The organism is Bradyrhizobium sp. CCH5-F6, from assembly GCF_001556045.1.
GTDB lineage: Bacteria > Pseudomonadota > Alphaproteobacteria > Rhizobiales > Xanthobacteraceae > Bradyrhizobium.
This window is the reverse complement of the sequence record NZ_LSIC01000153.1, coordinates 1-57,025: the sequence shown is the minus strand read 5'-3', so window position 1 is coordinate 57,025 and position 57,025 is coordinate 1. Positions and strand designations below refer to the sequence as shown.

39 protein-coding genes and 2 tRNA genes are annotated in these 57,025 nt (G+C 64.8%); 8 read left to right on the top strand and 33 right to left on the bottom strand.

The genetic code is table 11. The features are described from left to right. The 9 genes from AX729_RS27175 to AX729_RS27135 all read right to left on the bottom strand — a co-directional run. On the bottom strand, window positions 1-1,081 hold a 1,081-nt coding region (locus AX729_RS27175; RefSeq protein WP_245325401.1), incomplete at its 3' end, for a flotillin family protein. A gap of 22 nt (window positions 1,082-1,103) precedes the next feature. Continuing rightward, on the bottom strand, window positions 1,104-1,763 hold the full coding sequence (locus AX729_RS27170) for an OB-fold-containig protein (protein WP_061027303.1): 660 nt from the start codon (window positions 1,761-1,763) through the stop codon (window positions 1,104-1,106). Window positions 1,764-1,773: 10 nt separating this feature from the next. After that, the gene (locus tag AX729_RS27165; RefSeq protein WP_061027302.1) at window positions 1,774-2,937 is read right to left on the bottom strand and encodes a PspA/IM30 family protein; all 1,164 of its coding nucleotides are present in this window, start codon (window positions 2,935-2,937) and stop codon (window positions 1,774-1,776) included. A gap of 375 nt (window positions 2,938-3,312) precedes the next feature. Next, window positions 3,313-3,696 carry a RidA family protein gene (locus tag AX729_RS27160; RefSeq protein ID WP_061027301.1) on the bottom strand — a complete coding sequence of 128 codons (384 nt, stop codon included), beginning with the start codon at window positions 3,694-3,696 and terminating at the stop codon, window positions 3,313-3,315. Window positions 3,697-3,709: 13 nt separating this feature from the next. Beyond that, the gene (locus tag AX729_RS27155; protein WP_061027300.1) at window positions 3,710-6,040 is read right to left on the bottom strand and encodes an acetamidase/formamidase family protein; all 2,331 of its coding nucleotides are present in this window, start codon (window positions 6,038-6,040) and stop codon (window positions 3,710-3,712) included. Between the two features lie 133 nt (window positions 6,041-6,173). Then, window positions 6,174-7,415 carry an acetamidase/formamidase family protein gene (locus AX729_RS27150; RefSeq protein WP_061027299.1) on the bottom strand — a complete coding sequence of 414 codons (1,242 nt, stop codon included), beginning with the start codon at window positions 7,413-7,415 and terminating at the stop codon, window positions 6,174-6,176. A 43-nt stretch (window positions 7,416-7,458) separates the two neighbouring features. Beyond that, window positions 7,459-9,081, bottom strand: coding sequence for an amino acid ABC transporter permease/ATP-binding protein (locus AX729_RS27145; protein WP_061027298.1), 1,623 nt, complete (start codon window positions 9,079-9,081; stop codon window positions 7,459-7,461). Between the two features lie 197 nt (window positions 9,082-9,278). Next, window positions 9,279-10,199, bottom strand: coding sequence for an ABC transporter substrate-binding protein (locus AX729_RS27140; RefSeq protein ID WP_082770547.1), 921 nt, complete (start codon window positions 10,197-10,199; stop codon window positions 9,279-9,281). 438 nt (window positions 10,200-10,637) lie between these two features. Continuing rightward, entirely contained in the window at window positions 10,638-10,898 is a 261-nt protein-coding gene (locus tag AX729_RS27135; RefSeq protein ID WP_061027296.1) for a hypothetical protein, read from the bottom strand. Window positions 10,899-11,151: 253 nt separating this feature from the next. Between AX729_RS27135 and AX729_RS27130 the strand changes: the two genes are divergently transcribed. Beyond that, window positions 11,152-11,358 carry a hypothetical protein gene (locus tag AX729_RS27130; RefSeq protein ID WP_061027295.1) on the top strand — a complete coding sequence of 69 codons (207 nt, stop codon included), beginning with the start codon at window positions 11,152-11,154 and terminating at the stop codon, window positions 11,356-11,358. Between the two features lie 78 nt (window positions 11,359-11,436). On the opposite strand, the gene AX729_RS40695 is transcribed toward AX729_RS27130, so the two are convergent. The 9 genes from AX729_RS40695 to AX729_RS27090 form a co-directional block, all read right to left on the bottom strand. Continuing rightward, complete coding sequence (locus AX729_RS40695) at window positions 11,437-11,583, bottom strand: hypothetical protein (protein WP_197433679.1); 147 nt, start codon at window positions 11,581-11,583, stop codon at window positions 11,437-11,439. 244 nt (window positions 11,584-11,827) lie between these two features. Next, window positions 11,828-12,250: a hypothetical protein gene (locus AX729_RS27125; RefSeq protein WP_061027294.1), complete on the bottom strand. Its 423-nt coding sequence runs from the start codon at window positions 12,248-12,250 to the stop codon at window positions 11,828-11,830. Window positions 12,251-12,669: 419 nt separating this feature from the next. Then, window positions 12,670-12,743: transfer RNA gene (locus AX729_RS27120), tRNA-Cys, on the bottom strand. A 230-nt stretch (window positions 12,744-12,973) separates the two neighbouring features. Beyond that, entirely contained in the window at window positions 12,974-13,708 is a 735-nt protein-coding gene (locus AX729_RS27115) for a tRNA-uridine aminocarboxypropyltransferase (protein WP_061027293.1), read from the bottom strand. Window positions 13,709-13,800: 92 nt separating this feature from the next. Beyond that, entirely contained in the window at window positions 13,801-15,255 is a 1,455-nt protein-coding gene (locus tag AX729_RS27110) for a hypothetical protein (protein ID WP_156457230.1), read from the bottom strand. Window positions 15,256-15,451: 196 nt separating this feature from the next. Beyond that, a complete protein-coding gene (locus tag AX729_RS27105) occupies window positions 15,452-18,556 on the bottom strand; it encodes an efflux RND transporter permease subunit (protein ID WP_061027291.1) in 3,105 nt (1,034 codons plus the stop codon). Further along, window positions 18,556-21,705 carry an efflux RND transporter permease subunit gene (locus AX729_RS27100; protein ID WP_061027290.1) on the bottom strand — a complete coding sequence of 1,050 codons (3,150 nt, stop codon included), beginning with the start codon at window positions 21,703-21,705 and terminating at the stop codon, window positions 18,556-18,558. The genes AX729_RS27105 and AX729_RS27100 overlap by 1 nt, the downstream gene beginning before the upstream one ends. Window positions 21,706-21,740: 35 nt before the next feature. Next, window positions 21,741-23,126, bottom strand: a complete 1,386-nt coding sequence (locus AX729_RS27095; RefSeq protein WP_061027289.1) for an efflux RND transporter periplasmic adaptor subunit — start codon at window positions 23,124-23,126, stop codon at window positions 21,741-21,743. After that, window positions 23,116-24,600 (bottom strand): efflux transporter outer membrane subunit, encoded by a 1,485-nt coding sequence (locus tag AX729_RS27090; RefSeq protein WP_156457229.1) that lies wholly within the window; start codon window positions 24,598-24,600, stop codon window positions 23,116-23,118. The genes AX729_RS27095 and AX729_RS27090 overlap by 11 nt, the downstream gene beginning before the upstream one ends. Before the next feature lie 725 nt (window positions 24,601-25,325). Between AX729_RS27090 and AX729_RS27085 the strand changes: the two genes are divergently transcribed. After that, window positions 25,326-26,360 (top strand): cysteine synthase A, encoded by a 1,035-nt coding sequence (locus AX729_RS27085; RefSeq protein WP_061027288.1) that lies wholly within the window; start codon window positions 25,326-25,328, stop codon window positions 26,358-26,360. A gap of 58 nt (window positions 26,361-26,418) precedes the next feature. On the opposite strand, the gene AX729_RS27080 is transcribed toward AX729_RS27085, so the two are convergent. The 7 genes from AX729_RS27080 to AX729_RS27050 all read right to left on the bottom strand — a co-directional run bounded on the left by AX729_RS27080 (window position 26,419) and on the right by AX729_RS27050 (window position 37,970). Beyond that, window positions 26,419-28,659 carry an O-linked N-acetylglucosamine transferase, SPINDLY family protein gene (locus tag AX729_RS27080; protein ID WP_061027287.1) on the bottom strand — a complete coding sequence of 747 codons (2,241 nt, stop codon included), beginning with the start codon at window positions 28,657-28,659 and terminating at the stop codon, window positions 26,419-26,421. 106 nt (window positions 28,660-28,765) lie between these two features. After that, window positions 28,766-31,003 (bottom strand): O-linked N-acetylglucosamine transferase, SPINDLY family protein, encoded by a 2,238-nt coding sequence (locus AX729_RS27075; protein ID WP_061027286.1) that lies wholly within the window; start codon window positions 31,001-31,003, stop codon window positions 28,766-28,768. Window positions 31,004-31,121: 118 nt separating this feature from the next. After that, window positions 31,122-33,356 (bottom strand): tetratricopeptide repeat protein, encoded by a 2,235-nt coding sequence (locus AX729_RS27070; protein ID WP_061027285.1) that lies wholly within the window; start codon window positions 33,354-33,356, stop codon window positions 31,122-31,124. Window positions 33,357-33,456: 100 nt separating this feature from the next. After that, a complete protein-coding gene (locus tag AX729_RS27065) occupies window positions 33,457-34,194 on the bottom strand; it encodes an amino acid ABC transporter ATP-binding protein (protein WP_061027284.1) in 738 nt (245 codons plus the stop codon). Between the two features lie 11 nt (window positions 34,195-34,205). Continuing rightward, window positions 34,206-35,726, bottom strand: coding sequence for an amino acid ABC transporter permease (locus AX729_RS27060; protein WP_061027283.1), 1,521 nt, complete (start codon window positions 35,724-35,726; stop codon window positions 34,206-34,208). Further along, entirely contained in the window at window positions 35,723-36,928 is a 1,206-nt protein-coding gene (locus tag AX729_RS27055) for an amino acid ABC transporter permease (RefSeq protein WP_061027282.1), read from the bottom strand. Before AX729_RS27055 ends, AX729_RS27060 begins: the two co-directional genes overlap by 4 nt. A 25-nt stretch (window positions 36,929-36,953) precedes the next feature. Further along, window positions 36,954-37,970, bottom strand: coding sequence for an amino acid ABC transporter substrate-binding protein (locus AX729_RS27050; protein ID WP_061027306.1), 1,017 nt, complete (start codon window positions 37,968-37,970; stop codon window positions 36,954-36,956). Between the two features lie 374 nt (window positions 37,971-38,344). Between AX729_RS27050 and metC the strand changes: the two genes are divergently transcribed. Next, on the top strand, window positions 38,345-39,529 hold the full coding sequence (gene metC, locus AX729_RS27045) for a cystathionine beta-lyase (protein WP_061027281.1): 1,185 nt from the start codon (window positions 38,345-38,347) through the stop codon (window positions 39,527-39,529). A 43-nt stretch (window positions 39,530-39,572) separates the two neighbouring features. Here the strand turns inward: metC and AX729_RS27040 are convergent, their stop codons facing one another. The 6 genes from AX729_RS27040 to AX729_RS27015 all read right to left on the bottom strand — a co-directional run bounded on the left by AX729_RS27040 (window position 39,573) and on the right by AX729_RS27015 (window position 50,776). Then, a complete protein-coding gene (locus tag AX729_RS27040) occupies window positions 39,573-39,911 on the bottom strand; it encodes a lipid-A-disaccharide synthase N-terminal domain-containing protein (protein WP_028176420.1) in 339 nt (112 codons plus the stop codon). After that, window positions 39,908-40,645: a glycosyltransferase family 2 protein gene (locus tag AX729_RS27035; RefSeq protein ID WP_061027280.1), complete on the bottom strand. Its 738-nt coding sequence runs from the start codon at window positions 40,643-40,645 to the stop codon at window positions 39,908-39,910. Before AX729_RS27035 ends, AX729_RS27040 begins: the two co-directional genes overlap by 4 nt. A gap of 63 nt (window positions 40,646-40,708) precedes the next feature. After that, window positions 40,709-41,554, bottom strand: a complete 846-nt coding sequence (locus tag AX729_RS27030; protein WP_061027279.1) for a phosphatase PAP2 family protein — start codon at window positions 41,552-41,554, stop codon at window positions 40,709-40,711. 1 nt (window position 41,555) lies between these two features. Further along, on the bottom strand, window positions 41,556-43,298 hold the full coding sequence (locus AX729_RS27025; RefSeq protein ID WP_061027278.1) for an ArnT family glycosyltransferase: 1,743 nt from the start codon (window positions 43,296-43,298) through the stop codon (window positions 41,556-41,558). Between the two features lie 50 nt (window positions 43,299-43,348). After that, the gene (gene pbpC / locus AX729_RS27020; RefSeq protein ID WP_061027305.1) at window positions 43,349-45,460 is read right to left on the bottom strand and encodes a penicillin-binding protein 1C; all 2,112 of its coding nucleotides are present in this window, start codon (window positions 45,458-45,460) and stop codon (window positions 43,349-43,351) included. A 111-nt stretch (window positions 45,461-45,571) separates the two neighbouring features. Continuing rightward, window positions 45,572-50,776 (bottom strand): alpha-2-macroglobulin family protein, encoded by a 5,205-nt coding sequence (locus AX729_RS27015; protein WP_061027277.1) that lies wholly within the window; start codon window positions 50,774-50,776, stop codon window positions 45,572-45,574. A gap of 649 nt (window positions 50,777-51,425) precedes the next feature. Here AX729_RS27015 and AX729_RS27010 point away from each other — a divergent pair. From AX729_RS27010 to AX729_RS26995, 4 genes are all read left to right on the top strand, one after another. Continuing rightward, complete coding sequence (locus tag AX729_RS27010) at window positions 51,426-52,346, top strand: helix-turn-helix transcriptional regulator (RefSeq protein ID WP_061027276.1); 921 nt, start codon at window positions 51,426-51,428, stop codon at window positions 52,344-52,346. 125 nt (window positions 52,347-52,471) lie between these two features. Further along, window positions 52,472-53,905, top strand: a complete 1,434-nt coding sequence (locus AX729_RS27005) for an amidase (RefSeq protein WP_061027304.1) — start codon at window positions 52,472-52,474, stop codon at window positions 53,903-53,905. A 249-nt stretch (window positions 53,906-54,154) separates the two neighbouring features. Then, window positions 54,155-54,231 (top strand) — tRNA-Arg (locus AX729_RS27000). Window positions 54,232-54,963: 732 nt separating this feature from the next. Beyond that, entirely contained in the window at window positions 54,964-55,182 is a 219-nt protein-coding gene (locus tag AX729_RS26995; protein ID WP_245325399.1) for a hypothetical protein, read from the top strand. Window positions 55,183-55,219: 37 nt separating this feature from the next. Here AX729_RS26995 and AX729_RS39985 read toward each other — a convergent pair whose 3' ends face one another. After that, entirely contained in the window at window positions 55,220-55,537 is a 318-nt protein-coding gene (locus tag AX729_RS39985) for a hypothetical protein (RefSeq protein ID WP_156457228.1), read from the bottom strand. After that, window positions 55,534-55,746, bottom strand: a complete 213-nt coding sequence (locus tag AX729_RS26990) for a hypothetical protein (protein ID WP_061027274.1) — start codon at window positions 55,744-55,746, stop codon at window positions 55,534-55,536. The genes AX729_RS39985 and AX729_RS26990 overlap by 4 nt, the downstream gene beginning before the upstream one ends. A 588-nt stretch (window positions 55,747-56,334) precedes the next feature. Between AX729_RS26990 and AX729_RS40690 the strand changes: the two genes are divergently transcribed. After that, complete coding sequence (locus AX729_RS40690) at window positions 56,335-56,496, top strand: hypothetical protein (RefSeq protein ID WP_061027272.1); 162 nt, start codon at window positions 56,335-56,337, stop codon at window positions 56,494-56,496. The last annotated feature ends 529 nt before the right edge of the window (window positions 56,497-57,025 follow it).

The following is a 57,025-nucleotide window of genomic DNA, read 5'->3' as shown; positions in this document are numbered from 1 at the left end:
CGGTGACCACCTTTTCCTCAGCCGAGACGGCGAGCGCTTCGGCGGTCTTGGCTTCGGCGACGGCTTCCGAGGTTTCCTTGCTCTTGGCAGCGATCTGGATCTCGTTCTCCTGAGTCGCGATCTGGATCTCGCGCTGAGCGTCGGTTCTGCGTTTGTTGATTGCGAGATCCGATTCGATGACAGCGGTCTCCTTGACCTGCTTGGCACCCGCCTCCTTCTCGGCAACCGCACGGTCGGTGTCGATGCGCGCGTTCTCCTCGGTCAGGCGCGCGGTTTGCGTCGCTGTTGCGACCTCGGCGCGGGTGCTCGCGGTCTTGTTGGCGATGTCGCGCTCCTGCGAGAGTTCGGCCTCTTTTTTGGTGCGTTCGATGGTCAGGGTCTGCTGGCGCGCCTCAAGGTCCTTTTGCGCGATTGCCACCTCGTTGTCGCGCACGATGGCGTTGCGGTCGCGGCGGCGGGTCTCCGTGACGGTCTTGAGCTGGGTGAGGCCTTCGGCGTCGAAGAAGTTTTCCGGGTTGAAGAACTTGACGTCGGTCTGGTCGAGTTTCGTCAGGGACACAGATTCCAGTTCGAGGCCGTTCGACTTGACGTCGGACTCGACAGTGGACTGCACGTGCTTGACGAAGTCCGAGCGCTTCTCCTGGAGCTCCAGGATGGTCATGGTCGCGGCCACCGATCGCAGGCCGTCGACGAATTTCGCCTCGACCTGGTTGCGCAGTGCCTCGGCATCGTTGGTCAGCGCGCCCAGCGTCTGGCTTGCGAGTGCGATGCTCTCCTCGTCGGGGCGGACGCGCACATAGAACTCGGCGACGATGTCGACGCGCAAACGGTCCTTGGTAATGAGGGATTCCCGCTCCTTGCGTTCGACGGTGAGCCGTAGCGTCTTCAGATTCACGCTGGCGTAGGAGTGGAAGATCGGCAGGATCATGGCGCCGCCGTCGAGCACGACCTTTTTGCCCCCGAGCCCGGTGCGTACGAACGCCTCGTCGCGGGTAGCGCGCTTGTAGAGAATGGTGAAGACGATCCCCAGAACGACGATCAGCGCGACGCCGATCATGGCCGGGATTGCGATGTCGAACATGACTTTCTCCGATGATGACGTGCTAGCTGCTTAGACTGGGCTTGGAAGGTTTGAGTTCATCGTCGGCCTTCACCGCCACGAAGCGGGTGCCGTCGCGATCGACCAGGAGAACCATGGTTCCCTGCGGCAGCGGCGATGATGAAGGTGCCGCGACCGCCGACACGAAGTGACGATTGCCGTGGACGTCGGCAACGCTGACGCGGCCGGGCGGACCCTGGTCGAGCGGACCGACGACGACCTCACCGACCCGCCCGACGAGATCACCTAGGCCGACGGCGTAGCTCTCGTCCTTGGGAATGACCCGCGCGATGGTACGGCTGGCAGCGCGGACGAGCGGAACCGATGCGGCGACCGCCCCGATCGAGGCGACCGTCGCCGGCAGGGGACCGGCCACCATCCGCGCGATGTCCTGTATCAGGAAGCCCGTGATGGAGAACGCGCCCAACAGCAGCAGCAGGAAGATAAGCAGCGGAACGCCGCCGACATTGATCCACGAGATCGCGTTGATCACGCCGTTGTCGCTGGGGTGACCGAAGTCGATGTTGGTGCCGAGCATTTCGCTGAGCGAAGCCCCCACCAGCATCGAGACCACCTCGATCGAGCCGACGATGACGATCATGGCCGCCGCGATCGCAAACGGCCTGACCTCCGGCGACATGACGTGTTCGAGCAGCGCGCTCATGACACGGCACTCAGGAGCCCGACTTCAACCGGGCCAGCCTCGCTGCAATTTCCCTGTCGCGATGCAACGTGCTGAGCTCGTCGATGTCGCTCGAATAAGGGATGCCCGGCGGCACGCCGGTGGCCCGTGCCACCGCCTTGCCCGCGCGCAGCGCCTTGGCGGCCGCAGAAGCGCCGCCTTGTTTCCGGGGCGATGTCGAGGCCTGTTGGCTGGCGATGGCCTCGCTCTTTTCGAGATCGGCGCGGCGCTGCTCGGCATCCTGGAGGGCCGACAGCACGGCGCGCAGCGACGTCACGGATTGATCGATCTTCTCGTTGTTCTCGTCGATTGCGCGCGAGAGGACCTCGAATTGCGCCTCCAGATCCATCTGCCGCGCGATACCGGCACGGGCGAGATCGTCGCGCCCGTCCGCAATCGCGCCCTCGATCTTGGCGGCAAGATCGGTCATCGCGCGCTCGATCTCGTTGCGGCGGGCGTTGAGGCGGTATTCCTCGGCCCGCGCGGCCGCGAGCGCATCGCGTGCCTCGCTCTCGGCGCGTTCGATCTCGCGGATGGCCTGTCCGACCACCTTGAGCTTGTTCTTGCCTTCCGCCTGCTCGATCGCGTCATAGGCGATCCCGGCGATCAGGCGTCCGACCCGGGACAGGAAATTGTCGGGGGCGGCAGCGATGCTATCCATGGCATTCTCCTCCTCTGGCAGAGTGTTTGGCGTGACGCCGTAGTGAACTTCGAAACCGTCATCGGTACGGATGAGGTGCGCGGGCGCGCTCTGCCCCCAGCCCTCGGCGTAGCCCGCATAGTCGAACGGGACGCTGAAACGGCCCTGCACCGTCGCGATCGAGATCGTGGCAGGCCCCTTGATCTTGGCCAGCTTGTCGTCGAGCGGCAGGCGGCGACCCTGCGCTGCGCGATAGTCGGCACGGTCGCGCAGACCCAGCGTCACCAGACGCGAGGGCAGCGCGGTCTGCTTGCGGATCGGGTCGTAGGCATGAGCGTGGAGCAGGACCACGTTGGAACCCACATTGTGGCTCCGCGCGACCTCGTCGAGAATCTCCATCATGCGGTCATAGGCCTCGAACGTCGCCTCCAGCGCAGCCCTGGCGGCCGGGTCAGGGGCGAGGCGGTAACGGAGCGCGGACGGAGCGTTTCGGGGCGACTGGCTCATGGAAAGCACTAAAGCACCATTTTGGTGCTTTCGGAAGCGAAGGGTTGATCACGTTCCACTGATCCTGCTGCACTCTGCTGGTTGGTCGCCGTGAACCTGGTCCGCGTTCAAGCTGGGTGATCACCTCTAGATCACAACCGATCAAGACTTCATGCACGCACCGATTGCAATTTTACGGAAGGGAGATCGGGCTGTCGTGATGATGCAATCCAAGCCTCTCGGCGGAGACATTCTGAATGACTGCGCCGCTCGCAACGTCGGGCAAACTGCCCTCGCAACTCTTTCTCGCTCACGCTTGGCCGCGGGGAATTCTTCGCCGAGCTTTGCATCATCACGGCCCCCTCGTTGTCAGAGGCGCGGGAAAAGCTTGTAGCCCTGGATCTCTTACGGCCGCCGGCACACCAGATCGATCTCGATCAGCGCGTCGTAGGCAAGCCCGGTGACGCCGACGCAGGTGCGAGCCGGCAACCGATCCGGCGCGAAGAACGCGCGGTAAGTCTCGTTCATCGCGGCATAGTCGTCCTTGAATCGGGTCAGATACACGCGCGTCATCACGACATGCTCGAGGCCGAGATCGAGGCCGGCGAGCACCACTTTCAAATTCTCCATCACCGCGCGGGTCTGCGCGACGATGCCCTCGGGCAGCACACCCGGCGCCTGCGGCGTGTCCGGCATCTGGCCGGTGACGAAGACGAAGCCGTCGGATTCGACCGCGTGGCTGAAGGGCGCGACCGGCTTCGGTCCGCCGCTGATCATGTGGAATTTCACTTGGGTGTCCTTGTTAAGAAGCGTCCTGGAACAGGCGCTTGCTGAGGATGGCGTGCACGCCCCAATTGCCGTCGACCACCTGCGTCACGCCGAAATCGACGGCGGCCGACATCAGCGCGATCGCCTCGTCCTCGCTGAGGCCTTTGACGTTCATCAGGAAGCGCCGCATCTTGCGGAACGCGTCCTTCATGGCGAGGTCGAGCGAGGATTTCGCGTAGACTTCGCTCTGGCCCTGCGCGCCGAATTCGGCGAGGTAGTTCGGGTGGCTGAAGCCGGTCAGCACCCAGTCGGTCTCGGTCTCGATCAGGGGATAGGAGAGATCGGCGAAGGGCTGGCCGGCAAGATCGGCCTTCTTGTGCAGGATCACCTCGAAGGTGCCGGTCATCGAGCATTCGATTGCGGTGCCGCTCAGCTCGCCGTCGCCCTGCGTGGCATGGGGATCGCCGACCGACAGAAGCGCGCCGGGCACGGAAACCGGGAGATAGACGGCCGCCCCCTTCCCCAGCCGCCAATTGTCGAGATTGCCGCCGAAATAGGATGGCGGCACGGAATCGACGAAATCGACCTCGCGCGGCGCCACCGCGATCACGCCGAAATGCGGACGCAGGGGGATCCTGATGCCGTCGAGCACGGCATGGCGGCGCTTGATCGTGTCGGGTGCGACGGGAACGCCGGGGTAGTCGTAGGTGGCGTGCACGACGCCGAACGGATCGGTCTGCGGCTCCCAGCGGTAGGAATAGAGCGCGCGGGCGTGCGGCACCTCGGCGTCGTCGAAGATCTCATAGATGGTGACGGCTTCGCGCGGCTTGGGACCGCCGAGAAACTCGTTGTAGTGATAGCCCCACCACGCTGCGACCGAGGAGCCGAACACACGGCCCGCGTGGTTCGGATTGCGGCTCGCGCGCGGCACGATGTCGAGGATGCGCACCTCCAGCACATCACCTGGCTGGGCGTCCTTTACGGCGACCGGTCCGGTGCAGATGTGCACGCCAAACCCCTCGCCGGCACCGCGGCCGAACACGCTCGCATCCATGGGTCCCGCGCCGCGGCGGTCGACGTTCTTCTTGTCCCGCGTCCAGCCGAACACGCTTTCGGCGGCGGCATCGCCGGCGATCATCAACTCGGGATCGTCGGAGGCGTGCTGAGTCAGCGTCTCGATGGTGATGGTGTCGCCCGAGGCGATCTCGATCTGTGGCGGCAGCGAGCGGCTGAAATATCCCCAATGAACGCGGCTGGCCTCGACCGGGAGATGATGATGACGGCGTTCGGCGCTCGTCCGCTCCTCGGCGTCGGCACAGGCGACACTGCTGCGCGTCTCCACGCTCTGATGGACGCGAAGCAGCGCCAGCGCCTCCTGCGGCCAGCCGCGCTGGCCGGCGACGCCGTGCTGTGCAGTCGCGCGCTCCGCCTCCTGCTGGCGAAACTCGCGCGGCGGCAGGCCGAAGCGGTGGCGGAAGGCGCGGCTGAAATGCGCGGAATCGCCAAAGCCGTAGGCGTAGGCGATCTCCGAGATCGAGCGATGTGCCTCGGTTGGGTTCGATAGGTCGGCCCAGGCGCGCTGGAGCCGGCGCTCGCGAACGTAGTGGGTGAAATTGTCCCCGACCGTCTCGAACAGCTTTTGCAGGTAGCGTTCGGAAATTCCCTCCGCCTGCGCGACGCGCGCCGGCACCAGATCGGGATCGTCGAGGCGACGCTCGATGGTCTGGCAGATCCGGTGCAGCAGCGCGGCCTGCGTCGCGCTCGATCCGGCATCGGAGGCCGAGGACGCCAGCTGATGCACGAGCGTCAGCAGCAGATCGACGAAGGATTGCGCAATCGAATTCCATTCGGGATCGCTCAATGTGTCGAGAGTGCGTGCGGTGGCATCGAGCAGACGGGAGAAGACGTCGGCAAAGCCGCTGGGCGGAACGACGCGGGGCTCGCCAAGCCGCGGCTTGCCCGAGAGGCGCCCGTGCAGCGCCTCCGACGTCACCGACAGCACGACGGCGCGCATGTCGCGCTGGAATACGATGCTCCAATCGCCGCTGCGCGGCAGCAGCACGAGATGACCGACGGGAACGATACGGTGACCGCCGGCGCTCTTCAGCACCATGCCGTCCTCGACCGGCATCAGCGCGATGGGAAGGTCTTCGCTTGCTCGTGAGAGCGGACCGACGCTCTGCGCGCCCGCAGCCATGCGTGTCAGCGCAACGCCCGCGGCGTGCCGGTGCGATGCGGTCGCGTGTCCGTCGAAGATGCTGTGACCGCCCGCCGGTTGCAGGCCGACCGCAGCCAGCACGTCCCGCCATGCTTCGGGACGGTCGTCTTGCGCGTAGGACTCGCTCGTGAACGGGCGGAAGCTCATCGGATCGACCCAGATTGCAGTCGATCGAAGCAACCTCCGTGCCAGACGAAGGCTATCGTCCGTCGCTGCGACGGGCCGCAAACGGTCTCCGCTCGTCACGTGCTCATCCCAAAACAGACCGCGTCTCAATGCATTAGTCGCACCGGAAGATGTTCTTGCGGATCGTGCCGTGGACGCCCCAATTGGCGTCGACGACCTGGGTGACGCCGAAATCGGCCCCGACCGACATCAGCGAGATCGCCTCGTCCTCGCTGAGGCCGTGCACGGTCATCAGGAAGCGACGCAGCTTTCTGAACGCATCGCGCATCGCACGGTCGAGACTGGAGTGGTTGGCAATCTCGGTTTGCGCGTCGGCGCCGAGCGCGGCGAGATAGTTCGGATAGGTGAAGCCGTAGAACGACCAGGCGTGGTCGGTCTCCAGCATCGGGTGGTCGAGGCCTTCCAGATTGGTGCCGGCGAGGTCGGCCTTCTTGTGCAGGATGAACTCGAAATCGCCGGTCAGCGAGGTCTCGATCGCGGTACCGCCGAGTTCGCTGTCGCCCTGCGCGGCGTGGGGATCGCCGACCGAGAAATAGGCGCCGGGGACCGCGACCGGGTAGAACATCCGCGCGCCCTTGCCGATGCGCCAGTCGTCGATGTTGCCGCCGGTGTAGCTCGGCGGGATCGAGCTGACGAAATCGGCCTCCGACGGCGCGAGGCCCATCGTGCCGAAATGCAGCCGCGCCGGCACCTTCACGCTGGAAAGAATGTTCTCGCGCTTCCTGATGGTGGCGTGATCCACGCGCACGCCGGGATAGTCGATGGTCGGATGCACGATGCCGTCAGGGTCGGTCTGCGGCGTCCAGACGTAATTGTAGACGGCCTTCGCATAGGGCTCGCCGGAGGTGTCCAGCTCGAAGATGGTGACGACCTCGCGCGGCTTCGGCTCCTCGATCAGGTCGTGATAGTGAAAGCCCCAGTTGGCCGCGACGTTGGAGCCGAAGCAGCGCCCGGCATGGCAGGCGCTGCAGCTCGGCCGTGGCCGGACGTCGAGGATGCGCACTTCGAGAATGTCGCCGGGCTCGGCGCCTTCGATCGCGACCGGTCCGGTGAGCAAATGCACGCCGATCCCCTCGCCTGCGCCGCGGATGAACGGGCCTTCCGTCGGGCCGGAGCCGCGGCGCGCGACGGCCTTGTGCTCGCGAGTCCACTGGAACACGCTCTCGGCGCCGGGGTCGCCCTGGATCATGCGCTCGTAATCGTCATTGGCGTGATGGGTCAGCGTCTCGATGGTGGCGCGATCCCCGGAGCGGAGCGTCAGGGCGGGCGCGACTGTCTTGGAGAAATAGCCCCAGTGGACGGTTTTCGGCGAAACCGGCAGCGTGACATGCTTCATGAGGTGGCCTCTTCGGGAGTCTTGAACCTTGCGGATGCGCCGCTCATCGCACCGCCTCCGGAGTCTTGTCGGCTTCCATCACGCTGAGGAATCGCGCCGTCAGCGGATTGCGGGGATTGGAGAGCACCTCGTGCGCCGGCCCCTCCTCGATGATCGCGCCGCCGCTCAGGAAGGCGACGCGGTCGGCGACCTCGTCAGCGAAACGGATCTGGTGCGTCGAGATGATCATGGTGAGGCCGTCGTCGATGGCGAGGCGGCGGATCACCTCCAGCACCTCGTTGACCAGCTCCGGATCGAGCGCGGAGGTCGGCTCGTCCAGCAGCAGCACGCTTGGATTGGGCGCCAGAGCGCGAGCGATGGCGACGCGCTGCTGCTGGCCACCTGAGAGATGCCGCGGCAGCGCATCGGCACGATGGGAGAGCCCGACGCGGTCGAGCAGCTCGGCAGCGCGGCGGTCGGCGTCGATGCGGGTCATGCCGTGAACCCAGCGCAAGGGGCCGGCGATGTTCTCCTTGGCCGAGAGATGCGCGAACAGATTGAATTGCTGGAACACCATGCCGACGCCGACGCTGGCGCGCTCATTGGCGATCGCCCGCGGTGACAACAGCTTGCCATTCTCGCCAAAGCCGAGGCGCCGGCCGCCGACGCGCACGGTGCCGGAGTCCCAGCTTTCGAGGTGGTTGATGCAGCGAAGCAGTGTGCTCTTGCCGGAGCCGCTGGGTCCGAGCAACGCGACCACTTCGCCGACGCGCACCGTGAGGTCGAGGCCGCCGATCACTTTTTGCGGGCCGTAGCTTTTGGTCAGGTCCTTGACTTCGACCGCGATATTGTTGCGCGCGATCGTCGCGGCGCGGCGGGCGCGCGCCTCGCGGGACAGGACCAGCGGCGGGGTGGCCGCGAGCTCTGCTGGTGCGGGCTCGGGATCGGCGACGGTCGCATCGGCGAGCTCGAGCTTGGTGACGAGATCGACGCGGCGCCAGGGCAGATAGTCGGCGAGCTTGCGCTCGCGGCGCGTCGTGCGGTCGAGATCGAGCAGCCATTCGGCGAACAGCTGGATGGCGCTGATGGTGGCGGTCAGCACGAGATAGAGCAGACCCGAGGCGAAGAATATCGAGAAGAAGTCGAAGGTCGAGGACGCCAGCTGCGTCGAGCGCAGAGTCAACTCCTGTACCGCGACCACCGAGGCGAGCGAGGAATTCTTCAGCGCGCTCACCGCCTCGTTGCCGAAGGCCGGGATCATGGTGCGGATGGCCTGCGGCGCGATGATCCTGCGCATCAGCACTGACGGCGTCATGCCGAGCGCCTGCCCCGCCGTCAGTTGCCCGCGGTCGACGCCGAGCACGCCGGCGCGCAGCATCTCGGCGATGAACGGCGCCTCATTGCAGGCGAGCGCGAGGCCGGCGGCCAGCACCGCCGGCAGCTTGATGCCGATATGCGGCAGCGCGTCGTAGGCGAACACCATCTGCAGGATCAGCGGGGTGCCGCGGAAGATCACGGTATAGGCCCTGGCGATCGCCGAGAGTAGCCAGAAGCGGGAGAGCTGCATGCCGGCGAGGATCAACCCGAGGATCAATCCGCCGCCGAGCCCGAGGGCCGTCACCTCGAGGGTGAGCTCAATGCCCGCGAGCAGGTACGGCATGCTCAGATAGTGGAGGAACAGCGACATCAGTCGGCAGTCATCAGCGGAATGAGGTTGGCAGAAAGCGAGTGAGGCTGGCTCGGTTCACCTCTCCCTTAGAGAGAGGTCGGATCGCATCGTCAGATGCGAGCCGGGTGAGGGTTACGCTGCACCGCATTTGCCGCGCCGCCCCCTCACCTGGCGCTTCGCGCCGACCTCTCCCCGTCGGGAGAGGTAAACCGCGCTTAGTCGGCCGTGAGGATTTCCGGCTCCATGAAATTGTTCACATCGAGCCCATGCTTCTTCAGAAGCTCCATGTGCGTGCCGGCCTTCTGCACCTCGATCAATGCGGCGAGCACGGCGTCGCGGAATTTCGGCTTGTTCTTGGGCACGGCGATGCCGACGGAATACGGGATCGTCACCGCAACCGCCTTCTCCAGCTTGTCCGGATAGGCCTTTACGGCGCTGTCGACGGTATTGACGTCGTTGATGTAGGTGTCAGCGCGGCCGGCGAGGATCGCCTGAATGCAGTTGGCGTTGTTGTCGTAGAGCTGGATGGTCGGTTCGGGCTTGCCGGCTTTCTTGCATTCCGGGATCAACGCCTGGATCAGGGGCACCTCGACATAGCCGGTGTTTTCGGCGGCAGCGGCGCCGCACAGCGACAAGTTGATGCCGTTGATGCCCTTCGGATTGCCCTTGGCGACCAGCACGCCGTCGAACACCTTCGAGTAGGTGATGAAGTCGGCGGCCTTGGCGCGCTCCTTGGTGGCGTAGATGTCGGAGATCACGATGTCGGCTTGTCCCGCGGCGAGCGTGGTCAGGAGCGCCGCGAACGTCACCGCCTTGTAGGTCAGCTTGAAGCCGAGACATTCGCCGATGGCTTCGCCGAGATCGATATCGAAGCCGATGTACTTGCTGGGATCCTTGGGATCGATGGTCTCATAGCCCGGCGTGTGCGGGTTGATGGCGTTGACGAGCGTCTTGCCCTTCCAGTCCGGGTATTTCTCCTGGAGCGCGGCGCAGGCGGCGGGCGCTGCGGCCTGCGCGCTCAGCGGTGCGGCGACGACGAGTCCGAAAGCGATGGCGGCGCCGAGCATGAGCTTGCGCCGTGGCAATGATGCGCGCGCCAATCCCCGCCGCGCCTGGGGCCCAACCGATTTCTCCATCTCGCCAGTTCCTCCGAAATGTCATGGCGCCTGCCATGGTCCAATGTCGGGAGGAAGCGTGCGGGAGTGCGCCGCGAAAAGCTTGTCCGCGGGCGTACAAAAAATTGGATGGAGTGCGCCCGGCATTTGGGCAAGCCGCTGCACAAAAACTGTTCGCAGACCGCGGGACCGGCGCAGCAGGGTCCCGAATTCGGGACAACCAAATGATATTGGTCGAAGCAGAGATCCGTCGGATCGGAAATCATCCGGTGAACCCATTTGACAGAGATATGACGTTTTCCGATCGAGATGTGGCGCCGGACAGAAGCATCTGCGGCCGGCATCCGCGGATCAACCGGCCTTCCACAGCCTGTCCGCAGCATATCCACAGGCCGAGTATGGCGGATTCGCGAGCCCGTGCGAGGTACTTGCTGCGCACAAACCCACAGGGCGGGCAATTCAGCCGCCGGCCTGATCGAACACGGAACGGCACGCCTCGCTGAGGCTCGACCGGTTGCGCCGCAGGCACGCGGTGATGGCGCGAACGTTGGGAATTTCGCCGGCGCAGAGCCGGTAGCCGTCGGGGGTGCACGCACGCCGCTGTTCGGCTGTGCCCTGCGCCTGGGCGACGGAGGTGAACAGCGTCAGGAACAGTCCGACCGTCGAGGCGCCGCGCGCCCGGCTCTTCACGCCCGCAAACCGCAGAAACCTCGCCTTCATGACCAAGTCTCCCGTCCTGCCGTGCCCCGGCCTGCATTGGCCGTTGCGCGCAGGGGTAGGAGAAATAGACCGCTGGCACCGTGATCTCTTTCACGCCTGCCACGCCGTGGAGGCCCGTAGGACTCGCCCGATCTTCAGAAATTGTTAATCAACCGGATCCCAATCGCCGGATCGCTAAAATGCGACCGATCGGGTCAATCCGGAAACAAGCCGGGTTTGCGAGATTGCGCCATCCGCGTTCTGCGAGGGTGTGATGAGCGAAGCCGAGTTCAACTTGCTGCTGGATACGGTCCGGAACGCCATGATCGTCGAAGATTTCGCGACGGCGGCGGAGGAGGAATTCGTACTCCGCTCGTGGACGTTCGAGGCAACGGGCAAGGCAATTCCGACGGCTGCGAACGACAACGAGGGCGCCTGGCCCCTCCTGCCCTTTCCCGACGGCTGGTACGCGGCCTGCTGAGGCTGGCTCCACCGTGAACGGACGCGCCCGCCTCGCGGGCCGTTCGGCATAGCCGGGCCCCGCGGCCGGGCGCAACGATCAATCCTTGAAGCTTTCCTCGCCATCCTGCGGCGCCCGCTCGGGCGCAGCCGGCGGAAAGATGCTGTCATAGATCGCGCGCGCCTCACGTATGAGACGAGCCCGCTCCAGCTCGGATTTCGGGACAAATCGGACGATTTCGCCCACGTCTGCTCCAGCGCTCGGTTGACGGGAATGCACCGCTTCGCAGATGCGAAGACTATGCCATCGAGCCTGAATCGCTGGTTTCCGCCAAGCCCCGGGTGAACACGGTGGGCGCGACCCGACAAGTCGCCGCCACGCGTTCCCCTGGAACGGCGGCGAACCTACATTTTGATGAATAATCAGAGACTTGGAATGGAGGCCACGACCAGAATTTAACTGGTGTCCACGGTCTTGCAGACCGTTGACGTCAAACGGACTGTGGTGAGACTTCGATATAGGGAATGCAGGCCACGACGGCGGCAAGCTGGACCGCGTTGCTCAGCATGCCGCCCCAGTGCAGCCGTCGCAGCCGGCGCGCAGCGCCAGCATCGCTGTCACCGAGCCGGGCATCCATCTGCCGCAAGAACCAGCGGCGAGACAAGGCCGCGAACGCCGCGATCAAGCCTATGCCAACGGGTAGAAGGAGATGGCCAGTCACTGCGAGGGCCATCGTTCCAACGACGCCGGCGCCCGCCACAGTCAGGAAATAACCACTGAACATGGTGCGCAACAGCAAGGCAACGGGTGGGATGTCCAGTTTCACCAGCAGAAAGGCCGGTGCGGCCAGCAAGAAATAGAACATCGGGAGCAACAGGATGATGATGGCGAACAGGGCGACGTTGTCTGGCATCCTACCGACCTTCTCGAGTACCGGCTTTTGGGCAGCAGTCGCGAAAAAAATCGCGTCGGCCCATCAGGTTTGGCCGCATCCAGACTTAAATGTACCATGAAGGTTGTTCAGGACAAGATGTCGCTGCCGATCCAATGGCGGGCCAATCGTCCACTTCCTTTGAAGGGCTCGCCGCTCGAGGTCTTCCGGAGGCAGCACGTTCCTGAATTCACTCGTCTCCGTCGATTTCGATCTCGGCGACAAGCTCGGCGCGGGAATGGCTGGAGGAGGACCGGGAGATTTTCTGACCCGACGCGCATAAGGGCTTTGCGCGCATTGTTGACTATTGGGTCGAATTGCGTCCATCGGTTCACGATGCGCTCAAAACCCAGCGCGGGGTCGCAGCGCCGACGGCTCCCGACTAAGTCATTGATTTGAAATGGAGGCCACGACCAGAATTGAACTGGTGTACACGGTTTTGCAGACCGTTGCGTAACCACTCCGCCACGTGGCCCCGTAAGGGCGGAGCAATATAGGGGATGAACGGTTTAGGCAACCCCGGCGGCCAGCTATCCCTTTGCGCCGCCAAGGTAACGGGCCAGAACCTCCTCTGCCGTTCTCGCCGCGGCGATCCTGGTTGAACAGTTGCCCTACAGACTGGGCCGACGCTTGCGATCGTCGCCAATGTGATCCAGAGCGGGCCGATCCATGGCGGATGAACCGGACGGATGAAATCGGCCGGTGTCAGGCGCGCTTACGACGCCGGAAGTCGCGCCGACGGCCCTTCGGCGCAGGTTTGGGCGCCAAATCCGGCATCTCGGCCTGGACCTCGCGGTAGCGCGCCAACAGCCGCTCAAAACTCGCATGCAGCGTGTCGGCGATGTCAGGACGCCGCTCGAGCCCCGCGAGGATCGTAGCCGCGGCCTCGATGGTCGAGAGCCCGTCGCTGCGCGGTTCGCGGCGCAGACGTCCGTAACGCGAGGGATGCGCTGGATTGAGGATCACGCGCTGGCACTTGAGCATCCACGGATTGCGCCACCACAGCGCCTTGGCCTGGCTCCAGGTGCCGTCGAGCAGCACCACGCCTTCGAGCTTGCCGAGCCGCGCACGCTGGTTGTCCGCGATGGCGCCCTTGCGGTCGAGCGCTACGATCTCGCCTTCGGCCTCGAGATCGGCCGCGCGCGCCGAGCCGAGGTAGAGCACGGCCCAATGCGAGGCGTTCTCGACCGGCCGCCCCAGCGCCTTGGACAGGCTCGGCCAGGACAGGCCGACCCGCACCGTGGCGTCGGCGAAATGCCTCGCAAGCAGCCGCGCGGTGCCGAGCGCCCTGTCCTGCTCCTGCGGGTGCTGGAGGATCAGCAGCGACAGGCGGTTCTCAATCGGCGTGACGCTGTCGCAGATGCACAGCGGCATCGGCTTCTGGCAGTGCGGGCATTCCGGGATGGGTTCGGCCGGCGCGGAGGCGATGGGGGTCGACATGGCCGCCGCTATACGCTTCGGACGGCGGTTCAACAACCCGCTATTGGGCCGGTGCGGTGTACGCACCGGCCCGTGGACCTTGGTCCAGAGTTTTATACGCCGTTGCCGGCAGCATCTTTCCACAGCGCCGTGCCATTTGGCGCTACGCTGGCAACCCAGATCGGTTTTCCGAGGTTGGTGTCGTAGAACTGATCGCCGACTCTTAGCGCGTCGGTCGGACGAGCATTGCCCACACCAGTCGCGAACGTATTGCCTTGATCCAAACGAACGCGTCCATTGTACGACGTGATCGCCCCGGGGCTCGTGCTGTTGTCCAGAACGAGTTGCAGCATAGGCTGGCCGTCTGGTCCGACCCGAGTCGTAATATAGAAGTGGCCCCCAAAGGACACGATTTTCCCACCGTCGAGCGGAAACTGGAAGATCCGGTTAAACTGATCATAAATCACGGTGTATCGCATCGATTCAGCGGCGGCACATTGCACGATAGCCCCATCGGCATGCGCCCGCGCCAGACCTGGCGCAGGAATTGTGAGGCTATAGGGAGGGAATGAGCTACTCACCGAAATGATCTCGACGACTTCCTGGTTTGGGCCAGGGTCGATTGTGACCGAGGTGCCAGCCGGAATGTAGTCAACGGTGGGAATCGTCGTGGCGCCGCCAATTGCTTCACCTGCGAGCGAAGTGATGATGTTGGTCGGACCGAACTGAACTTGCGGGAATGAAGTGCCGGGACTTTCACGAATGATTCCGACATCGACCTCGCCCATCGTGTTCAAGGCGCCGACAACCCGTCCATAGTAGAAATAGTTTCCAAGTGCTGCAAAATCGTTGTTGGCAGCAAACGGGGCCGTCGGGAGGTTCGCGAGTTCACTTTTCGTATCGGTGCTGCCGTCGCTCACGGCCCAGGCCCGCTTGACCTTGGCAGTCAGGCCTTGCTGACCACCTTCGAAATAGATCGCGGGTTCGAGAAAGCAAAGACCACCGGCGAACTGGGACACTCGTGCGTCGCTCCATCCAAACACCTCGCCGTTGGGGCCGAAGATGGCAAGACTGTTGCCACGAACCGCCATCTTCACGCGGTAGACGGTGGCATCGTCGTTCTTCATGGGCACTGTCCAGTTGCCCGCGGTGACCGGCTGGAGCGGTGCGCCCGGCCCCACCGCATCCCCGAAGCTGACATAGAATCCGATTGGCCCAAAATTGAAATGCAGCATCTTGGTGAGCGTAAGCCCGGTTGCATTCGTATCCGGTGATATCGTCAGCGTCATGGCTGGCACCATCTGAGTGCCGCCGGACCACACAATGTCGCATCCAAGCTCGTTAACTGGATTTGGTTGGATTGAATAAAGATAGCCAACTTGTTGAGCTGGATCGATCGTTCCGCTGACGAGATAGCCGCCAGAAATCTTGGGAGCGGTTGCTCCGGTCGTTTTCCAGGTGGCACCCGCGATCGGCAGCTGTTCATCCATAACAACATTGTTTGGAAAGCGCGTGAAGTCATCGTACAGAGCGAGATACGTGTCGAAGCTGGTCGCAAGCAAAGTCATGGTTGTTGGCTCCTTTTTGCCCCGTTGTGCTTGCTCAGCCGCAATCGGCCCCGCCTGCGAGCGGAAGTCGGCACAACGGGGATCGATGGTGGAATGGTCTTATGGGTTAACGAGGCCAACATACGCGGTCAGGTTGACGGGCGCATGAAGATGCCTGTGAAAGCTTGCGGCGCAGCACGCGCGGCGCTTCAACAACCTATTCCGCCGGTGCCGCCAGCGGACGCGGCTCGGACCGTCGCCGCAGGCGGTCGATCAGGAGGTAGATCACCGGCGTCGTGTACAGCGTCAGGATCTGCGAGACGAACAGGCCGCCGATGATGGTGATGCCGAGCGGGCGGCGCAGCTCCGTGCCGGGGCCGGTCGCGATCACGAGCGGAATGCCGGCGAACAGCGCCGCCATGGTCGTCATCAGGATCGGACGGAAGCGCGCCTGGCACGCCTCGAAGATCGCTTCCGCCGAGGACAGGCCGCGCTGGCGTTCGGCGTCGAGCGCGAAATCGACCATCATGATGCCGTTCTTCTTGACGATGCCGATCAACAGGATGATTCCGACGAAGGCGATCACCGTCAGCGGCGTGTTGGTGAGCTGCAAGGCGAGCAGCGCGCCGAGCCCGGCCGAGGGCAGCGTCGAGATGATCGTGAGTGGATGGGCAAGGCTCTCGTAGAGCACCCCCAGCACGATATACATCGCGACCAGCGCGCCGAGAATGAGAAGCGGCTGGCGGCCGCTGGTCCTGGCGAAGTCGCCGGCGTTGCCATCGAAGCTGCCGCGGATGCCCTCAGGCATGTGCAGCTCCTCGACCGCGCGCTGGATGTTCTGCGTCGCGGCCTGCAGCGCCACGTCCGGCAACAGGTTGAACGACACGGTGGTCGAGGGGAACGACTGGGAGTGATAGACCGCCAGCGCTGCGAGCCCGCGCGTCGCGTGCACCACTGCCGACAGCGGCACCTGGGCGTCGCCCGCGCCGGCGACAAAGATGCGGTCAAGGTTGGAGGGATCGACCTGGAATTTCGGGTCGATCTGCAGAATTACCATGTACTGGTTGCGCTGGGTATAGATGATCGAGATCTGCCGCTGCGCGAATGCATTGTTGAGCGCGTTGTCGATGTCTTGAACCCTGACGCCGAGCGCGGAAGCTTTCTGGCGGTCAATGGAAAGCGTGAGCTGAAGCCCGCCGGGATCACGATCGCTGGAGATGTCGGTAATGCCCTCCACGCTCTCCATGCGCTTGGCCACGATCGGAGCCCACTTCTGCAACAGGCCGAGATCGGTGCTGGTCAGCGTGTACTGGTAGTCGGAATCGCTCTGCCGTCCCCCGGCTCGCACGTCCTGTGCGGCGAACATGAACAGGCGGATGCCGGGGACGGGATACAACGCGCGCCGGAGGCGGTCGATGACGACCTGCGTCGAGACGTGGTCGCGCTCCTCCGGCGGCTTCAGGCTGATGAACATGGTGCCGCGATTCGATGTCGCCGCCCCCGGCCCGCCTCCGCCGCCGACGGTCGATCCGATACCGGCAACGGCGGGATCCTGCATCACGATGTCCGCGAGCCGCTGCTGGAGGCTGAGCATCGACTGGAACGAGATGTCGGCCGAGGCGCGCGTCGCACCGATGACGAAGCCGGAATCGTCGGTCGGGAAATAGCCTTTGGGAACCTTGATGTAGAGCGTCACCGTGAGCGCGATGGTGGCGAAGAACACCAGCAGCGTCAGTAGCGGGAATTCCAGCACGGTACGCAAAGTACGGGCGTAGAAGGCGACGAGGCGCGTCAACGAGCCTTCGATGATGCGGTCGAACAGGGTCGCGGTGCCCGACGTGGTCTGCCGGATGTAGTGAGCGCAGATCATCGGCGTCACCGTCAGCGACACCAACGTCGAGACCAAAATGGCGAAGGTCAGCGTCAGCGAGAATTCGCGCAGCAGACGACCGACGATGCCGTCCATGAAGATCAGCGGCGTGAAGGCGGCGATCAGCGACAGGCTGATCGAGACCACCGTGAAGCCGATCTGCTTCGCGCCTTCCTGCGCCGCCCGGAACGGCCGCATCCCATGCTCGAGATTGCGATACATGTTCTCGATCATGACGATGGCATCGTCGACAACGAAGCCGACGGAGATCGCCAGCGCCATCAGCGACAGATTGTCGATCGAGAAGCCCGCGACCCACATGCCGGCGCAGGTGCCGGCCAGCGCCAGCGGCACCGAGATGCCCGCCGCGATGGTCGGCGTCAGGCGCCGCAGGAACACGAACACCACGGCCATCACCAGGAACGCGGTCGCCAGCAGCGTCCATTGCATGTCCAGCACGCTGGCGCGGATCGTGCCGGTGCGGTCGACCAAAGTGGAGATCTCGACGCCGGCCGGGATCCACTGCTTCAGCGCGGGGATCAGCGCCTTGACCCTGTCGACGGTGTCGATGACGTTGGCATCACCCTGCTTGGTGATCTGGATCAGCACCGCTGGCTGCTTGTTGAACCAGGCGATCGAGCGCGTGTTGCGGACGGAATCCTCGATGTCGGCGACGTCGGAGAGCCGCAGGAAATTCCCGTTGGAGCTCTTGATGACGATGTCGCGAAACTCTTTCGCGGTGCGCATCTGCCGGTTGAGCGCCAGCGTCTCGCTCTGACGCTCGCCTTCGAAAATGCCGACGGGACCGAGCGGGTTGGCGTTGATGATGGCGGTCCGAACGTCGTCGGTGGCGATACCGGCATTCGACAGCGCGACGGGGTTGAGCTGCACCCGCACGGCCGGCTGGTCGGCGCCGGACACGGTGACGTCACCAACGCCCGGCACCTGCGAGATGCGCTGCGCCAGCACGGTATCGGCGACGTCGTAGATCGCGCTTGCCGACAGCGTCTTCGAGGTCAGCGCCAGCACGAAAATCGGCGCGCCGGCCGTATTGGCTTTGCGGAAGCGCGGCAGCGTCGGCAGGTCGCTCGGCAGGTCGACCATCGCGGCGTTGATCGCCGCCTGCACGTCGCGCGCGGCCTTGTCGATGTTGCGTCCGATGTCGAACTGGAGCTGGATGTTGGTCGTGCCGAGGGTCGAGGTCGAGGTGATCTGGTTGATGCCGGCGATCTCACCCAACCGCCGCTCCAGTGGCGAGGCCACCGTGGCCGCCATCACGGACGGATCGGCGCCGGGCCGGCTGGCCGAGACGAAGATGGCGGGGAAATCGACGTTCGGGACCGAGGCGACGGGAAGGAAATGGTAGGCGACGACACCCAGCAGGAACAACCCGATCGACAGCAGCGTGGTCGCGACCGGCCGGCGGATGAAGGGCTCCGAGATCGATGGCATCACTGCATGCCCTCGGTCGCCCCGGCGACCGGCGGCCCGCCGGATTCGGCCGGCGGCAGCGCCTGCTCGAAGCGGCGGTTGATGCGGTCGAGCGCGAGATAGATCACGGGCGTGGTGTAGAGCGTCAAGAGCTGGCTCAGCAGCAGGCCGCCGATGATGGAGATGCCGAGCGGAAAACGCAGCTCGGCGCCGGTGCCGCTCTCGATCGCAAGCGGCAGCGCGCCGAACAGCGCCGCCAGCGTCGTCATCATGATTGGCCGGAAGCGCAAAAGGCACGCCTGCACGATCGCCTCGTTCGGCGACATGCCCCGTCCGCGCTCGGCCTCCAGCGCGAAGTCGATCATCATGATCGCGTTCTTCTTGACGATGCCCATCAGCAGGATGATGCCGATCAGGCCGATCACCGAGAGATCCTGACCGCACAGCATCAGCGCCAGGATCGCACCGACACCGGCTGAAGGCAGCGTCGAGAGGATCGTGATCGGATGGATGTAGCTCTCGTAGAGCACGCCCAGCACGATGTAGATCGTGATGACGGCGGCGAGCAGCAGCCAGGGCTGGCCGGCGAGCGCCTTGGCGAATTCCGCGGCATCACCGGCGTAGACGCCGACGATGCTGTTGGGCATGCCGATGCGGGTCTCGATGGTCTTGACCGCCTCGACGGCATCGCCGAGCGCCGCGCCCGGCGCGAGGTTGAAGCTGAGCGAGACGGACGGGAACTGCGCCTGGTGCGAGATCGCGAGCGGCGCCGTGGTCCGCTTCAGCGTCGCCACGGCCGACAGCGGCACCTGGGCGTTGGGCGCGCCGACGGTGGTGCTGGCGGCGCCGGGCAGATAGAGCTTTGACAGGATCGAGGGATCGCGCTGGTACATCGGCAGCGCCTCCAGCACCACGCGGTACTGGTTGGCCTGGCCGTAAATGGTCGAGATCTGACGCTGGGCGAAGGCGTCGTTCAGCGTGTCGGTGATGGCCTGGAGGCTGACGCCGAGCTGGCCGGCGCGGGTGCGGTCGACGTCGAGCTGCGCGCGCAGGCCCCCCTCCTGCGCCTCGGAGGAGACGTCCCGGAACAAGGGATCGCGCCGCATCTCCGCGACCAGCTTGCGCGCCCATTCCGAGACCAGCGTCGCATCGGTGCCGGTCAGCGTGTACTGGTATTGCGAGCGGCTCGACTGGGTCGAGATCTGCACGTCCTGCACCGGCTGGAAATAGACGGTCATGCCGGGGATGCCAGATACCCGCTCCTTCAGCCGGGCCACGACGCCTGTGATATCGTCACGTCGCTCGCCGCGCGGCTTCAGGCTCATGACGAGCCGGCCGACATTGGTGGTCGGGTTGACCGAGCCCGCACCGATCACCGAGACCACGCCGACCACATCGGGGTCGGCGCTGATGGCGTCGGCCGCCTCGGCCTGCCGTCTCTTCATTTCCGTAAACGACACGTCGGGCCCGGCCTCCGTCACCGCCGTGATCGAGGCGGTGTCCTGCAGCGGCAGGAAGCCCTTCGGTGCGACGACATAGAGGACCAGGGTTGCAACCAGCGTGGCGAAGGTCACGACCAGGGTGGCGCGCTGGCGTTCCAGAACCCACAGCAGCGATTTGTGATAGGCCTCGACCGTGCGGTCGATGAAACGGCTGATCGCGGCCAGGCCCGGCACCGCCAGTTCCTCATGGGCGTGCTTGAGCAGGCGCGAGCACATCATCGGCGTCAGCGTCAGCGAGACCACCGCCGACGTCACGACCGCGATCGTCAAGGTCAGCGCGAATTCGCGGAACATGCGCCCGACGAGGCCCGACATGAACAACAGCGGAATGAAGACGGCGATCAGCGACACCGTCAGCGAGATCACGGTGAAGCCGATCTCGCTGGCGCCCTTCAGCGAGGCCTCCATCGCGCTGTCGCCGTTCTCCATGTGGCGAACGATGTTTTCGATCATCACGATGGCGTCGTCGACGACGAAGCCGGTGCCGATCGTGAGCGCCATCAGCGAGAGATTGTCGAGGCTGAACCCGGCGAAATACATGATGCCGAAGCTGGTGATCAGCGAGAGTGGCAGCGCAACGCCGGCAATCAGCGTGGCGCGCAGCGAGCGCAGGAACAGCAGCACCACCAGCGTCACCAGCACGACGGCAAGCACCAGCGTGAACTGCACGTCGCGCACCGAGGCGCGGATGGTGACGGTGCGGTCGGAAACGATGGTGAGGTTTACGCCGGCCGGGATCGCGCGCTGCACCTTGGGGATTTCCGCGCGGATCTGGCTGACGACGTCGATGACGTTGGCGCCGGGCTGGCGCTGGATGTCGATGATGACGGCCGGCGTGCCCTGGTACCAGCCGCCGGTGCGGTCGTTCTCGAGGCCGTCGACGATCTGGGCGACGTCGCCGATGGTGACGGGCGATCCGTTGCGATAGGCGATGATGACCGGCTTGTAAGCGTCGGCGGCCGCGATCTGGTCGTTGGCCGCGATGATGTAGGATTGCTGCGCGCCGTCGAGCGAGCCCTTCGGCCCCGAGACATTGGCATTGGCGATCGCTGTCCGCAGATCCTCCATGGCGATGCCGTAGGCCGCAAGGCGCGCGAGATCGGCCTGGATGCGCACGGCGGGCTTCAGTCCGCCTAGCACCGAGACGCGTCCGACGCCGGAAATCTGGCTCAAACGTTGCGCCAGAATGGTGTCGGCGATGTCGCTCATGACGCGCAACGAGATCGTGTCGGAGCGCAGCGCCAGCGTCATCACCGGCGCATCCGCCGGGTTCACCTTGGCGTAGATCGGAGGGTAAGGCAGCGTCTTGGGCAACACGCCGGCCGCGGCATTGATCGCGGCCTGCACGTCCTGGGTCGCGCCGTCGATGTCGCGGTTGAGATCGAACTGGAGCGAGATCTGGCTGACGCCGAACGAGCTGGTCGAGTTCATCGCCGACAGCGACGGGATCTGCCCCAGCTGCCGCTCCAGCGGCGCGGTGATCAGCGAGGCGATGACGTCGGGGCTGGCGCCCGGAAGCTGCGTCGTGACCTGCACGGTCGGGAAATCGACCTGCGGCAGCGCCGAGACCGGCAGCGCGAAATAGCCGAGCAGGCCGCCGATCAGCAGCGCGACGCCGAGCAGCGAGGTCGCGATGGGCCGGCGGATGAACGGTTCGGAGACACCCATGGATTTGCCTACCGCTCAGGCGGCTGTTGTCGGGATCATGGCTGCTTGGCTCCCGGTGCCCCCGGCCCCGGCGCCGGCCCGGTCTGTCCCTTCTGGTCGCCCTCGCCGCTCTTCCGCTTGGCGCGGAACTCGCCGTCCTTGCCCTGTCCGTCCTTTTGGCCCTCTTTGGCGCCATCCTTCTTCTGAGTATCCGGCGCGCGCGAGCGTTTGCGCGGGGCGAGATCGGCTGACGGAGTCTGGTCGTCGCGGCCGACGATCACCTTGGAGCCGTCTGACAGGTTGGCAAAGCCCGTGGTGACGACCTTGTCGCTCGCCGACAGGCCGCTGGCGATCACCGCGTCATGCTCGTTCTGCTGGGTCACCGTCACGGGCTTGGCCGAGACGACGTTGTCCTCGCCGATGACGTAGCTGAAGGTCCCGAGCGGACCGCGCTGCACCGCCGAGGTCGGCACCACCAGCGCTTGCGTCAAGGTCTCGACCTTGAGGCGGACGTTGACGAACTGGCCCGGCCAGAGCTGATAATTGGCGTTCGGGAATTCCGCCTTGAGCTTGAGGGTGCCGGTGGTCTGGTCGACCTGGTTGTCGATGCCGGTGAGCTTGCCGGTGTCGATCACGGTGATGCCGTCATTGCCGAACACGTCGACCGCAAGCGGCCCCTTCGCGGCCGCCGCGTTGACGCGCATGATCTGCTGCTGCGGCAGGCTGAACCACACCGCTATCGGCTGCAATTGCGTGATCACCACGAGACCCGTGGTGTCTGATGCGTGGATGATGTTGCCCTGGTCGACCTGGCGCAGGCCGGCGCGGCCCGAGATCGGCGCCACGATCTTGGTGTAGCTCAGCGTCGCTGCCGCGTTGTCGATCGCGGCCTGGTCGGCTTTCACCAGCGCCTCGGTCTGCGCCACCAGCGCGCGCTGGGTGTCGGCCTGCTGCTTGGAGCCGGCGTTGGATGCGGCGAGCTGCTCGTAGCGGGCGAGGTCGATGCGCTGGTTGGCGAGCTGGGCCTGGTCCTGCGCCTTCTTGGCCACAGCCTGGTCGTACTGCGCCTGATAGATCGCCGGATCGATCTCGCCGAGCACATCGCCCTTCTTGACGTCCTGGCCTTCGGTGAAATTGACGGAGATCAGCTTGCCGTCGACCTGCGAGCGCACGGTCACGGTGTTGAGCGCGCGGATAGCCCCGACGCCGTCGAGATAGACCGGCACGTCCTGGATGCGCGGCATAGCCGCCAGGACCGGCACCGGCAGGTCCGGCCGCTGGTTGCGGTTGTTGGCCTGTTGCTGATGGGTGGCAGTCCAGCCGAGATAACCGAGCCCGCCGAGGATAGCGAGCGTGACCAAGGTCATGACGAAGCCGCGGCCGCGCGACTTTTTCGCCATCCCCTCCTCTACGCCCTGCTTCGTATCCGGCTTAAAGAGCATTGACCGGTTTCTCCATCCTCGGCTCCCAGCCGCCGCCGAGCGCCTGGTACAGGCTGACGATGGCGAGAAGCCGCGCGAGTTGGGCCTGCCACAGCACGTCTTCCGCCTGGAACAGGGTCAGTTGGGTGTTGAGCACGGTCACGATGTCGGCGGTACCGGCCCGCAATTGCTGCTCCGACAGATCGAAGGCGCGGCGCGAGGCGGCAACGACGTCGCGCTGCAATTGCAGCCGGATCGTGGTCTGCTTGATCGAGAACAGCGCATTGTCCACGTCGGCAAAGGCCTGGACGATGGTCTTGCGGTAGGTCTGCAGCAACTCGTCCTGCCGCGCCTTGGCAAACTCGAAATTGCCGAGAATCCTGCCGCCGTCGAAGATCGGCTGCGTGGCGCTGCCGACGAGCTGGAAGAAGGCCGCGTGTGGCTGGAACAGCGAGACCAGCGCCGAACTCTGATAGCCGCCATTGCCGGTGAGCTGGATGGTCGGAAAGAACTGCGCGCGGGCGTTGCCGATGTTTGCGGTGGCGGAGGCGAGCTGCGCCTCCTGCCGGCGGATGTCGGGCCGCTGCGTCAGCAGCTCCGACGGCAGGCCGGGCGTCACGCGCGGGATCGCGATCCGGTCCAGCGAGCCGCCGAGCACCCGCACGCTCTCAGGCGGCCGCGATACCAGCACGGCGAGCGCATTGACGTTCTGGTCCAGCGTCTGGCGCAGCGGCGGCACCAAGGCCCTCTGGTTCGCAAGTACGCTCTCCTGCTGGGCGACATCGAGATCGGTGCCGGTGCCGGCCCTGCGGCGCTCCCTGACCGCATCGAGAATGCGCTGCGCGCTCGCGATGTTGCGTTGGGAGGTCCTGATGCGGTCCTGCGAGGCCAGTACCTGGAAATAGGCGTTGGCGACGGCCGCGAGCGTCGTCAGCGCGACCGTGTCGCGATCGAAACGATTGGCGTTCGCCGTCTCCTCCGCCGTCTGCAGCGCATCACGGTTCTGGCCCCAGAAGTCGAGCTGATAGCTCGCACTCAGTGAGGCCGAATAGTTGACGACCTCGCGCCCGCCGATGGACAGGCCCGAGGCGCTCGAGCCGGAGGTGCGCGAATAGGTTTCCGATCCCGCAGTCGACACGCTCGGCAGCAGCGCCGCGCCCGCCTGGCGCGCCTGGGCATCCGCCTGGACGATGCGCGCGACCGCGGCGGCGATGTCGAGGTTGACGGTCTGCGCCTCCTCCATCAGCTGCGTCAGCTCCGCGGAGCGGAAGCCGCGCCACCAATCCAGCGACGGCGGCGCATCGCCCTTGCCCGCATATTTGTACTGCGTGGGAACGTCGAGCGCGGGATCGGGAAGATCCTGGGTCAGCACGCACGCACCCGAACCGGCGGCGAGGCACAGCACCGCAATCCATCGCGTCGCACGCAACGCCCGGGATGCAGAACCGACAGACCGCCGCGCGGCGATCGAAGGAACTTCCTGTGTCACATCCAGCCCCCGCCGGGCAGATCCAGCCGCCGCACAGCCGGATTAACCGATTCGCGGCGGGACGTTCGGGAGGCTTTGGACGACGCGTTCACGGCGGTGGTGCTTTCTGCGGAACCTAAGACTCATACTAGACCGGCGCGGAACGGTGGGACAGTGCCGCAGTTGCGAGATACCTTTGCCGGCGCACCGGCAGCGAACTGGGAGGAATCCAAGATGTGCCTGTCTCGCAGGGATTTCTTTCATCTCGAAACATCTCGAAACGCGATCAAGCTTACCAAGATTTCATGTGATATTGCTGCCACACCGGCTGCTGAGCCCTTCAATCCGAGCGCACCCTGCGGCTTCGGCGCAGTCGCACCCTCTGGCACCTCACAACGCCGTCATTTGCCGAAAATGAGGTCGGCCCATTCTGTCGATACGTCGTCGGCCCTCTGCACGCTGTCCACGCTCCTCGATCCCGCCTCGTCTGGCCCGTGGCAAAAATCGATCGCAAGACCGCTGATCACGAACGTTATCGTTTCGTGTCCTGGCGAAGTTCGAACGTTTCCTCCTACCGATACCCCGCCTCGCGGCCGGGCGCGTCATCGCGGGTCTCGCGTGCCCAGCATATCACTGTTTGGGCAGGCGTTTCGGTCCGGCTCGCCGCAGCGCAAAAGCCTTCCCCTTTGGCTTCCCAGGCACTAGGTTCTGGCCAACCCCGATCAAACCCTTTTGCAGTGATTTCCCCCGACATGACCATTCGAATCGACGTTGTCGAAGCCATCGGCAAAACCCCGCTGATCAAGCTGAAGCGCGCCTCGGAGCTGACCGGATGCACCATTCTCGGCAAGGCCGAGTTCATGAATCCGGGCCAGTCGGTCAAGGACCGCGCCGGCAAATGGATGATCCTGGAGGCGGAGAAGCGCGGCGAGCTCAAGCCCGGCGGTCTTGTGGTGGAGGCGACCGCCGGCAATACCGGCATCGGGCTTGCGGTCGTGGCGAGCGCGCGCGGCTACCGTACCCTGATCGTGATCCCGGAAACGCAGAGCCAGGAAAAGAAGGACTTCCTGAAGCTGTGCGGCGCCGAGCTGATCGAGGTGCCGGCCCTGCCCTATGCCAATCCCAACAACTACCAGCATGTCGGCCGCCGGCTCGCAGATGAGCTGCGCAAGACCGAGCCCAATGGCGTGCTGTTCGCCGATCAGTGGAACAACCTCGACAACGCCAAGGCGCACTACGAGTCCACAGGGCCCGAGATCTGGGAGCAGACCGGCGGCAAGGTCGACGGCTTCGTCTGCTCGGTCGGCAGCGGCGGCACGCTGGCCGGCGTCAGCCGCTATCTGAAGGAGAAGAACAACAACGTTCGCATCGCCTGCTCCGATCCGCATGGCGCCGGCATGTACGAATATTTCAGGACCGGTGAGGCCAAGGCGACGCCGGGCGGCTCGATCACCGAGGGCATCGGCCTCAACCGGGCGACCGCGATCGTCGAGACAGCCAAGGTCGACGACGCATTTCTCATTCCCGACGCCGAAGCCGTCAGCGCGATCTACGAGCTGCTCCAGCACGAGGGCCTGTGCCTCGGCGGCTCGACCGGCGTCAATGTCGTCGGCGCCATGCGTCTTGCCAAGCAACTCGGGCCCGGAAAGACGATCGTCACCGTGCTCTGCGATTCCGGCAGCCGCTATCAGTCGAAGCTGTTCAACGCTGACTTCATGCGCGCCAAGAACCTGCCGGTGCCGGAGTGGCTGGAGAAGCGCAGCAACATCAAACCGCCCTTCGTGTGATCGGCGCAGGAAGGCTCACGTCGGGGACGCATGCCCCAAGCGCCCCTGCTCGGTCCACTTACGCCACATCGCCGCGTTCCGCGGCCGAGGCACAATAGTCGCGCCAGAACTGCCGGTACCCGTCCTCGACCCTGCGCGTGTAGATTTCGACATTGCCAGCGGCCGAAGCTGCGATTCGGGCGGGCAACTCCGCGCGCAGCTTCGCCAGATGAGCCGGCTGCGCCGCATATTTGCACGCGATCGCGGCATAGCCCTCGTCGTCCTCGGCGACCCAGTCATCGAGACCGACCGCCGTCACGATGGAGCCGCCTGCGCGCGCGGATGCGCCATGGCCGAGCTTGGCGACGACGGGAACGCCCGCATAGAGGGATTCCCAGGTGCTGACGCCGCCGTTCTGCGGGAATGGATCGAGCGAAATATCGACGTTCGCGAAGGCCCGCAGATGCTCCGCGCGCTCGGACATGCCCAGGCAAGTGATGTTTTCCTCCGCAATCCCCTGCGCTACAAATCGGGCGAGGAGGCCGTCGCGCACCAGGGGATCGTCAAGCAGGGTATGCTTGATGATGATCTTCGATCCGGTCACCTCACGCATCACTTTCGACCAGACGCGGATGGCCTCGTCCGAGATCTTGTTGACGCGGTTGAACACGCCGAACGTCACATGGCCGTTGCGGAGCATGGGAAGCTCCGAAGGCGGCACATCCAGGATGGGATCGATCGTGATCAGGCACGGCAGGTCAAAGACCTTTTCGGCCAGCAGATGCCGCGCCGATTCCGGAATGAAGACCGGATCCGCGAGCACGTAGTCCATGGTTCGAAGGCCGGTACCCGTGGCGTGCCCGAAACCCGTGACCTGGATCGGAGCGGGCTTGCGGGCGAAGACCTGGAGCCTGTTCCCCGACGAATGCCCTGATACGTCGATCAGGATATCGACCTTGTCGGCCTGGATACGGTCGGCCAATTGGTCATCGAACATCTGCCAGGCGTCGACCCAGACGTCTGCCGCCGACCGGAATTCGGCTGTCACCGCATCTCGGGTCGGCGAACACGCATAACAGACGACCTCGAAGCTGGCGTGATCGTGATGGCGCAGCACGGGCAGCAGGCCGAACGCTGCCGAGTGATACCGGAATTCGGCAGAGACATAGCCGATCACGATCCGCTTGTCGGGATCGAGCTGCCGGGGCGCAAGCTTCCTTTGCGGCACTCGGGCACCGATCGCTTCACCCCAAGCACGCCGGGTTGCCTGCTGGACCGTGAAATCGGCGTCCGGGAGAAAGTCCAGAAAGTAGATCTTCCGCGCGATCAGATCCGGATCCGGCGAGATCGCCAGCGCCGCGTCGAGATGTTCGATTGCGGACGCTATCTCTCCCTGATTTGCAAAACAGGAGCTCAGCAGCGCCATCGCGATCGTGGAGCGTGGATTTTGCTCGAGCATGGTCGTGCAGGCCAGGATCGCCTGTGTGGTATTCCCAAGGCTGAGCGAAACCTCGGCCTTTCCCCGCAAGGCCGGTTCCAGCCGGGGCGAAAGTGCAAGGGCCGCATCGAAGTCCGCGGCCGCCTGTTCCAGCCGCGCCAATTCCGCGTTGAGGCGTCCACGTTGCGTCAGAATTTTCGCGGAATCGGGCTTGATCGCGATCGCCGCTGCGAGTGCGGCCTCCGCTAGATCGTACTGCTTGAGCTCGATATTGAGCACGCCCTTGCCGACGAGCGCTTCGACGTGGCGCGGCTGAAACAACAGCGCGCGATCGAAGCTCTCCCTGGCGCGGTCAAACCGGTACAGTGCCAGCTCCGCCACGCCACGATTGCAGAGCGCATCGGCATAGTCGGGCTTCAGTTTGATCGCGCGATCGTACATTTCGATGGCCTGTTCGGGCAGGTTCATCTGGAGCAAGATGTTGCCGAGGCCGGCCAGGGCCGGCGTAAAATTCGGCTTCAGCGCGATCGCCTTCTCCTGACCGGCGCGGGCTGCCTCTGACTTCTGGAGGGCGAAGTAAACGGACGCGAGATTGCTGTGAGCCTCGTGCGAACGCGGATCGATCGCGATCGCGCGCTCGAACAGCTGTTGCGCCTCTTCAAGTCGCCCGCCCCGTTGCGCGCACAGGCCGAGCAAGTGCGTGGCATCGAAATGATCGGGAACAGCTTGCAGGATCTGACGGCAGAGCGCATCGGTCTCCGCATATCGGCCCTGGCCATAGGCGCTTGCCGCGGCGGAGATGACCGCGTCCGCCTGCTTCTTCAATTTCTTCTGCAATCGCGCATTCTGGAATGCGCGCGCGCCGACGCCGCTGCTCTGCAAAGGATTTTCTCCGGAGAATCGCCTGGACGAAGTCTAGCTGATTCGCAGGCTGGACCGGCCTGTCACTGGACCGGCATCGCCCCCGGGACTTTCCGGTCCTCGGCGCCTACGCCGCGTCGCCGCGTTCCGCGGCACAATAGTCGCGCCAGAACTGACGATACCCCGCCTCGACCCTGCGCGTGTAAATCCCGACATTGCCCGCAGGCGAGGCTGCGATCCGAGCCGGCAGTTCCGCGCGCAGCTTCGCCAAATGGTCGGGCTGCGCCGCATATTTGCACGCGATCGCGACATAGCCCTCGTCATCCTCGGCGACCCAGTCCTCGAGGCCGACCGCAGCCACGATGGATCCGCCGGCGCGCGACGAGGCGCCGTTCCCGAGCTTGGCGACGACGGGAACGCCGGCATAGAGCGATTCCCAGGTGCTGACGCCGCCATTCTGCGGAAACGTGTCGAGCGAGATGTCGACCTTCGCAAATGCGAGCAGATGCTCGTGGCGCGAGGTCGAGCCCATGCAGGTGATATTCTCTGCGGCGATACCGTGCGCCACGAAGCGCGCGACCAGGCTGTCGCGCAGCAACGGATCGTCGAGCAGTCCGTGCTTGATGATGATCTTCGATCCGGTCGCCTCACGCATCACGGTCGACCACACCCGGATGGCCTCGTCCGAGATCTTGTAGATGCGGTTGAACACGCCGAAGGTCACATGGCCGTTGCGGAGCATGGGCAGATCCGACGGCGGCACGTCCAGGATGGGATCGATCGTGATCAGAGATGGCAGATCATGGACTTTCTCAGCGAGCAAATGTCGCGCCGATTGCGGAATGAAGGTCGGGTCCGCCAGCACATAGTCCATGGTCTGAAGGCCGGTGCCTGTGGCGTGTCCGAAGCCCGTGACCTGGATTGGCGCGGGCTTGCGAGCGAAAACATGAAGCCTGTTGCCGGTCGTATGGCCGGATACATCGATCAGGATATCGACCTTGTCGGCCTGGATGCGGTCGGCCAGCTCGTCGTCCGAAAGCTGCCCGGCATCGACCCAGACGTCCGCCAAGGGCTTGAACTTCAAGGTCATCTCATCCGGCAACGGCCAGCAGGAATAGCAGATGATCTCGAACCTGGCGTGATCATGATGGCGCAGCACCGGCAACAGAGTGAGCGCGGCCGAGTGGTTTCTGAATTCGGAGGCGACATATCCGATCACGATCCGCCTGTCCGGATCGAGATCCCGCGGCGCCAACGTCCTTCGCGGCAATTTGGCGCCGACCGCATCCCACCACGACTTTCGCGCCGCTTGCTGGACTTCGAAACCGGCTTCGGACAGATAGTCCAGCAGGAAGATCTTGCGCTCGATGGCGTCCGCGTAATCCGGCCTGAGCTCCAACGCCGTGTCGAGATGCTCGAGTGCAGTCGTGATGTCGCCCTGGCTCGCATAGCACGAGGCCAGCAGGGCCATGCCGATTTCGGAACGCGGATTCTCCTCCAGCAATGTCTTCACAGCCGCAATCGCCTGCGCCGTGTTTCCCAGGAGGATATTCGCTTGCGCCTTCCCGCGCAGCGCCAGCTCGAGCGTAGGCGATTGGACCAGCGCTGCATCGAAATCCGCGGCGGCCTGCGGCAGCCGCGACAGATCGAAATTGAGCCGTCCGCGCTGCGCCAGCAGCCTCGGCTCATTGGGCTTGATCGCCAGCCCCGCCGCGAGCGCGGCTTCGGCCTCGTCAAAATGCCGGAGCTCGACGCTCACCATGCCCTTGCCGGCGAGCGCTTCTGCGTGACGCGGCTGAAACAACAGCGCGCGATCGAAGCTCTCCCTGGCGCGCTCGAACTGGCCCATCATCAGTTCGGCCATGCCGCGATTGCAGTACGCATCGGCATAGTCCGGCTTGAGCTTGATGGCGCGATCGTGCAGCTCGATGGCCTGCTCGGCGAGCTTCATGTGCAGCAAGGTATTGCCGAGATTGGTCAGCGCGAGCGGGAAATTCGGCTTCAGCGCGATGGCCCTCTCCTGGCACCTGCGCGCATCCTCGAATTTCTTCAGGTCGAAGTACACGGTCGCGAGGTTGCTGTGGGCTTCGTGCGAACGCGGATCGAGCGCAATCGCGCGCTCGAGCAGCTGTTGCGCTTCCGCCAGGCGTCGGCCGTCATGCGCGCACAGGCCGAGCAAATGCGTGGCATCGAAATGGTCGGGAAGCGCCTTCAGGATCTCGCGGCAAAGCGCCTCGGTCTCCGCATGTCTGCCCTGGCCATAGGCGGCGGCCGCGGCGGAGATGATGGCGTCCGCCTGCTTCATCAGTTTCTTCTGCAATCGCGCGTTCTGGAACGCGCGCGCGCCGGCGCCGCTGCTCTGCAAGGTTGCTCTCCGAAGGATGGCCGCGCGGAGAGTCTAGCTGATTCGTCGCCAGGGCCGCTCCAGCGGCAAGGCCCCCGGGATTTCCCGGTGCTCAGGGCAAGATCTGGCCCCGGCTGCGCTACGTCCCTGCCTTCCGGGCCGCGGCACAATAGTCGCGCCAGAACTGGCGATAGCCCGCCTCGACCTTGCGCGTGTAGATCTCGACATTGCCGGCAGGCGAGGCTGCGATCCGGGCCGGCATTTCTGCACGCAGCTTGGCCAGATAAGCCGGTTGTGCTGCATATCTGCATGCGAGTGCGGCGTAGCCTTCATCGTCCTCGGCGACCCAGTCGCCAAGACCGACGGCCGCGACGATCGACCCGCCAGCGCGCGACGAGGCGCCGTTGCCGAGCTTGGCGACGACGGGAACGCCGGCATAGAGCGATTCCCAGGTGCTGATGCCGCCGTTCTGCGGGAAGGTATCCAGCGAAATGTCGACCTTCGCAAAGGCCCGCAAATGCTCCTGGCGCGGGGTCGAGCCCATGCAGACGACGTTGTCTTCGGCGATCCCCTGCTCCACGAACCGCGCAATCAGGCGATCGCGCAGCATGGGATCGTCCAGCAGTCCGTTCTTGATGATGATCTTCGATCCTGTCACCGCCCGCATCACCTTCGACCACACCCGGATCGCCTCGTCCGAGATCTTGAAGATGCGGTTGAACACGCCGAAGGTCACATAGCCGTTGCGGAGCATGGGAAGCTCCGACGGGGGCACATCCAGGATGGGATCGATCGTGATCAGGCACGGCAGATCATGGACTTTCTCGGCCAGCAGATGACGCGCCGATTGCGGAATGAAGATGGGATCCGCCAGCACGTAGTCCATGGTCCGAAGGCCGGTGCCCGTGGCATGCCCGAAGCCCGTGACCTGGATGGGCGCCGGCTTGCGGGCGAAGACATGGAGCCTGCTGCCGGTCGTATGCCCTGATACGTCGATCAGGATATCGATCCCATCGGCCTGGATACGATCAGCCAGCTCGTCGTCCGAAAGCTGCGCGGCATCGACCCAGACGTCCGCGAGAGGCTTGAAGTGTTCGGTCATCTCGTCCTGCAGAGGCCAGCAGGAATAGCAGACGATCTTGAACCCGGCGTGATCATGATGGCGCAGCACCGGCAACAGCGAATACGCGGCCGAGTGGCGCCTGAATTCGGACGCGACATAGCCGATCACGATCCGCCTGTCCGGATCGAGCTCGCGCGGTGCCAGCGTCCTGCGCGGAAGCTTGGCGCCGATCGCATCCCACCAGTATTTTCGTGCCGCCTGCTGCGCCACGAAATCGGCCTCCGGCAGATAATCCAGCACGAAAATCTTGTATCCAATCGCCTCCGGAAAATCCGGCGCGATCTCCAGCGCCGCGTCGAGATGCGCCAGCGCCGTCGCAATGTCTCCCTGGTTCACATGGCAAGCCGCCAGAAGTGCCAATCCCATCTCCGACCGCGGATTGACCTCGAGCAGCGCCCTGACGCCCGCCATCGCCCGCGCCGTGTTCCCCACGAGAACGTCGATCTGCGCCCTCCAGCACAGCGCAAGCTCGAGCCGTGGCGATTGCGCCAGCACCGCATCGAGGTCCGCGGCCGCCTGCTCCAGCCGGGACCGACTCAAATTGAGCCGGCCGCGCTGCAGTAGAATCCTGGGTGACCCTGGCTTGATGGCCAGCGCTGCATCGAAGGCCACCGCCGCCTCCTCGAAGTGCCGCAGCTCGAGGCTCACCAGACCCTTTCCGGCGATCCCTTCGGCGTGACATGGCTGCAACGACAGGGCGCGGTCGAAGCTCTCTCTGGCGCGCTCGAACTGTCTGGTCGTCAGTTCCGCCATGCCGCGGTTGCAAAATGCATCGGCATAGTCCGGCCGCAGCCTGATTGCGCGCTCATGCAGCCTGATCGCCTCTTCGCCGAGACCGATATGCAGCAGCGTATTGCCGAGATTGGTCAGCGTGATCGGACAATCCGGCTTCAGCGCGATGGCCTTCTCCTGGCATGCGCGGGCGTCCTCGAACTTCTCGAGCGCGAAATATACAGCCCCGAGATTGCCATGCGCATCCGGCGAACGCGGATCGAGCGTGGTCGCGCGCTCGAGCAGGAACTCCGCCTCATCGAGCCGCCCGCCATCGAACGCGCGCAGACCGAGCAGGTGCGTGGCGTGGAAATGGTCCGGGACCTCCTTCAAGATCTCGCGGCAGAGTGTCTCGGCCTCGGCAAGTCTGCCCTGCCCGAGGGCCTCGATCGCGAAGGCCATGACGGCGTCCGCCTGCTTCTTCAGCTTCTTTTCCAGTCGGGCGTTCTGGTATGCGCGCGCGCCGGCACTGCTCTGCAAGATCTCTCTCCGGAGGATGGTCCGGAAAGAGACGAGCCGATTCGGATGGTGCCAGGCTTGCGTGTCGGTCGGACCGGCGTGGCCACCGGATTGCAGGGGCTCAGCGCAGAATCTGGCTCAGGAACAGCTTCGTGCGGGCATGCCGGGGACTGGCGAAGAACTCGTTCGGGGTGTTGGCCTCGATGATCTGGCCCGCGTCCATGAACACGACGCGGTTGGCGACCTCGCGGGCAAAGCCCATTTCATGGGTCACGACCAGCATGGTCATGCCCTCCTCGGCGAGATCGACCATGGTGTCGAGCACCTCCTTGACCATCTCGGGGTCGAGCGCCGAGGTCGGTTCATCGAACAGCATCACCTTCGGGTTCATGGTCAGGGCGCGGGCGATCGCGACGCGTTGTTGCTGGCCGCCGGACATCTGCCCCGGAAACTTGTTGGCCTGGTGCGGGATCTTGACCCGCTCCAGGAACTTCATCGCGGTCGCCTCGGCATCCTTCTTGGGGATGTTGCGGACCCAGATCGGCGCCAGCGTGCAATTGTCGAGCACGGTCAGGTGCGGGAACAGATTGAAGCTCTGGAACACCATGCCGACCTCGCGGCGCACGGCATCGACGTGCTTGAGGTTGGGACCGAGCTCGATGCCGTCGACGACGATCTCGCCCTCCTGGAATTCCTCCAGCGCATTGATGCAGCGGATCAAGGTCGACTTGCCCGAGCCCGAGGGCCCGCAGATCACGATGCGCTCCCCCTTTTCGACCGCCAGGTCGATGTCCCGCAGGACGTGGAATTCGCCGTACCATTTGTTCAGGCCGGAAATCTTGACGATGGGATCGGACATGGTGGCCTCGATCAGCTGCGGCGGTGGGCGTTGAGGCGGCGCTCGACGAACAGCGAGTAGCGCGACATTCCAAAGCAGAAGATGAAGTAGATGATCCCGGCGAAGGCGAAACCGGTGAAGGCGGTCGACGGCGTCGACCATTTCGGATCCGAGAACGAGGCGCGAAGCGAGCCCAAGAGGTCGAACAGCGCCACGATCGAGACCAGCGAGGTGTCCTTGAACAGCGAGATGAAGCTGTTGACGAGGTTCGGAATGACGTGACGCAGCGCCTGCGGCAGCACGATCAGGGAGGTCGTCTTCCACCACGACAGTCCGAGGGCGGCCGCCGCCTCGTTCTGCCCGCGCGGGATCGCAGCGAGCCCGCCGCGGACGTTCTCGGCCTGGTAGGCGCCGGTGAAAAGCGCGATGCCGATCAGCGCGCGGACCAGTCCATCGACGGTGAAATTCCCGGGCAGGAACAAGGGCAGCATGTAGGTGGCGAAGAACAGCACCGTAATCAGCGGCACGCCGCGCCAGAATTCGATGAAGGCGATCGAGAATATCCGGATCAGCGGAATGGTGGAGCGGCGGCCGAGCGCCAGCGCGATGCCGATCGGCAGTGAGGTGACGATACCGGTGACCGAGACCACCAGCGTCACCAGGAGGCCGCCCCATAGATTGGTCGTCACGACCGGCAACCCGCCCCGGTCGAGCCCCATCAGCCTGATGACGATCGCGATGGCGATGAAGGTGGCGATGCTGGACGCCAGAGCCCGCCCGCCGGTGCGAACGCCGCCAGCAAGAAAGAAGGCGATCAGGCTGACAATCGCGGCCGTGATGGCGAAATCGGCCCAGACCGGCTGCCCCGTCACCTGGACATAATCGCGCAGCCAGGTCAGCGGAAAGATCAGCCAGGAGATCGCCGTGCCGACCAGCACGATGAGGGTTCCGAGGCCCCACAGCAGCGGGGCCATGGCGGACGTCTTGCTCTGGCTGAGCAGCGCCTGCCCGGCGCCGATGATGCTCTCGTCGAACAGCTGCAGCAGGCCGGCCGTCCAGCTCAGGCCGAAGCCCTTGATGCCGCCGCCGTGCAGCAGGAAGAATGCGACCACCGGAAAGGCGACGAAGAACAGGCCGGCATTCAGACTCTTCGCCGGCAACCGCGGAACGAGCAGCGGCAGCAGCAGGACGACCGCGAGCAACATCGTGAGGTCGCCCCGCCAGCGCTCCGCCTCCGGATAGAAGCCGTAGATCAGCTGCGGGAGTTTCGCCTGTATGTAGGGCCAGCAGGCGCCGACCGCAAAGCCGGCGTTCTCGGCAAGGCAGGCAGTGCGGTCCTTGCCGCTCCAGACCGCATCGACCACCAGGAACTTGACGGAGGGAACGATGGTGAACCAGAGCAGCAAGGCGCCCAGGATCGTCAGCAGGATATTTGTCGGCGAGTTGAACAGGCGCGTGCGCAACAGGCCGAAGAAGCCCGTGGTCTTGACCGGCGCGGGACGCTCGGCGAGCAGGTCCCGGCGGACGAAGCCGCTCGAGGTGACGTCGGTCATGCGCCGAGGCTCCGGCTGACGCGCCAACCGTAGACGCTCATGACGGCGCTGGTGAGCAGCGAGATCAGGAGATAGATGCCCATCGTCATGGCGATGATCTCGATCGCCTGCCCGGTCTGGCTCAGCGACGTGCCGGCGAACACCGACACTAGGTCGGGATAGCCGATCGCGACCGCCAGCGACGAGTTCTTGGTGAGGTTCAGATATTGGTTGGTCAGCGGCGGCACGATGACGCGCATGGCCTGCGGTATGACGATCAAGCGGAGCGTGGCGCCGCGGCTGAGCCCTAGCGAGGATCCAGCTTCCATCTGCCCCTTGTGCACGGACAGGATGCCGGCGCGCACGATCTCGGCGATGAAGGCGGCAGTATAGGTCGACAGCGCCAAGGTCAGCGCGACGAACTCGGGGATGAGGCGCGACCCGCCTGCGAAGTTGAAGCCCTTGAGCTGCGGCAGTTCGAAGGTGAAGGGCAACCCGAACACCAGCATGGTGGCGACTGGCAGCCCGAACAGCAGGCCCAGTACATAGGGCCAGATCCGGATCACGCGCCCTTCCTGGAACAGCGCGCGCCGCGCATGGAAGCGCAGGGCCAGAGACGCCACGATGCCGAGCGCCAGCATCGCCAGGAACGGCTCGAGGCCGCGTTCGCCGATCGGGCTGGGAACGACGAGGCCGCGATTGCTGATGAAGGCAATGCCGAGCACGGAAATGCTCTGCCGCGGATTGGGCAAGGCCGCGAGCACCGCGAGGTACCAGAACAGGATCTGGAACAGGAGCGGCAGGTTGCGGATGACCTCGACATAGATCTCGCCGACGCGCGACAACAGCCAGTTGGGCGACAGCCGGCACAGCGCGACGATGAAGCCGATCACGGTGGCGAAGACGATGCCCACCACCGAGACCACGAGCGTGTTCAGAAGCCCGACGAAGAACACGCGCAGGAACGTGTCCGAGCCGGTATAGGGGATCAGGGTCTGGTTGACGTCGAACCCGGCGTTGTTCCGGAGGAAGCCGAAGCCGGCTGCGATGTGCTGGTTTTCCAGGTTGGCCCGAGCATTGGAGACGATCTCATAGCCGATCCAGCCCAGGACCGCCGCGAAAGCAAACTGGACGGCAACGCCGTTCCAGCCTGCCTTGCCGCCCAGAATGCGCCGGATCTTCAGCGCGATCTGGAGCGGCGGTTTTCGGGCCTCGGTGCTCATGCCGCCGCCAGCCGACCAGGGAGGATCAGCGGATGGGAGGCGCGTACTGAAGACCGCCCTTGTTCCAGAGATTGTTGATACCGCGATTGATGGCGAGCGGCGAGCCCGCGCCGACGTTGCGATCGAACACTTCGCCGTAATTGCCGACCGTCTTCACGATCCGCACCACCCAATCCTTGGTCAGGCCGAGCTGTTCGCCGAAATTGCCGTCGCTGCCGAGCACGCGCTTGAGCTCCGGATTTTCCAGTTTCGCCTTCTCGTCGACGTTCTTCGAGGTTACGCCGAGCTCTTCGGCAGTGATCATCGCGAAAAGCGTCCATTTCACGATGTCGAACCACTGGTCGTCGCCGTGACGCACCATCGGGCCGAGCGGTTCCTTCGAGATGATCTCGGGGAGCACCATGTGGTCGTTGGGATTGGCGAGCTTCAGGCGATTGGCGTACAGGCCAGACTGGTCGGTGGTGAAGACGTCGCAGCGACCGGCCTCATAGGCCTTGACGGTTTCGTCGTTGGTGGCGAACGCTATCACCTCGTACTTCATGTTGTTGGCCTTGAAGTAGTCGGCGAGATTCTGCTCGGTGGTGGTGCCGGTCTGCACGCAGACCGAGGCGCTGTTGAGCTCGAGCGCCGAATTCACCTTGAGCGACTTCTTCACCATGAAGCCCTGCCCGTCATAATAGGTCACGCCGGTGAAGTTGGCGCCGAGCGAGGTGTCGCGCGAGATGGTCCAGGTCGTGTTGCGCGACAGCACGTCGATCTCGCCCGATTGCAGCGCGGTGAAGCGGTCCTTGGCCGACAGCGGCACGTACTTGACCTTGGTCGGATCGTTGAAGATCGCCCCCGCGATGGCGCGGCAGACATCGACGTCGATGCCGGTCCAGTTGCCCTTGTCGTCCGGCGAGGAGAAGCCGGGCAAGCCTTGGCTGACGCCGCAGGACAGCATGCCGCGGTCCTTGACGGTCTTGAGCGTCTGCGCATCGGCGGCTTGGGCAGAGAGGCCGGCGGTGAGAGCAAGAGTGAGAGCCAGGGTTACGCGTTTCATGGGCTTCGGGCCTTTCAAGGTCGTCTCAAGGTCAGGAACGGTGCACAGGATCATCTCCGCCAGGCTGAGCCTTGCAAGAGTCATGCTGGAAAAACTTGCCGAACACTCGCCGATGCCGGGAGGCCATACCTTAATCCCTGCCGAACGGCGCCCGCCATGTTGGCTGTGCACCTCGTCCGGTCAGACGATGGATCGAAGGTCGCGGCAGGCCCCTCAACATGCGGCGACTGAATAGCGCCACATCACAGAACGACTGGCCTGCCGGGTCAAGGGGTTGACGGGACTCTTCTGTGTTCTGTTATTAACGACCACGGCCTTTCGGCCGACCCACGGGCGCGACACGCCGGTGGAAACGCGATTTTGAAGGCAGGCGCATGGATTCCTCGCACCCCCAAGAGCAGCACGCCGAGACCCGGCTGGTCACCTCCGGCCGCGACACCAAGGCGCAGAAGGGGTTCGTCAATCCGCCGGTGTTCCACGGCTCGACCGTGCTCTATCCCACCGCCGAGGACCTGCACGCCCATCGCGGCGAGTTCACCTATGGCCGCCATGGCAGCCCGACGACAAGGGCGTTCCAGGACACGCTGATGGCGCTGGAGGGTCCACAATGCGCCGGCGTCGGCATCGTTCCGTCCGGGCTGTCGGCGATCTCCACCACGCTGCTCTCGGTGCTGAAGGCGGGCGACCACATCCTGGTCGTCGACAACGTCTATCGGCCCTCGCGCAATTTCTGCAACGGGATGCTCGCCCGCTACGGCGTCGAGACCAGCTATTTCGATCCGCTGATCGGCGCTGGCATCGACAAGCTGTTCAAGCCCAACACGCGCGCGGTGCTGGTCGAGGCGCCGGGCTCGCAGTCGTTCGAGATGCCCGATATCCGCGCCATCGCCGAGGTCGCGCATGCCCGCGGCGCGCTCGTCATCGACGACAACACCTGGGCGACCCCGCTCTATCACCGCTCGCTCGAGCAGGGCGTCGACATCAGCATGCAGGCGGCCACCAAATATATCGGCGGCCATTCCGACATCATGTTCGGCACCATCTCGGCCAACGCCAAGGCCTGGCCGCAGATCGCCGAAGGCATCCGCCTGCTCGGCGTCTGCGCGGGCCCCGACGACGTCTTTCTGGCACTGCGCGGATTACGCACGCTGTCGGTGCGGCTGGCGCAGCATCATCGCTCCGGGCTCGACATGGCGCGCTGGCTGGCCGACCGGCCCGAGGTCGCGCGCGTGCTGCATCCCGGACTCGAAACCGATCCCGGCCATGCGATCTGGAAGCGCGACTTCACCGGTGCGTCAGGCCTTTTCAGCATCGTGCTGAAGCCGGCGCCGCAGAAAGCGGTCGACACCATGCTCGATACGCTCAAGCTGTTCGGCATGGGCTTCTCCTGGGGCGGCTTCGAGAGCCTTGCGATTCCGTTCGACTGCGATGCCTATCGTACCGCGACCAAGTGGGCGCCGGGCGGCCCGACGCTGCGCCTCCACATCGGGCTGGAGAGCGTCGACGATCTCAAGGCCGATCTCGATCGCGGCTTCGCTGCCCTCAAGGCGGCAATGTGAGCCTGCCGAGAAGGCACCGCGTTTCAAGCACGCGGCATGTCGATCAGCGATCCAGCGTCTTCGAGGCGCTGCCGCGGTTCTTCCAGATCAGCATGATGTTCCTGATGTAGATGACGGTCGCGAGCGACTGTCCGAGGATGATGACCGGCTCGCGCTTCACGACGCCGTAGACCAGCGTCATCAGCCCGCCGCCCATCGAGCAGAACCAGAACGCCATCGGCACCACGCTGTTGCCGGCGCGCTCGCTCGCGATCCACTGCACCAGGAAGCGCGCGGTGAAGAACAATTGCGCGACCAGCCCGAAGGCGAGCCAGAAATCGAACTTGGCGACGAAGACGTCGTAGAGATAATTGCTCAGCGCCTGACCGTATTGAATGATCATGCGTTCACCTCGGTCACTTCCGGAGTCGGCTTCTTGCGGCGGATCAGCCACCACACGCCGGCGAGATCCATGATGCCGATCCACAACCGGTCGAAGAAGCCGTAGTTCGATACGCCGGAATGGCGCGGCCGGTCGATCACGTCGACATAGGCGATGTCGTAGCCTTCTCGGCGCACCAGCGCGGGCAGGAAGCGATGCAGTCCGTCGAAATAGGGCAGCATCAGGAAGACGTCGCGCCGGAACGCCTTCAGCCCGCAGCCGGTGTCGCGCGTGCCGTCCTTGAGGATGGCGTTGCGCACGCCGTTCGCCACGCGCGACTGCAACTTCTTGAAGCCCGTGTCCTTGCGTCCGATCCGCTGGCCGGCGGCGAGCCCGACGCGTCCCGCGCCCTTCTCGACCGCCGCGATCAGATCCGGCAGGAACGCGGGATTATTCTGGCCGTCGCCGTCGAGCGTCGCCACGATCTCGCCGCGCGCTGCACGCACGCCGCTGCGCACGGCCGCGGATTGGCCGCCTGATCTGGCATGGCGGAGCTGACGCAGATTGTCCCGCTGCTTCATGATGGCGGCAAGCCGCTCGCCGGTCGCATCGGTCGAGCCGTCGTTGACGTAGATGATCTCGTAGGCCCAGCGGCCATCGAGCGCGGCGCCGATCTCCGCGATCAGCGGCGCGATGTTGTCGGCTTCGTTGCGCACGGGAACGACGATGGAAACCGAGGGCTGGAACGTCGACAAATCAAGGCTCGTGGTTGGAATTGGCCCGCCTCGGGGAACCGGCGTCCCGGCAGGCAGCCGCTTTTATGGGGCGGATGCCCGGTGGGCAACCCTTTTGAGCCGGTCCGAAACCGTCCCCGGAAGCGGCACGATGGTGCCGTCGGAGCGGATGGCAAAGCCGAGTCTTCGGGCCGCGAACCAGTAGCGAACCGCCATGGCGCAAACTGTTCCGACCAGGGCGCCGGCCACGACGTCGCTCGGGTGATGCGCAAGCAGCACCAGACGCGTCAGGAGGATCACGATTGCGTAAGTGAACATGAACACGCGCAGGCGCGGCCACAATGCCGAGACGGCGAACGCCAGGGCGAACGCGGCCACCGCATGGCCCGATGGCAGGCTCGCATAAGCCCCCGTCCCCTCGAACGGAACGAAGTTGAACGGATTGGCCTTGCCGCCGACGAACGGACGTCCGCGCCCGATGAGATATTTCAGGATCTCGGCGACCAGCGCCGCCACGGCAACAGACAGAAACACGAATTGCAGCCGCGTGCCGAAGTCGAGCAGCAGCGCGCGGCGGGTCCCCTGCAGCCCGGCCGCGACAAGAGCCAGCAGCACCAGCGCGGCCCCCAGCACCAAAAGCAGATACTCGTCCTTGCCGAAATCGGTGAGGATGCGGATCGGCCAGAGGCTGGGCGTGCCGCGCGGCGGCATCAGCAGGATCCAGGTCTGATCGAACCCGACCATCAGCACGATGACCAGCGCTGCGGCTGCCATGCTCAGCCACAGCGAATGCCGCGCCAGCTTTCGGGCGGCCTCGGCCCGGCGCGAATGCGAGGGTGAACGCACCAGCTGCGCCAGCCCGCGCCAGGACACGGCGAGCAATTGCGCGGGATAGCCGTCACGCGGCGCAAGGTCGGTCGGCGCCCGCATGCTATTCGGTGCCCTCGGAGCGGAAGATCGAGATCGAGATGGCGCGCCCTTGCGAGAAGTTATAGCCGTCGATGCGCGTGCCGACCTTGTAGCGCAGCCCGATCGCCTCGGCGCGCTGCACGAAGCTGCGCTCCGAGCGTTGCTCGATCAGCGCGAAGCGACAGCTCCCCTGCCGCAGGAAATCCGCCGCACCGGACCCGTCGGTGAGCACGGTCCGGCTGCCCGCCAGGAAGACGAGGCTCGGCTCGTGATAACCGGCCGCAGCCGCCCTCGGTCCGACGCAGGCGACGTTGCGAAGCGCGCGCGCGATCTCGACGCTCGGAAACAGCGGCGTCAGCGACGGCAGCACGATGCCGTAGATCACCACCGCCAGCGCCAGCGCTGCGACGAGTGCGTTGAGCAGCGAGCGCTCGGCGCGATTGTTGTCGTAGAGCCACCAGGCGAACAGGCCGAAGATCAGCGACGCAGCGATGAACGGCCAGGCCACGAAGGCCGGCTGCCGCGTCAGCATCACCGAGCCGACGACCGCGATGATCGAGGCAGCGGCAGGGATCGCGAACCACCAGGCCGAACCGCGCATCAGCCAGGAGCGTGACAGCACGCGCCGCTCCACCGCGCCTGCGGTGAGGATCGCGATCGCAGGGTACAACGGCAACACGTAATGCGGCAGCTTGGTCAGCACCGCCTCGAACACGATCCAGGACGGGATCAGCCAGGCCAGCAGGAACTGCGCGCCGGGCTCGCGCCGCGCCCGCCACACCGCGGGCGCCGCCATCGCCGCGAGCGGCGCACCCGGCCAGAACGTGATCCAGAACAGCGCAAGGTACAGTCCGGGCGGCGCGCCATGGGATTCCTGAGCCCCCAACTTGCTCAGCATGTCGCCGCCGACGGAATCGGCGAAGAAGGCATCGCCCGCGCGCCAGAAGATCGCGAGGAACCAGGGCAGCACCAGCACCAGCATCCACATCAGACCCCAGAGCGGACGCAGCTTCCAAAGCCAGGACGCATCGCGATCCTGGATCGCAAGCACGACGATGGTGAAACCAGCGAACATCAGGATCAGCGGGCCCTTGATCAGGACACCGACAGCGAGCGCGGTCCAGAAGATCGCGGGCCAGCTCCAGGGCGGATGCGTCTCGTCTTCGGCGCGCTGCCAGGACAAATAGGCCCGCGCCATCGCGCCCATGGCGGCGACGACGCAGAGCAGCAGCATCGCGTCGGTCTTCGCGAGCCGCGCCTCGACGCCGAGCAGCACCGAGGCGCACATCATCAGCGCCGCCAGCACCGCCGCGCGCCGCGTGACGAAGCCGAGCGCGGCCCAATACGTCATGAGCACGGCGCCGATCGCGCCGATCAGCGACGGCAGCCGGTAGACCCAGATGCGCAATTCGGCCTTCGGCAGCTTGAGCATCGATGCTGCCTCGACCGTCGCCGATTGCAACCAGTAGATGCCGACCGGCTTCTTGTAGCGGACGTCCTCCTGAAAGCGGATGTCGACATAGTCGCCGCTCTCGACCATCTGCTTGGTGGCCTGGGCGAACCGCGCTTCGTCGCGATCGATCGGCGGGATGGTGAAGAAGCCCGGCAGAAACAGCAGCAGCGCGCAGAGCACCAGGAAGCCGACCGCGCGCGCATGGCTGGCCGTGACGATGTCGAGCAGGCGCACGAGCCCGCTGCCCGGATTTGCGGACGATTTCGGCTCGCGGGGTGCTCCAAAACGGGGGCTTGGGTAGGTCTCGGCCATTGGTTCCGCTTACGCCGAAACCGCCATCGCCACAACCGCTTGAGGCAGGGTCATTGAATTCGAATGACGACTGTGTCCGCGGCGCCCGTGGCGTCGATCACGGTGAGCCGGGCAAAGCCTGGACCGGGCGGATCAATCAGCCGCTGACGGCGGCCGTCGATCTCCCCGCGCGCGGTGCCGTTAACCATGACGGTCATGGGCAGCACGCCGCCGGCGACTTTGACCGGCATGGCTGCGCTTTCCTGGCCACCCGATCGATCGACGTCGATCCGCGAGCCGTTGAGCGGAAACTGGATATGCAGCGCCTGCTCGCTCCCCGTCCGCACCAGTTCCCCGACCGGGCGGAACCGCTTCAAGGGCAGCGGCAGCTTGGCGTTGCCGGCCACCAGGGTTCCCTTGGGAGCCTTCGGCAGTGGGGTGAGCGTCTTGCCGGATCTGGCGAAGGCATCGAACAGGATCGGCGCGGCAGCGACCCGCCCAATCAGGCCGGGAACGGGGGCGCCGTCGGGCCGGCCGACCCAGACGCCAATGGTCATGCGGCCGTCGAATCCGACCGACCAGGCATCGCGATAGCCGTAGGAGGTGCCGGTCTTGAACGCGATGCGATTGTGGGCGGCGTTCTCCGGCGGCGGCGTTCCCAACAGCACGTTGCCGACCTGCCAGGCCGCGACCTGATCCAGCAGCCGGAGCGGCTCGCGGTCATCCTTGTCAGCCATGATCTCGCGCAGCGGCTTGGTGGTGCCGAGCCGGGCGAAACCTGCATAGAGGTGGGCGAGGTCCTGGAGAGTCACGCCGACGCCGCCGAGCCCCATGGCAAGCCCTGGCGTCTCGTCCTTGGGCAGAACCAGATTGCCGCCGGCCTGCCGCAGCCGCGAGGCCAGCCGGCTGGAGCCGACGCGGTCGAGCAGCACGATCGCCGGCACGTTCAGCGACAATTGCAGCGCCTTCCTCACAGGCACGGTGCCCTGGAAGGTCATGTCGAAATTCTCCGGCGCGTAGGAGCCAAAGCGGACCGGCCGGTCATCGATCAGGCTGTCGGGATGGACAAAGCCGTCCTCGAAGGCGAGCCCGTAGATGAACGGCTTGAGCGTCGAGCCCGGCGAGCGGATGGCGCGCGTCATGTCGACCTGCCCTGCCCTGCTCTCGTCGAAATAATCGGCCGAGCCGACGCGGGCGAGCACGTCGCCGCTTTCATTGTCGATCACGATGATGCCGACCGAGATGTTCGGTCCGAGCGCGATGGCGCGGTCACGCGCCAGCGGCTCCAGCACCTTCTGCAGGCTCGCGTCCAGCGTCAGCTTGATGACCGGCGTGTCCTTGACCGTCGAAAGCGCGGTGTCCGAGGCGTGCGGCGCCAGGATCGGCATCGGCTTGCGCAGTTTCGGCACGGGCACCGCCTTGGCCTGCTTGGCTTCGTCGGCGCTGACCACGTTTTCCTCGACCATGCGGTCGAGCACACGGTCGCGTGCCTTGCGCGCTGCGTCCGGATGGCGGTCGAGGCGGCGCGTTTCCGGCGATTGCGGCAGGGCGACCAGCAACGCAGCTTCGGCCAGCGACAGCCGCTTCGGCTCCTTGCCGAGATAGGCGATCGAGGCGGCGCGGATGCCTTCGAGATTGCCGCCATAGGGCGCGAGCGCGAGATAGAGGTCGAAGATCTCGTCCTTGGTAAGCACCTGCTCGATCTCGATGGCGCGAACCATCTGCCGCAGCTTGGCGTAGAGCGAACGCTGCCGCCGCGGCTCCATGAGGCGTGCCAGCTGCATGGTGATGGTCGAGCCGCCCGAGACGATGTGGCCGCGCGTTCCGAGCTGCAGCGCCGCACGCCCCAGCGCCAGCGGATCGATGCCGCCATGGGCGTAGAAGCGCTGGTCCTCATAGGCGAACAGCAGTTTCAGGTATGTCGGATCGACATTCGTTTTGGTGTCGACCGGCAGCCGCCAGCGCCCGTCCGCCATGGCATAGGCGCGCAGCAGCTTGCCGTTGCGGTCGACGATGGTGGTGGAGACCTGCCGCGCTTCGCCGAGCGGGAGCGGGCCGAGGGAATAGACCCAGGCGACGAAGCCGACGATGGCGAGGATGAAGGTGAACGCAGATGCCGACAACAGGCGAAAGGCGCGCCGCCCTCTCCGCCCGTCATGGCCGGGCTTGACCCGGCCATCCACGCCGTCATCCACCGCCCGTGCGGCCGTGGATGGCCGGGTCGGGCCCAGGTATGGCGACTGATTGTGTGGCTCCGCTGCACTCATTCACTTCAACTCAGATTCGAGCTTACCTCACTTCGCCGCTCGCACCTCGACGGTCCCCGTGCCGGTCCGCCCATAACGCGAGGGATTGTACATGTCCTCGACATAGGCTTGCGGCAGCACGTATTTGCCGGGCGAGACCGCGCGCACGACATAGGCGACGGTGAAGACCGACTTGGAATCCGAGGCACGGTCCACCGCCGCCGTGAAGCGGTCGTCGCGGAACTCGGTATCCTCGGGCTCCTCGCCGTCCTCGATCCAGTCCAGCGTGCCGCTGTCGCCCGAGGACACCAGCTTGGGATTGTCGATCTCCAGGCCCGCCGGCAGATAGTCGGACACCATGATGTGACCGTATTCCGGCTTGGCCTCGGTGATCTTCAGCACCACCGCAAAGCGCTGGTTCTGCTTGACCTTGCTGATGTCGGCCGGCTTGCCGTCGAGCGTGAAGTAGCTCCGCTCGATCTTGAAGCCGTTCGATGCGGCAGGCTCCGGTGTCACCGGCGAGCCCGAGACCGAAACCACCGCCTGCACCGGCGCGTCGCCGGTATTGGTGATCTTCAGCGGCTTGCCCTCCAGCGTCACCGCCTTGTAGCTGCGGTACAGCGCGGTCTTCACCGGCTGGCCGTCCACCTCCATGGAGAGGTTTTCCTTGGCCAGCGCCCGTGCCGCCAGCACCAGCCACGCATTCTCCTGCGTGGAGGTGTAGGGCGTCAGCCCGCGCGCAGTCTCGACGCGCGACACCGCCTGCGTCAGCGTCGCCTTCGGCGCGTTGCCTTCGCTGGCGAGCGAGACAAGCGCTGCTGCATCGCGCAGCTGCGAGCCGTAATCGGTGCGACCGAACTCCAGCGCAGGCTTCGGCGCCAGGCTGTCGAGCGCGGCGCCATAGACGCGCTCGGCACGGTTGCGGTCACCGACCAGGGCGAGCGCTGCCGCAAGCTGCGACTTCGCGATCGGCGTCGCGAGGTTGGCGAGCTTGGTGTCGGCGAGATAACGGAGATCGCCGATGGGCGCCGCGCCATTGCGCGCGAGCACGTAGAGCCCGTAAGCGAGATCGCGCCCGCCGTCCTTCTCCGGCTCGTCGGCATTGACGACGGAGTTGCGGATGCGGTCGAGCGCGTTCTTGAACAGCACGTCCGGCACGGCAAAACCCTTCTCGCGGGCGCGGGTCAGGAAGTCCGTGACATAGGCATCCAGCCAGGCATCGTCGCCGCCGGCGGACCACAGGCCGAACGAGCCGTTGGAACCCTGGCGCGCCAGCAGCCGCTCGATCGCATCGCGGATGCGCTGGTCGACCTCCGTGTCCATGGCGAGATGCGCACCGGCCGCGAGATCATTGACGTAGAGCAGCGGCAGTGCGCGGCTCGTGATCTGCTCCGAGCAGCCATAGGGGTAACGGTCGAGCGCCTTGAGGATCGTCGCCGCGTCGAGCGCGGTCGACAGGCTCGCCGAGACCGAGACGGTGCCGGTGCCCGGCACGAGGTCGGAGAACATGTCCGAGGTCAGCGTCAGGCTCTCTCCCTTGGCCAGCGTCCGGATCGAGCGCCGCGCCAGCACCTGGGTCGCCGCCTTGACGTCGAGCGCATAGTGGCGCGCGAGCGCCAGGCCGTTCGGCCCCTTGATGTCGACGTCGAGCGTCGCCTGCCCCGCCGCCGTTGCATCCAGCGACAGCGAGAAGGAGTTGCGCTGCTTGGCGGCGAGCTTGACCGTGGTGGCGGGATTGCCGGTCATCTTCACCGGGCCGCTCGTCTTCACGTTGATGACGTAGTCGCCGGCCTGGCCCTCGACATTGTCGATCTCGAGATTGACCGTGCCGCGGTCGCCGCTGAGCAGGAAGCGCGGCAGAGTCGTGGTCAGCACCACGGGATCGCGGATCACGACGTCGGTGTTGGCGCGACCGAGCTTGGTCGCGGTCCACGCCACCGCCATCACGCGCGCGGTGCCGGCGAACTCCGGAATATCGAAGCTCACTTCAGCGGTGCCGTCGGCGGCGACCGTGACGATGCCCGAATACAGCGCCAGTGGCTTCTGCGCGGGCGGGGAGCCCTGGAGCTCGCCCGCGCCGGCATCACCCCCGGACTTGATCTGGCCGCGCGTGCCCGACATGCCGTCGATCAGCTGCCCGTAGAGATCGCGGATCTCGGAGGTCAGTCGGCGCTGGCCGAGATAGTAATCGTCCGGTGCCGGCGGCTTGTAATTGGTGAGGTTGAGGATGCCGACATCGACCGCGGCGATGACGACCTTGGCGTCCTCGCCCGGATTCAGCCCGTCGAGCTTGACCGGGATCTTCAACGTGGCGTTCGGCCGGATCAGCGCCGGGGGCGTCAGCTTCACCTGCAACGTGCGGGCCTGCTTGTCGATGCCGAACCATTTCAGCCCGATCGCCCGGCCCGGCATGCGCTGGGCGGCCGCATCGAGAGGACGGCGCAGCGTCGCCACGACGTAGGCGCCGGTGCCCCAGTCCTTGCCGATCGGGAGCTTCACCTGGGCGGTTCCTTCCTTGACGTCTATGGTCTGCGTCGTCAGCAGGCGGTCGCCAACCACGTTGATGGTCAGCTTGCCGGCGCTGCGGACGTTGACCGACACCGTCATGGTGTCACCCGAAGCGTATTGCGGCTTGTCGATCGACGTCTCCAGGAGGTCCGGCGTGTCGGCGGAGCCGTCGGAATACCAGCCGACGTCGAACTGCACCGAGGTCACCGGTCCGTCGGCATCGTTCGACTTCACATCGAGACGATAGCGGCCGGGCTGGGGGTTCAACGAAATTCGCGACGGCTTATCGGCGGCGATCACGACATCGCCGTCGGCAACGCGCGAGGTCGACTTGACCGGCTCGTACTCCCAATAATTGTTCTGGCGATACCATTGGTAGCGCGACTCCATCTTCAGGAGCTCATAGCGCAGCCCGTCGCGCGGCAGTGTCTTGCTCTCGGGCGAGACGAACACGACGTCGAACTCGGCCTTGTCGCCGTCGGCGACGTTCTTGTCGCCGAACAGCGGCTTCACGCCGATCATGGCCGTCGCCGGCGCGATCGGCAGCACCAATTTGCGCTCGACGGCGCGGCCGCCGGTCTCGACCATGCGGACGAAGATCTGCGCCTCCTGCGGACGAGTGGAGGCCGGCTGCTTGTCCAGCGTCACCGGGAAGGTGGCAACGCCGTTGGCGTCGGCCTCGGGCAGGTTCTCCAGCGGGGTGCGCTCATTCGAGGTGGTCTCCTCGTCGTCGACGCCGAATTGGTAGCCGGCAAAGCCCGGACGCTCGCTCGCAGGCGCGACCAGCATGTCGCCCTCGAGCTGGAGGCCCGAGGCCGGCGCGCCGTAGAGGAAATGGCCGTCCGCCTTCAGCTCCACTGGAGCATTAGCTTTGATCAGCTTGTCCTTGGCCGACAAGTCGAATTCGATCCGATCGGGGACGTAGTCTTCGACCAGGAAGGTGGTCTCGCCAACCGAGGAGCCTTTCGGGTCGGTGAAGGCGCGCACCCGCCACGTCCCGGTCGGGACGGCCGAATTGAGCGGCACGGCCAGCGAGCGGCCGCCGGCGCCCTGGTCGGCCAGCACGGCACGACGGAATTCGACGCCATCGGGGCGCTCGACCACCAGTGTCATCGGCCCGCCCGTCACGGCGTTACCCTGACCGTCGCGCAGGAGCGCGGTGAGATAGACGGTTTCGCTGGAACGGTAGACGCCGCGCTCGGCGTAGACGAACGCATCGGCGCCCGCCGGCACCACGCGCCCCGAGACGCCGCGGTCGGACAGGTCGAAGGCGGAGGACTTGAGGCTGAGGAAGGCATAGTCGGCCTTATCGCCCGTGACGGTGAGCATCGCCGGCGACAAGCCGCCCTCGCCGCGCGCGAGCCCGGCCTCGAACAGGACGTGGCCGCTGTCGTCAGTCTTGCGGGTGGCCAAAATCTCGTTGTTGCGGGCGATCAGCCGCACCTCGGCCTTCCCGACCGGATCGGTCGAGGCCAGCGAGTTGACGAAGACATGGATGCCGTCATTGCCGGAGTAAGCTGCCACTCCAAGGTCGGAGACGATGAACCATTGCGTCGCGAGCTGGGACTCGTCGTCCGAGCCCGGCCCCTTGGCCGCAGCTGTCATGACGTAGACGCCGGGCTGGAGCTCGCCGAGCGCCTGATCAACCGGGAATGCCGTGGTGACGTCCTGGTTCAGCGTCATCGCGGTCGCAAGCCCGCCGGACCAGACCTTGACACCGCGCTCGTTGCCGAGATCGCTGAGCTGGTACTTGGACAGCGTCCTCTGGAAATCGCTGTCGACCACCGTGTTGATCAGATTGCGGTCGCCGATGCGGAACACGTCGATGTTGACCGCAGGCGTATTGACGCTGACCACGGGAATGCCGCGCTGGCCGGTCCGCGGCAGCACATAGGCGCGGCTGGTGAAGCGTACGAAGGGTTTGCGGTCGCGGACATAGATGTTGAATTCGGCCGATTTCGGCAGGCCTTCCTTCACCGTGGACGGCAGGCCGGCGCGTAAATTGACGTTGTAGCGCTCGCCGTGCTTCAGCCCGTCGACGCAGAGCTGCTTGCCTTCGGCCGACAGTGCCGGCTTGTCGGTGCCCGCCAGCGCCAGGAACGGTGCGAAATCGGTGCGCTTGGCAAGCTCTTCCGAGAACTGGAAGCAGGCGCGCGGGCTCGCCGAGTCCGAGTCCACGGTATAGTCGAGCAATCGGAAACCGTGCTCGTCGCGCAGCTTCTCATATTGGCCGCGGACATCGGCAACCTCGCGCATGTCGAGCGAAAGCCGCAGCGAATCCAGCGCCGGACGCCACAATTTTCGTTCGGCCAGCGACTTGCCGAGCACGGCGAGCGCGTCGGCCTCCTCGCCCGGATTTCCGGCACGCTGGTAGGCGATGTAGGCCGCGGTCGAAGCGCGCTCGAGCAGGAAGGTCTGCTCGCTCGAGCTCTTCGGGGTGATCTGGAAGATGACCTTTGCGAGCCGCAGCCAGTTGCCGGCATCATCAGGCGTGGTCGCTGCGATCTGGCCGAGCACCGAGAGGCCGGTGCGATAATCATTGCGCCGGAAGGCGGCGTCGGCGTCCGTCTTCAGCGTCGCATTGGTCTTGGCGACCGGGCCAGCCTCGCTCTTGATCTGGGCCTCCAGCTTGATCGCGGAATCGGCGAGATCGTCACGCTTGAAGGCTTTGTCCGCGGCATGCGCGGCGACAAGACCGAACGACAGCGCGGCGCAGAGTGTGACGGCGCGGACCAGACCGATCATGATGGGACTCCCGGATATCGCAGCGAACGCCGCGGTCAGATGAAATGCTCGGAAAGGTGACGGGCTCAAGGCCATGGAACCAGAAGTGCAAAAAAGCCGCATTGCGCCATGACAAGCCCGAAAGGAGACCGATCAAGTATCGCCGCGCACGCCGTCCTGATGGCGCAGCAAGACCTAGCCAGTCGACCGGCGGCAGTGTCCCGGAAGCTCCTCAGCGGTCCCGGCGATGCGATCCATCGTCCAGTCCGCTGCCGCTCAACCCGGCACCCTGACACCCCACCGTTCCGCTTTGTCGCTGCCAGGACGAAAACGGTTCGCTTCAGGCTTGGCGGACGTCCTTTTTTTGTTCGCACTGATCCTTAGCCTGGGGTGCCCGAAGCGTCCGAACCCAGCCATCCTCCGCCATTGGCATCCAAATTGCTTCATTGCGCCACTGGCGACGATCGAAGCTTAAGACAGTACCCCGGACCGCTGTGTAATCCGGACGGCCGTGTGATAAAGTGCATCGCTTTGACCAACGAGCTGCTATCCACTTCCCGGCACACGGATCGGCCGCTCGGGCCTGTGTACGACTGACATGACTGTCCGTGATCGACTGGGAATCAGCCTCGCCCGACGTACCAGCGCCTTCCTGCTTGAACTTTACGCATTGGCGCGCTCGCTGCCGCTCGACCGCTTTCAGGAAGCCACGCTTTTGCGGCTGCGCGACCATTTGCCGTTTCGGTCTGCCTATTGGGGCATGCTGCGGGCGCAGCCGTGCGGGGCGCTGACGCTGCACAGTTCTTTCGTCGACGTTTTGCCGCACGACTTTGTACGTGACTGGGAGATCGTCAAGCACAAGGATGCACTGGCGGCAAAGGTGGTTGCCACGCCCGGCGTCGCGGCCAGCATGAGTGCGACGGGCATGGGCCATGCCGAATTTGTCGCCCTGGGCAAACGATTCGACATCGCCAGCGCAATGTCCATCGCGGTCGCCACACCCATCCCTTGCTTGTTCGCCTTCCTGTCACTTTATCGGCCGGCTGATGCCCCCGGATTTGGCCACGCCGACCGGTCCTTTCAGGAGATCATCATGCCGCACGTCGCGGCTGCGTGGCATGCGAACCGGCTGCACCATGTCGAAGGCCTGAAGACCCGCTCGGACGTTCTTCAAGAGGGCTTTGCCGTTGCCGATCAGCACGGCCTGCTACATGCGAGTGACGCAACATTTGGCTCGTTGATGAGCCTTGAATGGCCGCGCTGGCGAGGACCGGAGTTGCCCCGCCTGCTGCGCGACGCGATGAACGCCGGTCACAGATATGACGGCCGGGCCTTGAGCGTCGATGCCGCCCCCCACCATGGCCTGGCCGTGCTTCGCATCCGTCCCCGCGACGCAACGGGCCGCCTGTCGCCGCGCGAGACGGAAATCGTGGACTTGTATCGCGAGGGCCGTTCCTACAAGGAGATCGCGGTATTCCTCGGCTGCTCGCCCTATACAGTGCGGCACCATCTTCGCGCGATCTACGACAAGCTGGGCGTGAGCAACAAGGTTGCGCTCCTGCATCTCACCAGCCGCCCCCGCTCCTCGTAGCTGGTTCGCGCGCCCCGGCGCCGCCACGACCACGCAGGGGTGGAACATCTGGTCGATGGTGAACCATCTGCAATGCCGCTTTCCTGATCGAGGCTCTCGAAACGCGAGTCATGTCAGGAGACAAGATGAAGCTCGACGAATACGCAAAGTACGACGGATTGGGGCTCGCCGAATTGGTTCGAAACGGCGAGGTGAGCGCGGCAGATTTGGCGGCAACCGCCCGCTTGGGCATCGAAAAGGTCAACCCCACCATCAATGCCGTCATAGGCAACATCGACTCGCAATCGCCCGAGCCGGCCGGCGGCCCGTTCGCGGGGCTGCCGTTCCTCATCAAGGACCTGGTCATGCACGCTGAAGGCGTCCGCTGCGACATGGGCAGCCGGCTTGTCAACGATAGCTTCGTCTCGCCGCACGACACCGAGCTGATGCGCCGCTTCAAGGCCGCAGGCTTCGTCGCGATCGGTCGCACCAATACCCCCGAATTCGGCTTCTGCTCCACGACTGAACCCGTTCTCTACGGTCCGACACGCAACCCATGGAATGTCGGGCGCTCCCCGGGCGGCTCCAGCGGAGGTTCCGCCGCCGCCGTCGCCGCAGGTATCGTGCCCATCGCCCATGCCAATGACGGGGGTGGCTCCATTCGGATCCCCGCGGCCATGTGCGGCGTGGTCGGCTTGAAACCTACACGTGGACGCACCCCGACCGGTCCCGAGTTCGGCCAACCCCTGCACGGCCTCGGCATCGAACACGTGGTCACACGTACGGTGCGCGATTGCGCGGCGGTGCTCGATTCGGTGCAAGGCCCGGGGGTCGGGGACCCCTTCGTCATTCCGCCGCCGTCCCGCCCCTACGTCGATGAAATCGGCGCTCCGACAGGGAGGCTGCGCGTCGCGGTGTCCTTGTCCGGCATGAATGGAGCGCGTGCCGGAGGCGACGTGCGCGATGCGGTCATGCGGGTGGCACGCGAACTCGAAACTCTCGGTCATGAGGTGAGCGAAGCCTCGCCTGCCTATGACGAATCCATGTTCCACAAGGCGAATATCGTCTACTGGTGCGGCTTCCTGGCTGCGGGGATTCTCGGCACAACCCAGCTCAACGGACGCCGCCCCTCGCCGGAGACGCTCGAAGCCACCACCCTCGCCTGCTACGAATACGGGTTGGGGCTAACGCTCGTCGATCTCGAAATGGCCGACGCATTCGCAAACATCGTCTGCCGGTCGGTTGCGCCCTTCTTTAACGAGTACGACGTGCTGCTCACACCGACCCTCGGGGAGCGGACTGTGGCGCTGGGGCATCTCGATGCCAACGATCCATCGCTGGATGCGCAGGGCTGGTACGATCGCCTGTTCAATCACGCCTCGTACACTGCCCTCTACAACATGACCGGACAGCCCGCGATTAGCCTGCCACTGACGACGGACTCCGAGGGAATGCCCCTGGGCATGCAGTTCGTCGCACGTTTTGGGGCCGAGGATATTCTTCTACGGCTCGCAGCCCAGCTCGAGCAGGCCCTGCCGTGGACGGGCCGGCGGCCCGGGGTGCATGTTGGCGCGGCATAGTCCCATGGCTGTCGGGACGATCGCGCACCGCTGCTCGTGACGCGGCACGTGATCTTTATCTTTCCCACGCTTCGCCTTGGCCCATCATCCTGGCCCCCGGGATCAACAAGAGCGAAACGCACAGCTTTTTGGCTTGTGGCGGAAAAGAGCTCGGATCGGGCTTGGCCAACCCGCGGATTTTTCATATTTGGCGTGATAGAAGACAGGCAGGCGGTTAACCGAGGCTGGCGCAAAGGCCGGCCTCGAGACGGTCCCGTAGCTCAACTGGATAGAGTAGCGGATTTCTACTCCGCGGGTTGCAGGTTCGAGTCCTGCCGGGATCGCCAATCATTCCCCACACATCCGATGGCCTCACCGCGTTGTGGCTTCGTTTCCCTCTAGGCGATGCTGACAAGGTGCCGGCTGCCTGATATCGAGCGGCTGCTTCGTCTGTCGGGCCTGCGGGAGTCGCGGCGTCGACGTTCCGCCTTACGTCGAGCGAGGCAACGTACAGCTTGCGATCGTAGCCGCGAAAGAGGCCGGAAGCTGCCGGGCAAGCGCCTTGGCTCCTCGATGCTCTCGCTGACAACTTGCTGGTCCTCCGTCGCCTTTTCATTATCGGCGTTGGGGAACCCCGCCACCAGCCACCCGCGGCGGCTCTCGTTTCAGCCGGGCATCATTGTCACACGACCTAAGTTCCTGGAAGGGAACAGCATTTTCTTCGTGCGACGAAACATTGCTGAAACAAAGCAGTGCTTTGTTAAGGCACCGGGGCTGGCTGCATAGTTGACTTACATATTTTTACCCGGCTTTTTTTGACAATAGGGCCGCAGCGGGTTTTCCGCTGCGGCCTCTCTGTTTGCAGTCAAAAACCGCCGGCCTGTTGAGCCGACAGGTCATTTCGTCGATCGGCGTGGCTCTGACGAGGGTAGCTTCACGAGAGCAAGGTCTATCCGCCGCCTTCACGAACGCGTGGGTATTTTCGCTCCGGGCTTTGAACCGGGCACATGAACCCTATCTATCCGCCGGGCGACGTGTGCCCAAGAAGGATCCCGATGCCTCAATCTGAATGGACGAGAATGGCCATCGCGTCTGCGGTGGCAATCGTCGCGATGTCGTACCTAGCGATCGACGCGGGCGTCGTGACTACCAACGTGGTCAAAAAGCCCATCGAGCTGGCGCAGGCATCGATCGTCGGCGCCGCGATGGGCCATCATCATCTTGCCTTCGCCGTTCAGGAGTGGGCGCGTGGCGGCCACGAGAGGCCGGCCGTGGAGCAATGCCTGGCGATCGATTGATCGGACACGCCCTCGCGCGGCTCCCGACGATGTCTATTCACCCTCCCCCTGATGCGTCCGCCACCACCGCGCAATTGCCGCAGCCAGATCGTTCCAAAGCTTCGTCGGAAGATCCGAGACCGCCACCCACTACATCGACACGAAATATGTCGGTGCCGTCGAAGGCGACGTCGTCAAGCTGTCGGTGAATGCCGACCCCGTGCCGAAGACCGAAGCCGCCTGAAAAACACTGAGCCCCTTCGGGGGCTTTTTGTTTGTTCATGGTCCGACTCCCCTTCGTTCGCAAGGCACGAATCGCGATCGCAAATTGAGGGGCCGAGCATTCGTTAATGAACGGTTCGATCGGATCGATCATGCAGTCACGAGGACCGGCCGCAACCGGTAGGCATCGATCGCTGCATTCGACAGAAGCAATCGGCGCCGCTCTCCCCGCAGCATCATGCGGTCGATCCGGTTCAAGATGAAGCGTGCGGATTCCTTGTTCTCGCCCGTGAGCAGGCCGGATTGATCGAGATAGCTCCAGGCGATCTCGAACGATTGTGCGCGTAACTCGGGGTCGGTCATAGCCGCACAACGTTGCCGCGGAACGAATGTTCCTGCCAGGTTGCACAGCCTCGTCCAGCATCCGTGATTTCCGCGGCGGAGTTGATGCGGAACGAACCTGCAATCAGAGCGTTGGATCTGCGAAACCAGTGGTGCCGACCTTGCCAGCCCCGGTCGGCTTTGAAAGGCCCCGTGCTTGTCCCCCGAGCACGGGGCTTTCTCATGTGGGACAGCCTACCAGCTTCGGATGCGCCCAACCGGATCCGCCAAGCCCGATTGCTCCTCGCGGGGACCGCGGGCGAGCTGCTGCCACGCCAAGGCCAGCTGAATCAGTCGTTGCCGATCGGCGCCCTCGGATTCCGCGGCCAGCTTCATTGCGGCCTCAGCTTCGTGCTGTGGATCGTACTGAGTACTCATGAGACCGAGATTAGACGGCCGATCTGGACAAGCGCATGGCAATTTCCCCCGTATGATTGCGGGGTGCCTTCCTCGTCGCCCAAGCCCCATACGCCCAAGCCTCAGACGTCCAAGCCTCATTCGATGCATCTGTGAACTGCGTCACAGCCTGCACCTGGGATCTCCGCTACGCTCCATGGCGGAGGTCAGGTCATGACACACAAAGCAGCGGCCGAGACTGTCCCCCCGACCCAACCACATAGGCCCGACCTGCTCGGCATCGCCTATCTCGGGACCATCGCCATCGTGATGCTGGCCTGGATCAGCGGCCTGGTGTGGGGCACGATCGCATTCTTCACCTGGCTCGTGTCCTGACGCGCGAAGCAATCGGCTTGCTCGCCGCAAGCATAAGCTGCGTCAGCCGATCTCCCGCTAAAGCATGATCCGGCAGCGGTTTTCCGAAAAGACCATGCTTGAACAACAACCCAAAGCGCGATGACAATTCATCCTGATCGCATCGCGCTTTAGAACAGGAACGGCAGTGCTTGAGAGAGTTTGATCCCGCCGCAAACGATCATGGCCCAGAGCGCCACGCTGATCTGGATGGCATCCAGCATGTCCCGACATCCCCCGAATCATCCCTATTTTTTCTTTTGAGATTTGCGTGAGGCGGCAACGAGCGCCAGCGCTTTTTTCAAGCTTCGCCGGCGCGCAAAAAAAGAGGCGGGCTCAGCCCGCCTCCGCGCTCGAATATGGCCCGCAGAACTCAGTAGCAGGCGCGAGGATCGGCCTGCACATACTGCCCGTTCGGATAGCGGTAGTAGCAGGTGCCCTGCGCCCAGTAATAGCCGGGCTGGGATGCCGCGGTGGCGCCGGCAATTGCGCCCGTTGCACCGCCGAGAAC

What these genes read in the sequence shown, in the direction of transcription:
- AX729_RS27170 (WP_061027303.1), bottom strand. Translation starts at nt 1,763, where the DNA reads ATGAGCGCGCTGCTCGAACACGTCATGTCGCCGGAGGTCAGGCCGTTT.
- AX729_RS27155 (WP_061027300.1), bottom strand. Translation starts at nt 6,040, where the DNA reads ATGAGCTTCCGCCCGTTCACGAGCGAGTCCTACGCGCAAGACGACCGT.
- AX729_RS27150 (WP_061027299.1), bottom strand. Translation starts at nt 7,415, where the DNA reads ATGAAGCATGTCACGCTGCCGGTTTCGCCGAAAACCGTCCACTGGGGC.
- AX729_RS27145 (WP_061027298.1), bottom strand. Translation starts at nt 9,081, where the DNA reads ATGTCGCTGTTCCTCCACTATCTGAGCATGCCGTACCTGCTCGCGGGC.
- AX729_RS27140 (WP_082770547.1), bottom strand. Translation starts at nt 10,199, where the DNA reads ATGGAGAAATCGGTTGGGCCCCAGGCGCGGCGGGGATTGGCGCGCGCA.
- AX729_RS27135 (WP_061027296.1), bottom strand. Translation starts at nt 10,898, where the DNA reads ATGAAGGCGAGGTTTCTGCGGTTTGCGGGCGTGAAGAGCCGGGCGCGC.
- AX729_RS27130 (WP_061027295.1), top strand. Translation starts at nt 11,152, where the DNA reads ATGAGCGAAGCCGAGTTCAACTTGCTGCTGGATACGGTCCGGAACGCC.
- AX729_RS27125 (WP_061027294.1), bottom strand. Translation starts at nt 12,250, where the DNA reads ATGCCAGACAACGTCGCCCTGTTCGCCATCATCATCCTGTTGCTCCCG.
- AX729_RS27115 (WP_061027293.1), bottom strand. Translation starts at nt 13,708, where the DNA reads ATGTCGACCCCCATCGCCTCCGCGCCGGCCGAACCCATCCCGGAATGC.
- AX729_RS27110 (WP_156457230.1), bottom strand. Translation starts at nt 15,255, where the DNA reads ATGACTTTGCTTGCGACCAGCTTCGACACGTATCTCGCTCTGTACGAT.
- AX729_RS27105 (WP_061027291.1), bottom strand. Translation starts at nt 18,556, where the DNA reads ATGCCATCGATCTCGGAGCCCTTCATCCGCCGGCCGGTCGCGACCACG.
- AX729_RS27100 (WP_061027290.1), bottom strand. Translation starts at nt 21,705, where the DNA reads ATGGGTGTCTCCGAACCGTTCATCCGCCGGCCCATCGCGACCTCGCTG.
- AX729_RS27095 (WP_061027289.1), bottom strand. Translation starts at nt 23,126, where the DNA reads ATGCTCTTTAAGCCGGATACGAAGCAGGGCGTAGAGGAGGGGATGGCG.
- AX729_RS27085 (WP_061027288.1), top strand. Translation starts at nt 25,326, where the DNA reads ATGACCATTCGAATCGACGTTGTCGAAGCCATCGGCAAAACCCCGCTG.
- AX729_RS27065 (WP_061027284.1), bottom strand. Translation starts at nt 34,194, where the DNA reads ATGTCCGATCCCATCGTCAAGATTTCCGGCCTGAACAAATGGTACGGC.
- AX729_RS27060 (WP_061027283.1), bottom strand. Translation starts at nt 35,726, where the DNA reads ATGACCGACGTCACCTCGAGCGGCTTCGTCCGCCGGGACCTGCTCGCC.
- AX729_RS27055 (WP_061027282.1), bottom strand. Translation starts at nt 36,928, where the DNA reads ATGAGCACCGAGGCCCGAAAACCGCCGCTCCAGATCGCGCTGAAGATC.
- AX729_RS27050 (WP_061027306.1), bottom strand. Translation starts at nt 37,970, where the DNA reads ATGAAACGCGTAACCCTGGCTCTCACTCTTGCTCTCACCGCCGGCCTC.
- metC (WP_061027281.1), top strand. Translation starts at nt 38,345, where the DNA reads ATGGATTCCTCGCACCCCCAAGAGCAGCACGCCGAGACCCGGCTGGTC.
- AX729_RS27040 (WP_028176420.1), bottom strand. Translation starts at nt 39,911, where the DNA reads ATGATCATTCAATACGGTCAGGCGCTGAGCAATTATCTCTACGACGTC.
- AX729_RS27030 (WP_061027279.1), bottom strand. Translation starts at nt 41,554, where the DNA reads ATGCGGGCGCCGACCGACCTTGCGCCGCGTGACGGCTATCCCGCGCAA.
- AX729_RS27025 (WP_061027278.1), bottom strand. Translation starts at nt 43,298, where the DNA reads ATGGCCGAGACCTACCCAAGCCCCCGTTTTGGAGCACCCCGCGAGCCG.
- AX729_RS27015 (WP_061027277.1), bottom strand. Translation starts at nt 50,776, where the DNA reads ATGATCGGTCTGGTCCGCGCCGTCACACTCTGCGCCGCGCTGTCGTTC.
- AX729_RS27005 (WP_061027304.1), top strand. Translation starts at nt 52,472, where the DNA reads ATGAAGCTCGACGAATACGCAAAGTACGACGGATTGGGGCTCGCCGAA.
- AX729_RS26995 (WP_245325399.1), top strand. Translation starts at nt 54,964, where the DNA reads ATGGCCATCGCGTCTGCGGTGGCAATCGTCGCGATGTCGTACCTAGCG.
- AX729_RS39985 (WP_156457228.1), bottom strand. Translation starts at nt 55,537, where the DNA reads ATGATCGATCCGATCGAACCGTTCATTAACGAATGCTCGGCCCCTCAA.
- AX729_RS26990 (WP_061027274.1), bottom strand. Translation starts at nt 55,746, where the DNA reads ATGACCGACCCCGAGTTACGCGCACAATCGTTCGAGATCGCCTGGAGC.
- AX729_RS40690 (WP_061027272.1), top strand. Translation starts at nt 56,335, where the DNA reads ATGACACACAAAGCAGCGGCCGAGACTGTCCCCCCGACCCAACCACAT.